This window comes from Lentisalinibacter orientalis (genome assembly GCF_040706535.1).
In the GTDB taxonomy this organism is placed as follows: Bacteria; Pseudomonadota; Gammaproteobacteria; order Steroidobacterales; family Woeseiaceae; genus Lentisalinibacter; species Lentisalinibacter orientalis.
The window spans coordinates 1,132,927-1,190,340 of record NZ_JAPDRJ010000001.1 but is presented as its reverse complement, the minus strand read 5'-3'; the positions used below and the strand labels follow the sequence as shown (position 1 = coordinate 1,190,340).

The following is a 57,414-nucleotide window of genomic DNA, read 5'->3' as shown; positions in this document are numbered from 1 at the left end:
TCTTGTTCGTTATGGCGCCCGTTTACCGGGCGTTCTGCTTTAGCGGTGGTGAAGCTAGCAGAATTGAACTGGCATGCGTGCGTCACGCATACCCAATTTTTCAGGCAAGCATACCTATTTTTTGCGAAATCACGGGGATAGTTAACGTAACGACACGTAGGAGGGGCTTTAGCCCCGATTGGATAATGAATCGGGGCTAAAGCCCCTCCTACATCAGCGGGCCTGAAGGCCCTCCTACCTGGTTGTGCGGGCGTAGAGGTAGCCGCCTACCGCGCCGCACAGCGCCTGCACCAGCAGGCCCCCGGTGCTGCGGGCGACGGCGACGGGTGTGATGTCGAACGCCGCATGCAGGGCGACGTGAATAGTGGCCACCGCCGCGGCGCCCGCCAGGCTGTAGAGCAGGTAGCGGTAGCGGGGCAGCCACCGGAGCAGCAACGCCGCCACGAGGAACGCGATGACGAAGCCGATGACCAGCATGGGCAGGAACGAGGTGGCCATGCCGCCGAGGTCGTGGACGATCATCTCCAGCCGGGTACCGAGATCGACTTCGGCACCCATGCTCTCCAGGCTCGCGGCCACGTGCTGGCTGGCGGAGATCACGGCGAGCAGGTAGGTCACCGCCACGGCGAGCACGAAAGATCCGATCCGTCTGAGCCACATGGCCTGCACCCTCCCCCGCGCTACAGCAGCGCCGGAACCGGTGCTAGGCTAGCACAGTCGTCACCCGTCCAGCGGAACCGCCATGTACCAGCGTCTCGTCCTGTCACTCGTCCTCATCGCCTCGCCGGCGCTCGCCACGGCGCAGGCAGCGGATGATCGCAATTACGGCGATTACCGTCTGGAGCAGATCGCCACCGGCCTCGACATGCCCTGGTGTGTCGCCTTCCTGCCCGACGGCGGCTTCCTGATCACGGAACTGGGCGGCACGCTGCGGCGCATCGCCGCGGACGGTACCGTGGGCGAGCCCATCGCCGGCGTGCCGGCGGTCTATCGAGCGAGCCAGGGCGGCCTGTTCGACGTGCTGCTCGCGCCGGACTTCGCCGACAGTGGCGTGCTGTATCTCTCCTACGCCGAGGGGCCGCCGGAATCGAACGCCACCGCGGTGGCGCGGGCGCGGCTCGAGGGCGATGCGCTGACAAACGTCGAGGTGATCTTCCGCGTCACACCGCGCAAGGACACGCCGGTGCACTACGGCGGACGCCTCGCCTGGCATGCCGACGGCACCCTGCTGCTCACCACCGGCGACGGCTTCGACTACCGCGAGGCGGCCCAGGACCTCGGCAGCCAGATGGGCAAGGTGATCCGCATGAACTCCGACGGCTCCGCTGCGGACGGTAACCCGTTCCCCGAGGTGCCGTACGTCTGGAGCTACGGCCACCGCAATCCGCAGGGCCTGTCCGTGGCCGCCGACGGCACCGTCTGGCTGCACGAGCACGGACCGAAGGGCGGCGACGAGGTGAACATCGTCGAGCCCGGGGTGAACTACGGCTGGCCGGTGGTCACCTACGGGCTGGATTACAACGGCGCCTACGTCTCGCCGTTCACGGAGATGGAGGGCATGCGCCAGCCGCTGCACGTGTGGACGCCGTCCATCGCGCCCTCGGGCCTCACCGTCTACGAGGGCTCGATGTTCCCGCAGTGGCAGGGCGACCTGTTCGTCGGCGCACTGGTCGACAGGGACGTGCGCCGGCTCGACGTCGAGGACGGCGAGATCGTCGGCGAGGAAGTGCTGTTCGGCGACATCGGCGAGCGCATCCGCGACGTGGCCACCGGCCCCGACGGCGCCATCTACATCCTGGCGGAAGGGGAGCCGGGGACCCTGTGGCGCGTAACGCGCTCGAATTGATGGATCGGGGCTAAAGCCCCTCCTACGGGCACCCTGCAGGAGCGCCTTCAGGCGCGATCCCTTGGTCGATCGGGCCTGAAGGCCCTCCTACATTAATCCTCCAGGCGGAAACCGATCTTGACGGTCACCTGCCAGTATTTGACCGCGTCGCCCTCGATGTAGCCGCGGGTCTCCGTGACCTTGAACCAGTCCATGTGTTTCACGGTCTCGCCGGCCTTCTTGATCGCCTTCGAGATGGCGTCGTCCGTGCCCACGGTCGAGGACCCGGTGACGTCTATCTGTTTATAGACATGGTCTTCCATGCAGAAACCTCCTGTTTCTTCAATGAGTTCACGGCCAGTGTAACGGTTATCCGCCCGCGACCTCGAACCGCACTCCGGCGAGCACCCGGTCCATGACCTCGACGAGACGGTCGGCGTGCTCACTCGAGAAGACCAGCGGCGGGCGTATCTTCAGCACGTTGTCGGCGATGCCGGTGCGGCCGACCAGCACGCCCTCGCCACGCATGCCGTTCATCACGGCGCGCGCGATCGCCGGCGCCGGCTCCCGCGTGTCCCGGTCGTCTACCAGCTCCACGCCGGCGAACAGGCCCGCGCCGCGCACGTCGCCGATGGCCGCGTGCCGCGCCTGCAGCCCGCGCAGCCCCTCCCGCAGATACTCACCCGTCACCTTGGCATTCTCCTGCAGCGACTCGCTCTCGATCACATCCAGCACCGCCAGCCCTGCCGCACAGGACACCGGGTTGCCGCCGAAGGTATTGAAGTACTCGGACTCGCCTGCGAAGCGCTCGGCAATCGCCGGCGTGGTGACCACCGCCGCCAGCGGATGACCGTTGCCCATGGGTTTGCCCAGCGTGACGATGTCCGGCACCACGCCCTGCAGCCCGAAGCCCCAGAAGTGATCGCCGGTGCGGGCGAAGCCTGCCTGCACCTCGTCGGCCACGCAGACACCGCCGGCCGCGCGCACGCGCTGCCACGCGTCGGCGAGATACCCCGCCGGCGCCCTGAAGATGCCGTCGCTGGACCAGATGGTGTCGACGAAGAACGCCGCCGGCCGATGGCCCCGATCGTCCAGCTCCGCGATGGCCTCGTCCAGCGTCGCGGCATAGCGCGCCGACGCATCTTCGCCACGGAAGGGCCCGTTGTAGACGTCCGGCGCCGGCACCGTGGCGACCCAGTCCGGGGCGCGGCGATCCGGCAGTTCCTCCGGCGAGAACGCCGCCACCGCCGTGGTGTTGCCGTGATAGGCGTTGCGGCTGACGATCGCGCCGTCCCCGCCGCTGACCGCCCGCGTCATCTGCCAGGCCAGATCATTCGCCTCGCTGCCGGTGCAGACGAAGAAGCACACGGAGAGTTCGCCGGGCAACCGCGCCCCGAGGCGCTCCGCGTAGTGCAGGATGTGTTCGTGCAGGTAGCGGGTGTTGGTGTTCAGCGTGCGCGACTGGTGCGCGATCGCCTCCGTCACCGCCGGGTGGCAGTGGCCGACGCAGGCGACGTTGTTGTAGGCGTCAAGATACGCGCGGCCCGAGGCATCGTACAGCCAGACCCCGTCGCCGCGGACGATATGCAGCGGCTCGTCGTAGGTCAGCGACAGGCCCGGCCCCAGCAGCGCGCGGCGCCGCTCGCGCAGATCTGCTTCGCCATTGCCGCTGCCGACGCCGATGCCAGTCCGCAGCCCGGTGGCAGCAGGCAGCCCGAGTTCGCGCCGCAGTACCCGCGTCGCCTCCTGCTCGTCGATGGCCTCGAGCTGCTCCATCGTGCGCAACGAGGCTTCGTGGCCGCCGAGGATGTAGTCCACGTTCTCCGGGTGCTCCCTCGCCCGCCAGGCGCAGATCGCCACCGAGGTCGCGAGCCGCAGCTGCACGAGATGGAACAGGATGTCGACCTCGGCCGGCTCCAGCGGTCTCACCGCGTGAAACGCTGCGGCGATCTCTGCCAGCACGGCGAGCGGCTCGTCGTGTCCTATCAACTGGTAAGCCGCCAGCACGGCGAGATCGTTCACCAGCGGCGCGTGCACGATGTCGCCGAAGTCGATGATGCCGCTCACCCGCTCCGGATCGTCCGCGGCCACCAGCACGTTGTCCGGGTTGAAATCGTTGTGGATCACCTGGGCACGCAGCGCCGCGAGCGCCTGCTCGCCGCCCGCCGCGTGCCGCGCGAACACCCGCTCGGCGAGCTCACGGCCGCGACGCTTCTCGATGTGCGCGCCGAGCCCGCGCACCGCCGCCGTCTGGTTGACATCCCAGAGCAGGGGATGGCGCGCCGCCGGGTGGAAGAAGCCCTGCAGGGCGCGCCCGAGTGCCGCCAGCGTCTCGCCGAGGTGGCGCCGCAGCGCGGGAGTCGAGGGGACGTCGCCCACCGGCACACCGGGCAGGAAACTCACCAGCCGCACCAGGCTGCGCCCGCCGGGCAGCTCCACCGCCTGCAGCAATTCGCCGTCGGGCCCCGGCTCGATACGCGGCACGGGCAGCTCCGGCGCCGTCCGGGCGACGTGATCCAGCGCCCGTGCCTGGAAATCCAGCACGGCGGAAGACTCGGCGGCATTGGAGACCTTCAGCACGAACTCGCGGCCGTCCTCCGCCGTGTAGCGGAAATTCCGGTCCCGTTCGCTGTCGAGCGGAGTGGCGCTGCCCGGCAGGGCGTAGCGCTCGCGCACCAGATCCGCGGCCTGCTCCGGCGAGACGTCCGGAGCCGGCGTGGTCATCAGCCGCAGCGGGTCATCGCTCGGCGCCTCGCTCGGGTCGTCGCTGCGGTCATCGCTCACCGGCACATCACCGCGCGGACGGCTCCGCCGCGCCGATCTCCATCACGATCTCCCACAGGAAGCGCACCATCTCCTGCAGCGATTCCTCGGAGACGCGCTCGTTGTCGCTGTGGGCGCCATAGCGGCTGTTGATCTCCGCCAGCGTGCGCGCCGGGCCGATGCCATAGGCCTGCACGCCTTTCGCGCGCAGCTGGGACATGTCGGTGGCGCCGGTCGCCATCACCGGCAGGGTGGTCGATCCCGGATACAGCCGCTGGGCCACGCCCTCGATCACCTGGAACATCTCGTTGTCGATGCCGGACGGCGGCGCCTCCGGGCGGTAGATCTCCTCGGGCACGATCTCGATGGCCGGGTTGTCGATGAGCGCGGCGAGCTTGTCGTAGAAGCCGTCCACGTCCTCGCCGGGCAGCATGCGGATGTCGAGCATGGCCTCCGCCTCGGAGGGGATCACGTTGCGGCGGAAGCCGCCGTCGACGATGGTCGGCACCACCGAGGTGCGCAGCGCCGAGTAGTGATAGGGGTCGTTCTGCCGAAACCAGGCGTCGATCTCGGCCTGGTACTCAGGGTTCTCGACATTGGCGTAGCGCCACGACGTCTCGCCGTCGGTCAGCTCCGCCATGCGGCGGAAATAGGCGCGCGTGGTCTCGTTCAGCCGTATCGGCGTCTCCCAGTTGCCGGCCTTCGCCACCGCTTCGGCCAGCATGGTGATGGCGTTGTCCGTGCGCGGCATCGAGCCGTGCCCGGCCGTGCCCCGAGCCACCAGCTTCGCCCGCCGCGGCATCTTCTCCGTAGTCTGGATGCCGACCACCTTCACCTGGCCGTCCTCCAGCCGGTTGGTGCCGCCCTCGGCGATCGCGTACTCCGCCGCGATCTTGTCCCAGTGGTTCTCGATCATGTAGGTGATGCCCCACTGCGGCGTGCCCTCCTCGCCGGCTTCGGCGAGGAAGATGATGTCCCGGTCCATCTCCACGCCAAGGCGATTCAGCAGCAGGATCACCATCAGGCCGGCGGTGACGTTGTCCTTGTCGTCCAGCGTGCCGCGGCCCCAGATGTAGCCGTCCAAACGCTGCCCGCTGAACGGCGGCTGCGCCCACTTCTCCGGCTGCACGCCCACCACGTCGGTGTGGCCCATGATCAGGATCGGCGCCTTCGTGCCGTTGCCCTTGTAGCGGGTCACGAGGTTGGCGCGGTCCGGGTCGAGGGCGTACATCTCCGACTCGATGCCCTCGGCCTCCAGCACGCGGCGCAGGTACTCCGCCACCTCGGTCTCGTTGCCGGGCGGATTCACCGACTCGATCTGCACCAGGTCCACGAGGTAACCGATCGATTCCTCGCCGACGGCGTCCCAGTCGATGAAGTAGCCGCTCTGGGCGGCGGCGGTGAGGGGAAGGAGTGCGAGGAAGAAGGTGAGGCGTTTCAACATATCGGACTCTTTCATAAGAAATGTAGGAGGGGCTTTAGCCCCGATCCCTTATTCAATCGGGGCTAAAGCCCCTCCTACGTGGGGTTTATCGGGAGTTCAGCGCTTCGCGAACGGCTTCCAGCCGGCTGCGGTTGTTGCCTAGGTCGGAATAGCCGAGACGCGACGACGAGCGCATCGCGATGACGCCCTCCGCCGGTCGCAGGTGGAAGATCACATCGTCGACGAAGCGCAGGATCTTCGTGCGGGCCTCTGCGCGCAGATAACCGTCGCGCTGCTCGACGATGGTGTATGCGGAGTCGTTCTGCACGTAATCGACCAGCCGCTGCCGGGCCGCCTGAGGGTCGCCGTCGATCTGCAACGGCTCGATGTAGTGGGTGCCGTCCGACGGGTCAGAGTCGCTGGAGACGCAGTTCGGCGAGGATGGGCACGGCGGCAGCCGGCCTTCGTCGGTGAGTTCGAGATCGGATCCGGTCATGCTGGCACAGCCTGTGAGGATGAGTAGCGCGGCGGCAAGGGCCGCGGGATGCAGTCGGTGGTTCATGGGTGCATGATAGCCCACGTAATCCGACTGCGCGGAACGGGCGAGGCACGATGGCGGAGACTCCGGACACCCTGCAACCCATAGGCGACTCCCTCTGGCTGGCCGAGGGCGACATCGTCAGCTTCTACGGCTTTCCCTATCCCACGCGATCGGTCGTCGCGCGGCTCGACGACGGCGACCTGTGGATCTGGTCGCCGGTGCGTTTGACCGATGCTCTTCGGGCCGAGGTGGCGGCGCTCGGCCGCGTCACCCACCTGGTCAGCCCGAACAAGCTGCATTACCTGTATCTCGGCGAGTGGCAAGAGGCGTGGCCGGGCACGAAGCTCTGGGGTCCCGCCAGCACGATCCGCAAGTGCGACGCGCTGCACTTCGAACCCGCACTCGCGGACGAGGCACCGCCGGCATGGCGGGGCCAGATCGACCAGTTCTGGTTCCGCGGCTCGAAGGCCATGGACGAGATCGTCTTCTTCCACCGTGCCTCGCGCACGGCGATCATCGGCGACCTGTCCGAGAACTTCAGCGACGAGTTCCTGCAGGAACACTGGGGCTGGTTCTCCCGGCGGATCGCGAAACTCTGGAAGATCACGCAGCCCTGGGGCTACGCGCCGCTGGAATTGCGCGCGACGTGGTTCGACAGGGAACCGGCGCGCAGAGCATTACGGGAACTGCTGGCGAAAAGCCCGGAACGGGTGGTGATGGCGCACGGTGAATGGCAGCGTGGAGGCGGGCGCGCGTACCTGGAAAAGGCCTTCGCCTGGCTGATGTAGGAGGGGATTTATCCCCGACCTATGAAAAATCGGGCCTGAAGGCCCTCCTACAGCGGTCAGCGGTAAAGCCGCACTCCCGTCGTTATGGCAGCGTCCCAGTCGCCGATGACGCGCCACCAGTTTTCCATGCTGGTCGTTTCGTAGGGAATGGTGTTGCCATCGCCGGGCATATTCTGGCCCCACCAGATGTAGAATTGGGTCTCCGCCTTCTGCGGTATGTTCACTACTCCGTCCGGCCAGGCATAACTCAGTGATCCGAAGTACGCCGAGTTCACCGGCACCTTCGCGCCGGTGCCGTCGGGCCGCCAGTCCTCGCAATCCACGTCGACGAGCGTCTGATCGCTATAACCGTAGTCGATCGTGGTATTCGGCGGCTGGTGGGTCCAGCCACAACGGCCCGGAATCATCGGCGGGCCTGGATAGCCGGGCACACCGACGAACTTGCCCCAGAACAGCTCCGAATTGCCCGAATGAATCCTGTCCACATAATCGAGCATGCGCTCGATCTGGTGGCCGTGATTGTGGATCGCCTCCGCCTGGGTCCGATGGTAATTCGTGCCGTAGACCACGTAGGTCCGACTGTATATCGGCAGGTCGCCCGTAAACTGGTCGCTATTTGAGACGTCCCCCGTGGTTGGACTCGACATGTTCGACTCCCAGAACTGGAACTCCTCGTTGAAGTAGTTGTTGAACCAGAACTCGCCGACCGACTGATTGTCCACCCAGTTCTGACCGCCAATCTTCGCCATGAGCCCGGCGAAATCCGCCATCCGCTGGCCCGGATCGAACGGGTTGGTTCGAGTCGTGCGCGGGACGGGCTCGTAGTAAGCGAAATGGGCCAGAACCTCATAGCCGAGGTAGGGGTCATTGGCAGTCTTGTAGCCACGGAACCGGCTCATTTCCTCAAGTACGAATTTCTTTCGGACGTTGATGGTATCGATGTAGGCGAGCAGGTCGTCCAGATTGTTACCCGACCACTCGGGGGGGCGGTACACATAGTTGGCCTCGGCCGTATCCAGGTTCACGCCGTCCGTCGTAGGCAGATGCGAAACCAGCACGACTCGCACCCGCTGTTTGTGGCCGGCGGCCGGCGTTGAGAGATAGGACGGGATCGGCAGCATGCGGGGCCGGACGCGAAAGTCGGTGGAGAATCGGACGGTGCCGAGATCGCCGAAATCGCCCGTCAGCGTCAGCGTGTGCTCGCCGGCGTCCAGATCCGTGTCGATGCGTTCGTTGACTCCGAATCCGCTGGCTAGCCCGCCCTGAAGGCTGGATGACCACTCGAGGCTGACGGGCGTGACCGTACTGCCGTCGAGAGTGGCGGAGCGCAGCAGCAGCCCGACGGACTCGTCGTCCACCTTGAAGGCTTCCCCGTCGGCCACCTCTACGTCGTACATGATGGGCGCCGCATCCAGCCGTACCGCGACCTCTGCAGTAGCGGTGGCGCTATCGTCGTCCGTTACCTCCAATCGCAGCCGCAAATCGTCAGCGCCATCCAGGGGCGGGACGACGAATGAGGCGTTGGCGGTATCGGCCGCGTCGATGGTGACGGCCGGGCCGGATACCCGGGTCCAGCGATAGCTGTTGATCTGCCCGTCCGCATCCGAACTGGCCGTCCCGTCGAGTTGCACCGTCTGGGAGGACCAGGCCGAATCCGCGGAGGCAGAAGCGACGGCGTCGGGTGCCTTGTTGGCCGGCGGCGATGGAGGCGCCGTGGTGGAGGAAGTGTCGCCGCCTCCACCGCCGCCGCAGCCGGCAATAAGAAGCCCGTACACAACACTGTAAAGGCGGCACCTCATCAGTTTCGATTTCCTTCCTGTTTTCGCCACAACAACCGGCGCGTCCTCGGGGGCCGCTAGCTCGCCCGCCTGTACCGGCTGACGCTCGAGCGATTGAAGGCCATGAGCGCCAAACACAGCAGCATCAGCCAATCCGTAACGCCGCCACCACCAGAACCGCTTCCACCACTCCCGGAAGACCCTCCGCCACTGGCTGCACCTCCGGCTCCTCCGCCGCTTGAGCTACCCCCCGATCCTCCACCACCGGCGCCAGCGGGACCAAGGGATACCCGGATATCTACCGCTGTCCCCTCTTCGACTCGCGTTCCGGCGGGAGGATCCTGAGCAATCACCTGTCCTGCCGCGATTGTGTCGCTATTCTCCCTAGCTACGTTACCGATCGCCAGATTACGTCGGGCAAGCTCGTCAATGGCGTCGGATTCATTCAATCCGACGATGTCCGGCGTATCGACGATTGGCTGCCCAGATGAAACGGCCAGAGAGACGAACGCCTTTTGCGCTACGCGTGTACCCGCTGTAACACTCTGTTCCATGACGTAGCCAACGGGATGCACACGGTTAGGCACTTGAACAACCGAACCCAAGGTCAAACCAACTTGTCCGATTTCTGCGAGTGCCTGCGAATCCTGCATTCCGACGAAATTGGGTACAACAACTGGCGGTGCTCGCAATGGCGATTCGCCATCAAGCATTGCTTCTGTCAAGTCCGACAAGGTGTCGGCCAAGAAAAAGAACGCTCGGCTATCAACTTCATCGTCCTGTATAGCCTGGAAGTCATCTCCAGTGTATTCGGCAATCAACAATTGCTCGAAATCCGTGATCTCCTCCGAGGAGAGACCAAATGCCCGAAAAGCCTCGCGTGGCCAGGTGGTCGGGAGCCCCTCAGTCTCGAGGCGCTCTGCGATGTCGACTCCTTCGGGCCCGCCGTCGAATGAAAATGCACCCAGCCCTCCGCGCTCGCCTATCTCGCGAAGGACCCTGCTCGCTTCATCCATATACGATGCAACATCACCCGCTAGTTGGTTGACCAAAGCGCCCTCACCTGCGTTCTTCGCATCGTAGAAATTGGCTTGGGCAATTTCGGCGGCCTCAAAGTAGGCGTGCAGATCAAGGACTAGGTTTGCGACTCGCCATCCGTCAACATCTTCCGTCAGAGAATTAATCTCTGGCAGATCTGGCCGTAGCGCGGCAAGATCAATCTTGGCTTTGGTAAACATCTGCACGCTAGCCGCGTTTCCATCCGGGTTCTGAGGACGGGATAGTGTCCCCCACGGCCGTCGCGATTCATTCCACGCCCGGCGTGCGATATTCAACGACTCTGCGCTTACAAGTCCTAGACCGATACAAGCGGCGAGAGCGAGACTTTTCGTGACGGGCTCCGGATCCACAGCCGCGGCAATACATGGCGCCACCGCCTGGCCCGCCGCGGCGGATGCTGAGGCGGATGCCACAAGACTCGCTACAAATCGGCCCTTCTGCCCCAAGTCGGGCTCTATTCTGAATACCGCGTCTACAGTGTCAGTCTGAGTGCTAGGAACGTTCTCTGAATTGAAGTCAATGCGATAGTCTGCGCGAGCACGGAAAATCGCGGCTGCATCTATTACATCAGCTCCCGAGCTGTATACTGCATCGCGAATACCTGACGCCAAGTCGCCTCCGTCGTACTTTTCGGCTGCTTTCAGAATTTCCCGGAAAAACTTGACCCCTTGTAGGCCTTTTGTTGCTACTTGAGCGATGAGGCCAGTCAATCCCGAAAACTCAGGAATCCAGTACCACGAGTAATTGAAGGTACAGAGAGTCTGACGATCGCTCAGTGCCGGTATCTCCACGAAGGCCAGTGGATCTCCCGGCTGCTTATCCCTAAGCTGAAGTCCGCCGAACGGGTCGTCCGAGGACGGGCGAGTAATACTGGTCCAGGCACAACCATCTCCCTCGGCATACTGCAACTCCAGTTCCGTATCCCAAGCTGGCACGTAGGGCGACTCCGACCCCCATCGGCTGAAGCCAATTGGTGCGATATCCACAACCTGGATAACGGTGACTGGTTCGTCCAACCCATTCTGGACTCTTGCGGTCAGGGGAATACCCGGCAAGGGAGAGAATGGTTCCTCTTCAGAGAAGAGGTTCCGCATCATGTACCAGACCTTGTCCTGGTCGCCGTCTCCTTCGTACTGCCAGAAAAAACTCGGCTCAACGATGCCTGTGTACCTGTCGGAGCGGTATACATAGGTAATATCTGCAACCGTCTCGAAGGTACTTAGGTCTACCGCTACGGGCACCGGGTCGTCCTCCTGTACGGCCAGTAGAAGCAAACGATCTGCGGCATTATCGTAAACGGCGGGACCTACGGCCCATCTTAGACGTATATCAAAGGAGATCTGGGCGAGTTCCGTATCGTCCCTTCCAATGATTTGCCAGAAGTCCAGGTTGTGCTCTCCGGCCCGTCGGATCTGTTCGATATCGGCGCCCGTTGCAGAGAATGTATAAACACGACCTGCGGCGAAGCCTGTCAACCGCTTATCAATATCGCCGAATCTATCAATGCTAGCGCCTGGATCCTCGTCCCCAGTGTCCAGCGGACCAAGGTTGAATCCAAACATTATCCCGGCCAGGAGCCCGCAGCCACTCTCTAGACCTTGATAAGAGAAGATCCGCGAACATTCCGCTTCGCCTGATACTTTTAGCCTTACGGTACTCAATACTGCTACCAACGTAGCATCAGGAACACTGAACTTTGGAATTGTAAAAGACGGTTGGCCTGTTATATCTACGTCTGCACCTAACCTATTTGGCGTATAGCTGATTTCTACATCCAAGACCTCGGCGAGCTCAAGCTCTCTCACGTGTGTCGTACAGAGATTCGAACTACATAGCTCATCGCGCTCTGACGCCATGATTCTATTGCCACTCAAAAGCAGTATCGCGACAGAGAATACGAAAAGAACAGGCGCAATACGGAGCACGCTACGCGGCTGAAGCCGTAAACCGAACCTCTCTCCTCCGATGGTCCTCACTAGGCCCAGCACCAGGACGAGCAACAATGACACCCATCCCATCGCACCACCGCCACCTCTTTCGTCCGCATCAGCCGCCCTGACGACAGGCTGGCTTGACGAACGGTTATCCAAGGAGACTTGCTGCGACTCAGCGGTCGCTTGCCCCAACTCGTCATCCACAATTTCGATATCGATAAACTCTGGCTGACCTACCAGTTGACCAACGAGCTGAACCCGAAATCTCCTCGATGGATCGCGTTGGTCATTGTCGATCAGCACAATTCCAATTGACTTGCGCGATTCTCCTTCGGCGAAGATCAGCTCTCCCTGCAGCGCAGCATAATGCTCACCTCTCCTCGCTGTCCGATCCAGAGTCGTATAACGGACCTTAAGACTGTCTGCCAAGCCCTGGATCCGCTCGATGTCGATGGTGACCGCTCCTGCACTCTCGGAGACAGAGCTATTGGAGGTAGCGAATCGAGCCAAGCCTCGATTGGGATCATCATTTTTTATCGTAAAGGTCTTCGCGAGTGGCGCCTCCAGTTCCTCGCCGATCAAAATGATGGAAAATTCTCTATCACCATCGAATCGCTCGTTATCAATGAGCCCGACCTGAATGGACGCGGCAGTGTCGCCATCCTGCCAGGTTATTGTGCCCGCCGTCGTGACGAAATCGCGCCCACCGACCGCGGTCCCATCTCGTGTTTCGTACTGGAAAGTCAGGGGCCCTTCGCTGCCATCCACGCGACGGACGGCAACTGCCAGCACCCGAGAGTCTTCCGAGACTGTGTCAGTTCCTGCAGGAGCAAACTCCGGCCGTCCACTCTCAAAATCATCGTTGCGAATGAGAAATCGCTTTTGGTCCGGCGAGCCGACATTGTCCCCAAACAATTCGAAGCGGAATTCTCTATCGGCGTCGACACCCTGCAACAACTCGTCATCGTAAACAGTGATATCAATGACCTTCGATACCTCGCCGGGAGAGAAGGTCAGCTCTCCAGATAGAGCCTCATAGTCAAATCCGGCTCTCGCTGTTACGTCGACAGTCCTGTATCGGACTGTTAGCGTGCCGTCGGTTGTTCGCTCCCGGAGCACCTCGACCGGATAGGAGCCGATATCCTCCCGAAGGATGATGCCACCGGGCCTAAGTCTTGCTTCCCCCACATCGGGATCATCGCTTAAGATCTCCAGCTCGATTGGATCAGTGGCTATAGTTGCGTTCTTGGGATATCTCAAGTGAACCTGAAGGCGCTCAGTTACCTCCTCATATTCTTGATCGTCCAGGATCTGCAGTTGAAATCGCTTCTCGGTCTCTCCCGGGCCAAACTCGAATCTCTCCAGTACATCCACATAGTCGGAGCCGGCGCTGGTATCCACGTCAATAATCGCGGTCTCCACCGAAATGGTCTGTTGTAAGTCTCCATCGCGGGATATCACGAACTCAAGTAGCGGAATGTCGGATTCCTCAATGACAACAGGCCCTGCATACGACAGCGAGAAACTGCCATATGTTTCTGGTTCACCTCGGAAATTGGCGACGGTTTCCCTCATGACCTCCATTACTCGTGCATTGTCGGCTGGCCAGGGGGATCCCTCAGGGGCTCCGCATGCTTCCCCGTCTTTTGACAGCAGAGGTGAGGAATAGTGTGGAACGCGCGGCCAGTGATACGACATGATCGTGCCGTGATCTCCACATATGTACCCGAAGTTGTACGCGTTAAGCGCTGATATCGCGGTGCCGCCCCGCGCGTTCGGCCTGTCGTGATTCGCACCGAAGTTGTGTCCAACTTCGTGAGCAAAGACATCCGCTATTTCGAGATTACAGCCAATGCCCGAAACACCCTCGCGGCCGGTTAGAAAGGCTTTACCACAGTAGACAAGGCCCGAGTCGGGCCTGAACCGAAATAGACGGTGGATCAGATCTGCTCCATACACTTCGCCCTCGCTGTACGCGGAAGGGCTAGAGATGAATTGAACAAAAGGATCCCCGATAGTGGGTTCGGCTAGTGGGCCAACGTAAACAGTCCGCAACCTGAGCGGCAGACCGTGCTGGGCATACGCGGCATTTGTAAAGGCCACTGAGGCCTCCGCAATGACGCGGGGGAATCGTGGACCTGGCGCAGTATCGAACTCCTGATCGTAGAAAAAGGCAACATCTACCCGGGTTTCTTCGATTTCTTGCGCCTCGGCACTGGAGGAACCGGGATCCGCCTTCCGTTGGCGCTGTTGCCGAGCGGCTGCCATTCTCTCTCTGGCCTGCTCCAGTAATGCCTCCGATCGGGCGATATCGATTTCGATATCTGTCGTCCCCGCACTAATCTCTAGAAAGTTATGCCCACGCGAATCGGGCAGTGAAATCAGCTGAATCTCCTTTCCGACAGTGTTGATGGCGTATTCAGAACCTTCTATCGAGACGCGCCCATAGCCATACGTCCCATCGAACGCCAATACGATCTGTTTACCAGCCGAGACAGATGTGGCAATTTGAATACCATTCTGAACGCGGATGTCGATATCCCCGAAATCGAAAACCCGCCCCCGGTTGTCTGTCAGTGTGAGTCTGTTTTCGCTGAACATTGACCGTAGCGAGTCACGCTCGAGGACAACTAACTGAGATTCGGCGCGAATTGTCCGGGGAACTTCAGACTTTCCTTGGCTTGGCTCCGCATGTGCCGGAGCGATTGTCAGTTGCCCAACACAGATGAGTATCATTGTGACCGCTGCCGCGCCGGACCGAAGAATAGTCATGATTCTGGCGGTGCTAGTACCCCAGAATTCCGTAGATTCGGACTTGCGACCATCGCAAGCCACATGACCTGACGAGTTTCGCGATCGTCGCCTCATGCCATTTGGCGCGATGAAATATCCCCGCACTTGACGCATCTCCTGATTCTTCTCGCACCGAGCGCTTTCTTGTTCGATGTTCTTTGACGACCGCGCTACCGGCGATCATTTTCTTCGGTGGTCTGGGCGAGGCTAAATGGGAGTGGCGTCTCTACGCATCACCCAGATGGGTGATTAGTCTCGTGAAAACTGAGGGCGCTGCTCACGACATCATATGAACTGCGCAGTTCGGCAGTTAACAATATGGTCACTACCGCAACCCCAAGCGCATGGCCGAAGCAGGTGACGCCCGACTTGCCCGCCAGCGCGTTTCGATATATGAATTAGCCCAATCGAACAACACTGCGCAGTGCCCCGCGACAGGGAGGAAGCGTCATCGGCACCACGCCCCCGGACGTCGAGTTCGAAGCGCGCTATGACGAATGCGTCACCCGCTTCTACGCCGCGGCGAGCGGTCGTGGCTCGTGGTCGGAGGCTTGCACAGCGCTGTCTGACCTGCTCGGCGTCTGGTGTCTGCAAATCACAGGCCTGGATCGGCAAACGGGCACCACACGATTCTCGTGGGACGGAGGCATTGCACCAGCACAGGCGTGGCTAGACTATTTCACTCGCTACCACGCAGTTAATCCGCGCGTCCCCTTCGGTCTCGCACTTGAGGTCGGCGCCTGGCAGCACGACCACGAGATCCTCTCCCGGGAGGTAATCGAACAGGACCCTTTTTTCAAGGACTTTCTAGTCCCCTACGGCGGCCGCTACTGCTCGGCCACAAAAATTTTGGAAGACGACGAGATCGCTGTCATCCTGGCCGCCATCGCCCACAGCGATCGCCCGCCGCTGTCGCAATCAGAGATCACGCTGCTTGAGCGCTTCCGCACGCACCTGATACAGGCCATCGAGGTCTATCGTACCTTTCAGAGGGGACTCATGGAGTCTGTCGTCGCGCGCCGCATGCTGGATGCGCTGACCCAGCCGGTGCTACTGATAGACGATACACAGTACGTTCATCACGCGAATACGGCAGCGCTGGACCTTATCGGAGCCGGCAGGGTAGCCGCGGAAAGCAACGGTACCTTTAATTTTCGGCGGGCAAGAGACTCCGGTAGGCTCTCCGCCGCGCTGCGCCAGCTCGGTTTGACCGGGGACCTGCCTCACGAGCAGCGGAGCGGCCGCGTCGCTTTCCGGGTCAGCGATCGGCTTGGCGAGGACAGCCATCTCGTCGTCGCAATCGCCGTCCGGCCGGATGAGTCGATGGCCGTGTTCGGAAAGACTCCCCGGGTCATTCTGCTATTCCATCCGCTTGAAGGACGCAAAGTAATCGATCCACTCATCGTCAGCCATGCTTTCAGCCTTACGCCGGCCGAAGCCCAGGTGGCGGCGGCGATCGCCGCCGGCGCGTCGCTTTCCGAACTGGCCGAAGCACGCGGTGTGAGTCTCGAGACAGTGCGCAGTCAGCTGCGCGGCGTTTTCGCCAAAGTCGGCGTATCCAGGCAGTCGGATCTCGCTCGCGTGCTGTCAGCACTTCCCCAGGAAAATCTTGATTTCAGTCAGACGCTGATCATTCGCTAGGTGACGCCAGGGTCGATCGGCACACTCGACGCGCGCAGAAGACGACTCACCAACTCTGCCTGGCGGCTACAGCCGGTCTTCGCGAGCACCTGCTTCACCTGCGAGCGGATGGTTTCCAGGCCGCATCGGCGCATCGCAGCAATCTCCGCCAACGAGTGGCCGGCAACGAGCAGTGCCGCAACGCCGCTCTCCGCTGCGGTCAGACCGTATTCATTTCGCAGCCAGGAATGGGAAACCACGTCGCTATTCTCGGGATCGACGACAAGGACCACGGCGAAGCGTCTCTGGAAGGGGTCGAGCCGGCGCTGCAGTGGGCAGACGTAGAGCCGATACGCCGTGCGGCCGGATGGGCGGTCAGCACGGATAGCCGGGTTCTCCATGGTGGTCGGAGCGTGCCGCCCGGCGAGCGTCGCGCCAAGGGCACGGAGCAGGCTTTCGGCAGCAACAGCATCCCGCAGATCGAGATGTCCCTTTTCATCGGTTATCCCGTCGCGCTCCCGCAGCATCGCTGTGGCCAGATCGTTTGCGGCGATAATCCGATAATGGTCGTCGATGACGAGACCGGCACACCGCAGTGACTCAAGGAGGCACTCGGCGGTTCTGATCGTCGCCTCCTCGGAGATCTGCAGGGACAACTCGATGCTTCGGCGCACGTGCGGCGCGAGACGCATGAGGTAAGCGATCTCTTCCGGCTGGAAATGACCCGCTGACTTCGGGCGGAAATGGACGACTCCCGTGATGCGCTTGCGATCCTTCTGCAGCACGGTGCCGGCATAGTAGGCCACGTCCAGCGGTATGGCATGTTCCTGGTAGAACAGGCTGCGGCGCATCTCCGCCTCACTGGTGTGCCGGTAGTCGTAGATGGGCTCGAACTCTTCTACGGTGGCGGCATGGTTCACGCGCAGTTGTTCGCCGCGGCTCACCAATTCCTCGAACTCCGCCATGGCATTGGCGTTCGGGAGTCCGGTCACCACATCCTCGAAGGTGTCTCCCGTCCCGATACCGACACAGGTTAGCTGACCTGCCGGCGCCCGCACCGGTTCGCCCATCGCTATCAGAGTGTTCGCCCATTGCCGGCCATCGATCGCGCAGTCGTAGATACGCCCGACGAGGTCGTCCCACGTCTCTTCGGAAATGATGCTCCCGAGCGTCCCTGCCATCGCCGCCTTCCTCCAGAAAGCCACCGGCATACCAGTTTTTGCAGAGCAACAAGCAGGATTCGTACCGGCCGGAAGAAATTCCTGAACCATCACTGGCTTAGTGGCAAATTGGGAAGACTCGAGATGCGCAAGTTGTCAGAAATCCCGACATTCACTTCTCGTAGGAGGGGCTTTAGCCCCGATTCATTATCCAATCGGGCCTGAAGGCCCTCCTACATTATCTCCGCGTGATCGGTCTAGCGTAGTGCACCGTCTCGCCTTCGAAGCGCACGCAGCCCTGCTCCACCAGCGCGTCGACCAGCGCCTGTACCTCGCCGAAGTCGAGCTCCCGGCCGAAGTGGGAATGCACCAGGCGCATTAGGGTGCGGCGGCGGCGGGGACGTGCCAGCCCGCGGGAGTGGAGGTTGCGGATCACCTCGGTCACCCGCTCTTCCCGGGAACTCGCCGTGGCCGCGCCGAGGAACGGCAGTTCCGCGAGGCTCCTCGCCCGGCGCACGCGCATGCCCTCTGCCTGCAGCTGGGCGATGAATGCGTCGAAGGCGTCGTCGGGCGAGACGACGTGCAGTCGCCCCTCCGGATCCCGCTCGGCAAGACGCCCGAGATAACAGGCGATGTGCAACTCCAACGCGCGGCGGCCGTCGCCGGCCACGGGTACGTAAGTCGCCCGGTCGCCAAGGGCCTGCACTGAGGAGACGAGGTCGAAGGGCAGGCTCGCCTCGGGGTCGCCGACGAAGAGGAAGACGCGCACCGGGCAAGCCTGCAGCGGCGCAAGGTCGTCCGGCTGCACGTTCTCGTAATCGATGAGGATGTAGTGAGTCCCCATGAGGCCCTGCCGAAGGACACGTACGCTGTGAGCTTACCACCGTTCGGACTCGACACGGCTTTTGTGAAGGACTAGGGTGTTCGGTATCGAAGCAACTCTGTGTCGCTTCCCGTCCTCAATCGAACGCGTCCGGTCGCGGAAGCGACGCGATTCGAGATACGGGGGAGACTATGTCCAGAGTATGCATCGGGGCGCGCCCGCGCCCAATCCTTCTATTGATTCTGCTCCTTTTCACCGCCCTGGCATTCGCCGCCACGACCGTGGCCGCGGACCCGGTCCGCATCAAGGCGAAATCCAAAGGCAAGTTCTGCATCAGCAAGGCCGACCGCGGCTGGGGCAACGGCACGAACATCGTGCTTATGCGCTGCAACGATGCCACGGCAGAGATGGTCGTCTGGGAGTACGACCGGCGCAGCGGTTACCTGCGCAGCGCGTCGAATTCCGGCAAGTGCTTGCACAAGCGCGCGCCCGGCTGGAAGAACGGCAACAACGTGCATCTATGGGACTGCAGCGCCGGGGACAGCAACGCAAAGACCTGGATCTACGAGAAGTCCACCGGCTACATCCGCGCCGCCGGTAACCGCAGCAAGTGCCTGCACAAGAAGTTTCCTGACTGGACCAGCGGGAACAACATCCACCTCTGGGACTGCGACGCCGGGCCGAAGAAGAACAAGACGTGGAAGCTGAAGGGCTATGGCGGAAGCGTTAGGGACATGTTCCGCGCCGCAGGCGACGAATCCGACGTCCAGCGCTACTACGTGCGCAACGAGCACGGCCTTTGCCTCACGGTCAACGTGTTCGACCAGACGAAGAGCCGCAAGCAGAAGGCGAAGCGGGTGCTGAAGACGGTCTTCGATCCGCGTGAGCATGCGAAGAACGTCGCCGGCATCAGCGGCGCCATGTTCCTCGGGCCCGGCGGCCCCGAGCTGATCACGACGGTCCGCGCCATCAAGCGCAAGCGCAAGCTCGAGGCCGCCTGGAAAGGCGATACGAAACAGGGCATGGGCGTCACCCTCCTCGAATGCGGCGCCGTCGATCCCGAGTACCAGAAGTTCATCCGTGACGGCCGCTACCTGCGCACCCGGGACGGCAAGCACTGCCTGAAGGCGAAGGACGGTCAGGCGACGGACAACGGCGGCCGCGTCCAGATCGGCTCCTGCAAGCGCCAGCAGCGCGCGGCGTGGTACGTCGACGAACGCGAATTCAGGAACGGCAAGGGCAAGTGCCTGGACGTCCATCGGCCCGACCGCACCAGGGAAGGCGCGAAGGTCCAGCTGTGGAACTGCACCGGGCGCTCGCAGCAGAAGTGGAACCTGTCGTACTGACGGCATGCGTATCGCCGGATCGCTCGTCGCTGCCGCCACCCGGGGCATTACCAGCCAGGGAGGACACACCATGAACCGTTATCTGTTGATCGTTCTTGCCGTGACCATCACGGCCTCATGCCTGCTGCTGCCACGCGCGGCCGTCGCACAGGAAGCCTGCGCGAACGCCGTCCAGGGCAGGATCGCCTGGGACCGGAAGGGCTCGACCCGCTGGAACCGCAGCAATATCGACCGCCTCTGCAAGGGCGCGGAGTCGAGCAAGGAGCCGGCACGGTGTTTCGACCGGGTCATGCACGGCGGCGTGAAGCGCGGCGACGGCGGTGCCTGGGGGTGGCGCAAGGCCGTCGAACTCTGCCAGGGCACCTACGATGCCGGGGCGCGCATCGACTGCTACCAGGAACGGGTCGGCGGCGGCAGCAGCATCGACGCCGCCATCCGCGGCTGCCGCAATATCGCCCGCACGCCCGGGCGCATCGCCCACAGGGACCGGGAAGTCAGCAAGGCCGACCACGAGCCCATGGTGCTCGCCGACCCGAACCTGAGCAATAAGGTGGTGACCGCGCCGAACAAGGGCGGGGACGGCAACAAGCCCGTGGTCCGGCCGCAGATCGACAGCGACGCGATGCGCAAGTCCATTGCGAAGCAGGCGACGCAGAACCAGCGCCGGCGTGAGCAGGACCGCAACCGCCGCTGCCAGCAGGTCTCGCTGATCCGCGGGCGCATCGAGCTCGAGGGCGCCGAGTCCGGCGGCGACGTGCTGCGATTGCAGGGCTGCCTCGGCCAGCCGGATCCCGACGATGTGCAGATCTGGGTGCGCTCCGGGGAGCGGATCGAGAAACACCGCGGCCGATTCAGCGGTACTTCCGCCTCCGTCAGCAACGCCCGGCTGGCGGCGAGCCGGGGCGCGCAGGCGACGCTGGTGCGGACCCGCGGCGACGAGACCTACCAGCTTGTGCCCTGGGTGGACGTCGAACGGGTCACGGCGGATGCGGACGGGGACGGCCACGACGCCCCGCGCTGGGGCGGCGACGACTGCGACGACAGCGACGCCAGGCGCTTCCCCGGTAACGCGGAGATCCCCGACGAACGCCACGTCGACGAGGACTGCGACCCGTCCACCTACGGCAAGGTCGACGACGACCGCGACGGCTTCTACTCCGACGAGTACTGCAACCGGGCCGGCGACGGCTCGATGAACTGCGGGACCGATTGCGACGACAGCCTGTCCAACGTGAATCCGCGGCACAACGACACCCCGGGCGACGGCCTCGACAACGATTGCGACGGCGAGATCGACGGTTGACCGATGACACGGACGGCAGCACCGGGCGCCGGTGCTGTCGCGACCAGGCCGGATTCGGCCGTAGCCCGGAGCGCGTTTCCCGGTCGGGAAAAACGGGTACACTGCCGGCGGGCCCAGGCGGGGAAGCGCCTTGTCGAAGAAGAACATGCTCGATACCCGCAGGGGTCGCCTGACCACCTTCGGCATCCTCTACATCTGCGAAGGCATACCGCTCGGGTTCGCCGCCGTGGCCATCGCCACTTACATGCGCCGGGCCGGCGTGGACGTGGCCCAGGTGGGCGCCTTCGTCGCGTCGTTCTACCTGCCCTGGGCGTTCAAGTGGGCGTGGGCACCGGTGGTGGACCTGGTGACGCTGAACCGCTTCGGCGGCCGCAAGGCGTGGATCGTGCTTTGCCAGGTGCTGATGATCGTGACGCTGTATTTCGTCGCCCAGCTCGACTACACGCAGCACTTCGACCTGCTCATCACGATGGTGATCGTGCACAATGTGTTCGCCGCCACCTGCGACGTGGCCATCGATTCGCTCGCGGTGAGCAGCCTGCGCGAGGACGAACGCGCCCAGGGCAACGGCTTCATGTTCGCCGGCGCCTACATCGGACAGGGGCTCGGCGGCGGGGGCGCCATGTTCGTCGCCGGACTGTACGGCTTCGACGTCTCCTTCCTCTACGTTGCCCTGCTGCTCTGCCTCGTGCTGACCTTCGTCGTGTTCTTCGTGCGGGATCCCGCCGCCGGGACCGCGGCGGCCGCGCGATTGCACGGCGTGTGGCAGGCATTCCGCGATTCCGTCACCGGGTTCGCGCGGGAGCTCGGCATCGGCCTGTTCCGCTCCGGCAAGGGCCCGCTGATCGGCGTGGCCTTCGCGCTGACGCCGATCGGCGCCATGGCGCTCTCGGGTGCGGCCTCCACCGCCCTGCAGGTGGACCTCGGCATGAGCGACAGCCAGATCGGCACGCTGAACATCTACGCCATGATCACCTCGGGCGCCGGCTGCGTGGCGGGCGGATGGCTCGCCGACCGGCTCGGCAAGCGCAGGATGCTGGCGCTGTTCTACGCGCTGACCACGCTGCCCACGCTATGGCTCGCCGTGGCTCTCGGCGGCGGCACCGGCGTGGAAGGGGTCACCATCAACCAGTACTTCGCCGTCGCCATCGCCTTCTACCTCTGCATGGGCCTGCACTACGGCGTGGGCGCGGCCATCTTCATGGGGCTCACCAACCCGGCGGTGGCGGCCACCCAATTCACCGGCTTCATGGCGCTGCAGAACCTGACCATCTCCTACTCCAATGCCTGGCAGGGCGTGGCCGTCGATGCCTGGGGCTACAGCGCCATGTTCTACCTGGACGCGGCGCTGGTTGCGGTGCCGATCCTGCTGATCCCGTTCCTGACCGACCGCCAGCCGCAGGAGGCGCCGCCGTCGCCGGCCCGCCCACTCCCGGAGGCCAGCTAATAATGCAGGAGGGGCTTCAGGCCCGATTCATTAATGATCGGGCCTGAAGGCCCTCCTACATGCGATCGACGGACACGAACCGCTCGCGGCTGAGCTCCACATCCCCGTCGTCCCAGCGGTAGGCCACCAGCTTGCCGCCGGGTTTGGCCACGCTGTAGTCGAGGCAGGCGATGTTGGGCGCCAGCGGTTCCGGCTCGCCTTCCAGCCAGTAGTGACCCACGAAGCAGGGCGGGTCGTCGTGGGAGTACTCGACGAGGTGGTCGCCCTCGATGGGGTCGTCCGGGATATGGGTCTCCACCGACTCCGGCCCGAAGTGGGCCTCGCGGTAGGTGGTGGCGTGGGAGTCCCACCAGCGCACCCGGATGCGATGGCGGTGGTTGCCGCTCTTGTCCCGCACGGACTTGCCCTCCGGCAGGTCGATCTCCTTGCCCTTCAGCAACGAGTCGATGGCCTCGTGCTGCCAGGTGCCCGGCGCGCTGCCCGCCACCAGGAACTCATCGGTGAGATGCTGCCCGTCCACCTCCGCGCGCACCTCGGACAGGAGATGCGGATCCCAGCAGGCATGGATCACCCTCAGCGCGCCCAGGTCCAGCCACAGCGGCAGCGTGCGGAACCAGTCGAGCGTCGCGCGCATCTCGTCCTCGCGGCCCTCGTAGGCGTTGATGAAGGCGTCGTGCTGGTCCCGGTTCTTCTTCGACCAGGGCCTGAGCGGCTCGCCCGTGTCCGGATGCGGCGTGTGGAAGCCCAGCGCGTTGAATTCGTGGTTGCCCATCACGGCCAGCGCGGTGCCCGCCTCGATCATGGGCCGCACGACGTCGATGACCTCCCGCTGGTGCGGGCCGCGGTCGATGAAGTCGCCGAGGAAGATCACCTCGCGGGTGGGGTGGCGCCAGATGCCGTCGCGTTCGGCGTAACCCAGCTTGTCGAGGAGGCGGACGAGCGGGTCGGCGTAGCCGTGGATGTCGCCGATGAGGTCGTAGCCTTGCGGCGGTGGACGGTTGGTCATCCACTCAGTGTACTGTCTGTGCGCTTCAAATCCGCGGAAATTTCGCGCAGTATAGAGGCACAATGGCGCACGCCGCTCAGGGAAGGCAGCGGCGATGCAGCCGCTACCGGCTCGAAAGAAGAACAAGGATCGGGGGAGATTTCGTGCGCGTTAGGGACGTCCCGTCCACGCTTGCCGCCACCTCGGCGCCCGACGCCGACGGACGGCTTCGCCCGCTCCATCCGGCCATCTTCGACGCCACCCATCCCACCGTCGCTCTCCGAGCGAATCCCGAACGACCCCCACCGGGGAGGAGAAGACGATGCTGAGAAAGTCACTCGCGATACTCATGCTCCTGGCCCTCGTGCTGCCCGGCATGGCAGCCGCCGACGCCCTGACCAGGATCATCCAGCAGGACCTCGCCGCGCTCGGCTACGAGACCGGCAACACCGAGGGCGAGATGACCACCGAGACGGTGGTGGCCATCTCGAAGTTCCAGGCGGAGAATGGCCTGGAGGTCACCGGCGAGGCTTCGCCGCAGCTCGCCGGCGTGATCAAGTCGAAACTGAAGGAAGGCAATTCGGCGCCCGCCGCGGCGGCGGCCCCGGCTGCGCAGCCCGCCAGGGATCCGGCGGCCCTGCAGGCCGCCCAGCAGGCCTGCCTGCAGGAGAAGATCGCCGCCGCCCAGGAAGCGAACCAGAAGAAGCGCGGTTTCGGCAGCCTGATGCGGGCCGCCACCCGCGTGGCCGGGCGCTTCGGTGGCGAAGCCGGCGCGGACATCGCCCGCACCACCCGCGACATCTACGACGTGAACGCCACCGCCGCGGATCTCGAATCCGCTGCAAAGGATCTCGGCATCACCGAGAGCGACATCGAGTCTTGCCGTAACCCGTAGACACAGACGCCCCGGGAACACGGGGACCGAGGAACTGCCATGAGCCAAGTTGCCAACACCGGCGCATGCCGTATGAACAGGCTGTACACCGCGCTGGTCGCGGCCGCTGCCCTGTTCGCACAGTCCGCTGCATACGCGCAGTCGCTGGACGCCCCGGAGAGCGTCTGCGCAGGAGAGGGGTTCGAGGTCCGGTGGACGGGCCCGGACGGACCCCGTGACCGCATCGGCCTCGCCGAACCGGCCGCCCCGGCCGACCGCGCCGTCAGCTCCCGGCTGACCAGCGAGGGCAACCCGGCCGAACTGCGTGCGCCGATGGAGGAAGGCGTCTTCGAACTGCGCTACCTGCAGGGAGAGCCCGGATCCGTGCTCGTCCGGCGCGGCATCAACGTCGTGGATTGCCCGGTCTCGGGCATGGCACCCGCGCCGGAGCGCATGGCCGGCGTCAACAAGGCCGTGCTCGTCTCGGGCGTCCAGACCCACTACGGCGACGTCGTCCACGAGCAGTCGCCGTTCGGAGAGTTCGACGGCACCATCGATGCGCTCTGCGGCGCGAGCGATACGATCGGTTGGGCGCTGAATGCGATCATCGACAGGATCGAGCTGAGCATGACGGAGGCAGGGTCCCCGATCACCTTCGACACGGTCGAGCGGCTGCCGGGCGCACCGACCCGGGCAGGCATCACCGAGGGCCTGCAGGTGGCTCGTGACAAAGTCTGCAGCCTGGAGGACAAGCCCCCCCAGGTCCAGCCGTTCGCCATTACCTACGCCTACTGCCGAATGGCGATGGTGACCCCGCATCAGGTCATGGACATTCATCTGCCGCCGGAGATCGGCACCGGGACGATGTCGGCGGCGGATTTCCTCGAGGGTGAGGCGATGCAGGTCACGCTGCGCCGGAGCTTCGATGCTTCGGCGATGGTGACCGGATCCGGGTGGAGCACCAAGGTGGACATGCACTCGCCGACGCCCGGCGGACCGCGCATCGGTTACCCCACCACCCGCTACGAATTCGCCTACGAGGGCGGTCTCGGCGGCGGCGGCATGGTGCCGTTCGCTGACATGGTCTCCACCCGGAGCACCGGCACCGTCTGGGTGTCCGACGCAGTGCCGGGACTCGGCATCGTCCGCACGTTCTACGAGAACCTCACCACCGAGGTGCCGCCCGACATGGCCGAGAACTCGTTCTTCGCGGGCCTGCTCAACAACCTCGTCGGCATGCTGCGCAACGGTCTGCCGCTCGAGATCGAGCAGACGATCGAATCGAAAGTCATGGGCAGGACATCGATGAGCGGCCGCTCGCACTCGATCGTCACGGATGTCAGGCTGGTCGAATTCCGGCCTGAATGGTGCGGAGAGAGCCTGCTGCCACCCGATATGCCGGTGCGCGACATCGATCAGGAGATGGCGGAGGCGATGGGCGGGGCCGGCGCGTCATCGCCGGAGATGGCCGAGGCCATGAAGGAATACGAGGAGGCCATGAAGAACATGACGCCCGAGCAGCGCCGGATGATGGAACAGATGGGCATGGGCAACATGATGGAGCAGATGATGGGCGGCGGCGCGCAGGGCGCGCCGGCAGCGGCCGCCCCGCCGAAGCAGGCACCGGGCGGCGCGGGCCCCGCGCTCTCCGAGGCGCTGCGCACCGGTGACACGGTGGAGACCGCCCAGAACTATCTGCAGGCGCTCGGCTACGACACCGGCGGCGCGAGCGGCGAGATGAACATGGAGACCACCATCGCCATCTCCCAGTTCCAGGCGGAGAATGGCCTGGACGTGACGGGCGAGGTGAGCCCCCAGCTGCTCGGAGTCCTCGCCGCGGAGGTGGACCGCCTGTAGGAGGGCCCGTAGGAGGGCCTTCAGGCCCGACGGCCCGATGGTTCGATGGATCGGGCCTGAAGGCCCTCCTACAGCGGGTGATGCCGGGTCAGCAGACGATCCAGCTGATTCGCAAACGCCTGCTTGTCACGCTGGCTGAACGCCGCCGGGCCGCCGCCCATCTCCACGCCGCTCGAGCGCATGGTGTCCAGGAAGTCGCGCATGTTGAGCCGCGCGCGGATGTTCTCGGTGGTGTGCAGCTCGCCGCGAGGGCTGAGCGCCTGGGCGCCCTTTGCGATGACCTCCGCCGCCAGCGGGATGTCGCTGGTGATCACGAGGTCGCCGGGCGCCGCACGCTTCACGATCTCGTCGTCGGCGACGTCGAACCCGTGGGACACCTGCAGTGAGTTGACGTTGGCCAGCTTCGGCGTCGCCACCGGCTGATTCGCCACCAGCGTCACTTCCACGCCCGTACGCTTCGCGGCCCGGAACAGGATCTCCCGCACCACCACGGGACAGGCGTCGGCGTCCACCCAGATCTTCATGCGCGCATTATGACCTACGGACGAGGCAGGAGGACCCGTAGGAGGGGCTTTAGCCCCGATCAATTAATAATCGGGCCTGAAGGCCCTCCTACATTGGTGCGGTTTCTGTTACAGTGCGCGCAGCCTGGCGCACATCGGTCTGCGCCAATCACTCCGCAGCGCACCCTGCGCTCCCGGAGTCACACCCAAAGAATCCAGTCTGGGCCGAACCGTGCGCGACTCCGTCGTGCTGCGGGTCAGACGAACCGGAGTAACTATCCATGCTTTTTTCTGAACTCGGCCTTTCGGCCGAATTGCTGAGTGCTGTCGAAAAACAGGGTTACCGCGAGGCGACCCCCATCCAGCGCGAGGCCATACCGCCCATCCTCGAAGGCCGCGACATCCTGGCCAGCGCCCAGACGGGCACCGGCAAGACCGCCGGTTTCACGCTGCCGCTGCTGCAGCGGCTCATGGCATCGCGGCCCGGCGGCAAGCGCCGCATCCGCGCCCTGATACTCGTGCCCACGCGGGAACTCGCCGCCCAGGTCAGCGAGAGCGTCAGGAACTACGGCTGCCACCTGCCCACCCGCTCGCTGCAGATCTTCGGCGGTGTCAGCATCCGACCCCAGATCAAGCGCCTGCGCGACGGCGTGGACATCGTCGTCGCCACGCCGGGCCGGCTGCTGGACCACGTGGAGCAACGCACCATCGACCTCTCGGGCGTCGAGATTCTGGTCCTGGACGAGGCGGACCGCATGCTCGACATGGGCTTCATCCGCGATATCCGCAAGATCCTGAAGCTGCTGCCCACCGAGCGGCAGAACCTGCTGTTCTCCGCCACCTTCTCGCCGGAGATCCGCAGCCTCGCCGCGGACTTCCTGAAGTCCCCGGTGGAGATCTCGGTGGCGCCGCGCAACACCACGGCGGACCGTGTCATCCAGCTCGTGCACCCGGTGGACAAGGCGCGCAAGCGCGAGCTGCTGTCCCACCGCATCGGCGCGGAGAACTGGCGCCAGGTGCTCGTCTTCACGCGCACCAAACACGGCGCCGACCGGCTGTCGAAGCAGCTGTCGGCCGACGGCCTGGACGCGGCCGCGATTCACGGCAACAAGTCCCAGGGCGCGCGCACCAAGGCGCTCGCGGACTTCAAATCCGGCAGGATCCGCGTGCTGGTGGCCACCGACATCGCGGCCCGCGGGCTCGACATCGACAGCCTGCCCCACGTGGTGAACTACGAGCTGCCCCACGTGCCGGAGGACTACGTGCACCGCATCGGCCGCACGGCCCGCGCGGGCCTGGACGGCCACGCCGTCTCGCTTGTCTGCGTGGACGAGGACAGACTGCTGCGCGACATCGAGCGGCTGCTGAACGTCCGCATCGACAAGGAAGTGATCCCGGGCTACGAACCGGACCCGCGCATCCGGCCGGAGCCGCTGACGACCGCACGCCAGCAGCGCCCGCAGCCGCGGCGCAACGGGCCGCGCCGGCAGAATAACCAGTCCCGGGGCCGCAAACGCGCGTAGGAGGCCTCGTAGGAGGGGCTTTAGCCCCGATTCATACGTAAATCGGGGCTAAAGCCCCTCCTACAATTCTGACGGGGCTGTGCGATCATTCGTGGCATGCACGATCCCGCCCTGCAGACCCTCCGCGACGTCTTCGGCTACCGGCACTTTCGCGGCGACCAGGCCGCGGTCATCGAGGCGGCACTGGCCGGCCGCGACGCGCTGGTGCTCATGCCCACCGGCGGCGGCAAGTCGCTCTGCTATCAGATCCCGGCGCTGGTGCGCGGCGGCGTCGGCCTGGTGGTCTCGCCGCTGATCGCCCTCATGCAGGACCAGGTCCGTGCCCTGCACGAGCTCGGCATCGAGGCGGCATTCCTGAACTCGAGCCTGAGCCGGGAGGAGCAGGGGGACGTCATCGCCCGCCTGAAGGCCGGCGAGATCCAGCTGCTCTACGTCGCGCCCGAGCGCCTGGTGCAGCCCCACACCCAGGCGCTGCTGGCCGAGGTTCCGCTGTCGGTGATCGCCATCGACGAGGCGCACTGCGTCAGCCAGTGGGGCCATGACTTCCGCTCCGACTACCTGGCGCTGGACACCCTCGGCGACCTCTTCCCCGGCGTGCCGCGGCTGGCGCTGACCGCCACCGCCACGCCGATCGTTCGCGAGGAGATCGTCGAGCGCCTCGCGCTGAACGATCCCGCCGTCTTCGTCAGCCCCTTCGACCGCCCCAACATCCGCTATCTGGTGCAGCCGAAGTCGGACACCCGCCGCCAGCTCACCCAGTTCCTCCAGGGCCACGCCGGCGAGGCAGGCATCGTCTACTGCCTGTCGCGGAAGAAGACGGAGAGCATTGCCGAGGCGCTGCAACGCGAGGGCCACAACGCCCTGCCCTACCACGCCGGTCTGTCCGCCGAGATGCGCGCGGATCACCAGCACCGCTTCCTCACCGAGGAATCCGTCATCGTCGTGGCCACCATCGCCTTCGGCATGGGCATCGACCGGCCGGACGTGCGCTTCGTCGCGCACCTGGATCTGCCGAAGAGCATCGAGTCGTACTATCAGGAGACCGGCCGCGCCGGGCGCGACGGCGAACCGGCCGAGGCCTGGATGATCTACGGCTTGCAGGATGTCGTGCGCCTGCGCCAGATGGTGGACGACTCCGAGGCGGACGAGGACAGGAAGCGCCACGATCGCCAGAAGCTCGACGCGCTGCTCGGCTGGTGCGAGGTCACCGAGTGCCGGCGCCGGCCGCTGCTCGCCTACTTCGGCGACGAGCTCACTGAGGACTGCGGCAACTGCGACAACTGCCTGAACCCGCCGGCCACCTGGGACGGCACCGAGGCGGCGCAGAAGCTGCTCTCCGCCGTCTATCGCACCGGCCAGCGTTTCGGCGCCGCCCACGTGGTGGACGTGCTGCTCGGCAAGACCACCGACAAGATCACCCAGCACCGCCACGACCGGCTCTCCGTCTACGGCATCGGCACGGAGCTGGCCGGCCCCGCCTGGCGCTCGGTGGTGCGCCAGCTCATCGTGCAGGGCTACCTGAAATCCGACCAGAGCCGCTACGGCGCGCTGGTGCTCACCGACCGGAGCCGGCCGCTGCTGCGCGGCGAGATCGAGCTCCGGCTGCGCGAGGACCGCAAGCTCAAGACGGAGAAGAAGCAGCGCCGGGATGCCGCCGCCGACCTCGCACCGGCGGACCAGTCGCTGTTCGAGGCGCTGCGCAAACGCCGCAAGGAGATCGCCGACCGGCTCGACCTGCCGCCCTACGTCATCTTCCACGACGCCACGCTGCAGCAGATGGCCGAGCACCGGCCGAAGACGGAAGCCGACCTCCTGAGCATCAACGGCGTGGGCGAGGCAAAGCTGGAGCGCTACGGCGAGGCCTTCCTGGAGATTATTGCGACCGAAGGGGTCACGGACGAGTCCGCGGATGCGACTGCGGGCGAGACCGCCCGCGCCTCGGCCGGCGCCGGCACGCGGTGACCGCGGACGCCGCCCCCGCCCTGCAGCGCTCGTCCGGCGCCGCCCGGGTCTCTTTCAAACGCCGTGCCTCCGGCACCGGTCTCGACGAGCTGTACCAGCAGGGGTGTTCTAAGGTCCGCTTCCCCCGCAAGCACGACGGCAGCCCGGAAGCCGTGCTGCTGAACACCGCGGGGGGTCTCGCCGACGGCGATACGCTGACCAACGAGATCCACTGGCGCGCGGGCGCGCGTGCGACGGTGACCAGCCAGGCGGCGGAGCGCGTCTACCGCGCAGCGGGCCGTGGAGAGGCCCGCGTGACGACCCGGCTCTGCGTCGACGCAGACGCCGTCGCCTGCTGGCTGCCCCAGGAGACCATCGTCTTCGACGGCGCCCGGCTCGCCCGCTCGCTCACGATCGAGGTGGCGCCGGGCGCCTGCCTGCTGGCGCTCGAGAGCACCGTGTTCGGCCGCCGCGCCATGGGGGAGACCGTGAGCCGCGGCCGGGTCTCGGACCGCTGGCGCGTGCGGATCGACGGCCGCCTCGCCTTCGCCGATCATTTCCTGCTGGACGACGCGCTCACCGGGCCCATCGACGCCAGTCTCGCCCGCGGGCCGGTGGCCGACGGCGCGCACTGCCTCGCGACGCTGGTCGTGGTCGCACCGGACTGCGACCGCATCGTGACGGCGGCCCGGGAAACGCCGGCCGAAGACCATGCCGACCTCGGCGCCACCCTCCTCGACGGGCTCGCCGTCCTCCGCGTCGTGGCCGCCGACGGCGCCGCGATGCGCGCCATGCTGACCCGCCTCGTCACGCTGGCCGGCGAGACCTCTGGTATAACATTGCCACGCGTGTGGCACTGCTGAGGACAGGGACCGGTATGCATCTCACCCCCAGGGAAAAAGACAAGCTGCTGATATCGCTGGCCGCGATGGTCGCGCGCAACCGTCTGGCACGGGGCGTGAAGCTGAACCATCCGGAGGCCGTAGCGCTCATCTCCGACTTCGTCGTCGAGGGAGCCCGGGACGGCAAGTCCGTGGCCACGCTGATGGCCGAAGGCGCGAAGGTGCTGACCCGCGAGCAGGTCATGGAAGGCATCCCGGAGATGATCCACGACGTGCAGGTGGAGGCCACCTTCCCGGACGGCACCAAGCTGGTCACCGTCCACGAGCCTATCCGTTAGACCCATCCGCTAACCCAACCGCAAGGAGGCCACGATGATCCCCGGCGAAATCCTCCCCGCCGACGGCGAGATCGAGATCAACGCGGGCGCCGAGAGGGTCACCGTCATCGTGGCCAACACCGGCGACCGGCCCATCCAGGTGGGCTCGCACTATCACTTCTTCGAGACCAACGGCGCACTCGACTTCGACCGGGAAGCCGCCCGCGGCCGGCGCCTCGACATCGCCGCCGGCACGGCGGTGCGCTTCGAGCCCGGCCAGAGCCGGGACGTGACGCTGGTGCCGATCGCCGGCGACCGGAAGATCTACGGCTTCAACCAGAAGATCATGGGAGACCTCTGATGGCGAGCATCCCGCGCGCAGCCTACGCCGCTATGTACGGCCCCACCACCGGCGACCGGGTGCGCCTGGCCGACACCGACCTGATCGTGGAGGTGGAATCCGACCGCACCGTCTACGGCGAGGAAGTGAAATTCGGCGGCGGCAAGGTCATCCGCGACGGCATGGGCCAGTCCCAGCACGGCCGCGCCGACGGCGCCGTCGACACCGTCATCACCAACGCGCTGATCGTCGACGTCACCGGCATCTACAAGGCCGACGTCGGGCTTCGCGACGGGCGCATCGCGAAGATCGGCAAGGCCGGCAACCCGGACACCCAGCCCGGCGTCGACATCATCGTGGGACCGACCACCGAGGCCATCGCCGGCGAGGGCAAGATCCTGACCGCCGGCGCCTTCGACGCCCACATCCACTTCATCTGCCCGCAGCAGATCGAGGAGGCGCTCATGTCCGGCGTCACCACCATGCTGGGCGGCGGCACCGGCCCCGCCACCGGCACCAATGCCACCACCTGCACGCCGGGCGCCTGGCACATCGGCCGCATGCTGCAGGCCGCCGACGCCTTCCCCATGAACCTCGCCTTCGCCGGCAAGGGCAACGCCTCGCTGCCCGCCGCGCTGGAGGAGCAGGTGCTCGGCGGCGCCTGCGCGCTGAAGCTGCACGAGGACTGGGGCACCACGCCGGCGGCCATCGACTGCTGCCTGTCCGTGGCCGACGACTACGACGTGCAGGTCATGATCCACACCGACACGCTGAACGAGAGCGGCTTCGTCGAGGACACGATAGCGGCGTTCAAGGGCCGCACCATCCACGCCTTCCACACCGAGGGCGCCGGCGGCGGCCACGCGCCGGACATCATCCGGGTGTGCGGCCAGCCGAACGTGCTGCCCTCCTCCACCAACCCCACGCGGCCCTACACGGTGAACACCATCGACGAGCATCTCGACATGCTCATGGTCTGCCATCACCTCGACCCGTCCATCCCGGAGGACATCGCCTTCGCCGAGAGCCGCATCCGCCGCGAGACCATCGCCGCCGAGGACATCCTGCACGATCTGGGCGCGTTCTCCATCATCGCCTCGGACAGCCAGGCCATGGGCCGGGTGGGCGAGGTGCTGATCCGCACCTGGCAGACCGCCGACAAGATGAAGAAGCAGCGCGGCCGCCTGCCCGGGGAGCGGGGCGACAACGACAACCTGCGCGTGCGCCGCTACATCGCCAAGTTCACGATCAACCCCGCCATCGCCCATGGCATCGGCGACTACGTGGGCTCGGTGGAGGAAGGCAAGCTCGCCGACCTGGTGCTGTGGTCGCCCGCCTTCTTCGGCGTGAAGCCCGACCTGGTCATCAAGATGGGCAGCATTGCCGCCGCGCCCATGGGCGACCCGAACGCCTCCATCCCCACGCCCCAGCCGGTGCACTACCGTCCCATGTTCGCGAGCTACGGCCGCGCCATGCACGAGAGCGCGGTGACCTTCGTCTCGGCGGCCGCCCAGGACGCCGGCATCCGCGAGAAGCTGGGACTCGCCAAGCAGACGCTGGCGGTGCGCAACACTCGCGGCGGCATCAGCAAGGCGGACATGCGGCTGAACGACTACTGCCCGGCCATCGAGGTGGACCCGGAGACCTACGAGGTGCGTGCCGACGGCGAGCTGCTCACCTGCGAGCCGGCCACGGAACTGCCGATGGCCCAGCGCTACTTCCTGTACTGACCCCGGTGCCGGCAATGACCCTGCCGCGGGCACAGCGCGTCATCGCCGATCCGCCGGCGGACGCCGACGTGGTGGAGCTCGACTACGACGCCCGCCACCGCCGCCGCATCGCCATGCGCACCGAATCCGGGCGGGAGTTCCTGCTGGACCTGCCGAAGGCGGTCGCATTGGCGGACGGCGACGGCCTCGCGCTCAGCGACGGCACGTGCGTGCGCGTACGCGCGAAACCGGAGCGGGTCATCGACGTCCGCGCGGCATCGCCGGAGCAATTGCTGCGCATCGCCTGGCATCTCGGCAACCGACACCTGCCCACACAGATCCTCGGCGAGACAATCCGCATCCGCTACGACCACGTCATCCTGGACATGCTCGCGGGCCTCGGCGCCGACACCTGCACGACGGAGGCGCCGTTCCACCCCGAGGGCGGCGCCTATGCGGGCCATTCGCATCATGACTGACGCCCTGTTCCGCCTGATGTCCTGGCTCTCGCCCGCCTACCCGGTGGGCGCGTACGCGTTCTCCCACGGCCTGGAGTACGCGGTGGAGGCCGGCCTGGTGCGGGATCGGGACGACTCCCGCGACTGGATCGGCACCGTCATGTCCATGGGCAACGGTTACGCGGATCTCGTGTTCGTCGCCGCCGCCTGGGACATCGACGCCGACCGGCCGACCGCGGCGGACGAACTGCGCGAACTCAACGAACTGGCACTCGCCTTCCAGGGCACCGCCGAACTGCGCCTGGAGAGCACGGCCCAGGGACGCGCATTCGCGAGCGTCACCGCAGACGCCTGGCCCTGCGCGGCCACCGACGCGCTGGCGCAACTGCCCCGGGACGAGATCGTCCACGCCGTCGCCGTGGGCGCGGTCGCGCGGAGCCACGGCATCGGCCGGACGGACACTCTCACCGCCTACGCCCACGCCTACGCCGCGAACCTGGTGTCCGCCGCCGTACGCCTGATCCCGCTGGGCCAGACCGACGGCCAGCGCATCACCGCCGAGCTGATGCCGGTCTGTCTCGCGGCAGTCGAACGCGCCGCGGCCACGCGGGTGCACGACGTCTCCTCGTCGACGCCGATGGTCGACGTCGCCTCCATGAAACACGAAGTCCAGTACACGAGGTTATTCCGGTCATGAGCGATAGGATCATGAGCAATAGCGGACCACTACGCATAGGCATCGGCGGGCCGGTGGGCTCGGGCAAGACGGCGCTCACCGAGGCGCTCTGCCGCAGCATGGCCGGCGACTATTCCGTGGCCGTCGTCACCAACGACATCTACACCCGCGAAGACGCCGAATTCCTGACCCGCGCCGCAGTGCTGCCGGCCGAGCGCATCATGGGCGTGGAGACCGGCGGCTGCCCGCACACCGCCATCCGCGAGGACGCCTCCATGAACCTGGCGGCCGTCGCCGACATGAGCCGGCGCTTCACCGATCTCGACCTCGTCATCATCGAATCCGGCGGCGACAACCTGGCCGCCACCTTCTCGCCGGAACTGGCCGATCTCACCATCTACGTGATCGACGTCTCCGCCGGCGACAAGATCCCACGCAAGGGCGGCCCGGGCATCACCCGCTCCGATCTGCTGGTCATCAACAAGATCGACCTCGCCCCGCTGGTAGGTGCGGACCTCGGCGTCATGGACCGGGACGCGCGGCGCATGCGGGGCGAGCGGCCGTTCCTGTTCACCAACATGAAGGACGGCACGAACGTGGCCGAGGTGCGCGCGTTCATCGAGCGGGCGGGAGGGCTGTAGGAGCGGCTTCAGCCGCGAAACCGGTCGGGCCTGAAGGCCCTCCTACCCGGTATTCTCGCGGGCCGCGAACCGGCCGCAAACCCCGCTCGACCGGCTACTCGTAGATCTTCTGTATCTTCCGGCAGACGAGCTGGAGCCCGGTCAGGGATTCCGACAGATCGCGATCCTTGAAGTGAGCGACGATGCCGGAGGCGACGTCGCCGGCGTTACAATAGACGATACCCTGCCACTGGGAACAGTTCGGGCCGTCACCCTGACCCTGCTGGTAGAAGCCCGTCGAGCCGTCCGCCTCGATGATGTTTCCGCTGACCGCCACGCCCTTGACGCGGTCATTGCCCTGGAAGCTGTGACACACGCGCATGGAGTTAACCGCCGCCGGATCGATGACTGCCCGATTCCAGACCGACAGATCCATGGCGGGAAGCACCGGTTGAGTGCATTCGTTCAGCGACTCTCCCGCACGGTCTCCGACCGCCTCGAGGCTGATGTAGCACGGCACGTTATTCGGCTCGAAAATCTCGATCCCCGACAGCGCCCGGTCCTCCATGTCGAGCACGCGGATTATCTCTCCGCCCTTGCCGGAGACCGGTGATTGATACACGTCCGTAGCCGACAGCCGCCAGCCGATGACTTTGGGTTCCTCCGCATCGGCCGCAGCCGCTTCGGCCTCCGCTCGCCGACGCTCTTCCTCGAGCCGCTCCTGCTCGCGGCGCTCGGCGGCAGCGATCGCTTCCTCCTCGGAGGCATACTTGATCTCCGGCGGCCGGTTCTCGGCCACCCGGTCGGCGATCGCCTGCTCGGTCTCCGGCGACAAGCGGCCGCTCTCCCCCGTGCCGCCGGCTTCGCCGCTGCCGGCGTTCTGCAGCAAGTCCGTCGGCGACTCGTAGTCGACCGTGTCGGCGATGCCGGCGTTGCGCTCCGCCGAGCTCGCCTGGAGATCCTGCAGCGTCGTACCACCGCCTGCGTTCTGCATCGGCCGGTGACTGTCGGGATGACAGGTGCCGTCCATCCCGCAATACGAACCGGCGGCGCAGCCCGCGTGGGAACTGCAGGTCTGGCCGGCCGTACCCGCCATCGCGGTCTGCGACTGGCCAGCGCCCGCCGGAGCGTCCCGCATCGCCATGATCCGCTCCGCGTCGAGCGCGCTGCCGATGATCCTCAGTTCATCGATCACGAGATCCTTGGCCGCATGGTGCAGGCTATCGTTGTTCGCGCCGAGCCAGATCGCCGGCTTCGCTTGCCTCGCCGAAGTGCCAATGGCCTGCTCCGTCTGGCGGCCGTGCCAGTGCAATCGATGTGTCCCGGTCTTGTGATCCCAGACCGCGGCCACGAACATCCAGCCCCCGTTCGCATAGATGGCATCCTGTACCCGGAGATCCTTGCCGGCCGTGCGGAGAAACAGGCCGGAGCCCGATGCCCACAGCCACGGGCCGCTGCTGCTGCCAGTGCCGAGGATCGTCTGGCTGGCCGCCTGTGCAATCTTTATCCAGGCGGTGACCGTCGCCTGGGGACAGCGATCGCGATTGAGATCGACAAAGGCGCGCATCGCGGCGCTGCCGTCGAGCTTCAGCGCCTGCCCGGAGCGGCCCTCGACGAACTCGGCCGTCGCCGCGGCACCGTCGCGGCCGATCATCTGACCGGCATTGCCGTTGCCGCTTTCGTCGCTCAGATTGCCGTCGAAGCGGTAATACGCATCGCAGGGTCCGGCGAGCGCCTGAACCGAGAAGCCGGTGAGCAACAGAACGGCAAGGAGGACGGAGTAGTACTTGTTCATTGTTATCTCCCCCAGTTGCGGCAGTCCGTCAGATAGACGGTGTCCGTACCGCTTGAGGACACTATAGCCCAGCTTTCACGCTAGTGCTCCTGCCTTGCCGGCATGGGCGGCATGGCGCAGGTTATTGATAGAGAACAGGGAGAGACGACGTGAGCGCAGTCACCCGCCCGACCGAGGCCCGCGCATTCATCGAGCGGACGAGGGGGTCTCCGCATACAGGGTAAGGTCGTCGAAGTAGACGCCCTGCGTCCTGTCCGAGCCGGAATAATCGACGTAGAGCGTGAAGGCCTGCACCGTGGCCGTGCCCGCAGGCGCGGTCACGACACCGGTATCCAGGAAGATCCACTCGCCCACGGCTGACCGGTTGTTGATCTGATCCGACGCCTTCGCCTTCGTGTCGCCGTCGGCCGTCTCGACCGTCCCCAGGTCCTCGCCTTCGGCATCGAAGAAAGACAATTGGAGGATGCCGAAAGCCGGCGTCCCGATCAGCGGCCTCGGTGTCAGGCCGTATCCGGTGAGGCGCCACTGGGAGCCGGGATCGGCCGGGAACTCCTGGAAGGCGCCAGAGGCGTTACCGAGGAAGAACGGATTGTAGGGCACGGTCCGGCTGAAGCCGCCGTTGAACAGCGACTGGCTGCCGCTGCGCGCGTGGTTCTTCGAGAACATGCTGATCTCGAACAGGTCCCAGCCACCCTCGTCCGCCGGCAGCTTTTTTTCGAAGCTCGCGTCTTTCAGGAGGCCGCCGTCATCGGTCTGCGCCGCGGCAGGGACGCAGACCAGCAGGACAGCCACAAGCACGAGGCAGACGGCGTTGTTGACGTGGTTCATGTGAGACTCCCGCGGCTCACCCTACGGTAAGCCTTTTCGGGTCTCGACGTCGATTGTGGAATGTGCCGTCGCCCACCCGGCCGCGCGAGAAAGCGGTCAGGACTCGTCGGCGTCCGCCGGTTCGGCCTCGACCGCGTAATCGCCCGCGTGCTGCCGCAGCTCGCGCACGATCCCGGTCACGCCGGACGTCGTCATCTGCCGGTTGATCGTATCGTCGAGGTCGTATTCGTCGAGCGGGCTGGTATCTTCGTGGTCTGTCACGGCTCGGCCCTCCCATTGCGGTTCGAACCCCGAGATTTGTACGGCAGAAGCTGCGTTGACGCCAAGAACTGCATCACAGCCCGAGCAAGCCCACAGACCCGGAACAGGGAGAGATACGATGACGAAACCCGCGGGTAGCCTCGCCGCAGACCCGATCCCCGCCAGGCTGAAGTTCCTGGCCGATCTCGACGGACCGCTCGCCTACGTGCCGTCGAAAGGCGGCGGCGACAGCACCGAACACCTCGGTAATTTCACCACCCGGGAGGTCGCCGTCCACGACGCCCGGTCGCATCTGCCCCACACCCGTCTCGATGCCGAGGGATTCATGCTGGTCACGCAGCCGACGGCGGTCGCCGATTTCCATGACGACGAGCAGATCGAGGCCGTGCATCACGAAGAAGTCAGGGCCCTGCTGACCCGGCTCACCGGCGCGACACGGGTCGAGATCTTCGACGACACCCGCCGTGCCTCGTCGCTCGAGCGCCAGCGCGAGCGCAAGATCCGTGACCCGGCGGCCATCGTGCACAACGACTACACCGCGCGCTCCGGCGTAAAGCGTCTGCGCGACCACTACGCAGACGCGCCTGAGGAAGCCGAACGCCTGCTCGAACGCCGCTTCGCCATCATCAACGTCTGGCGCTCGACCGCCGGACCCGTCCTGAATCATCCGCTGGTGATGGCCGATGCGACCACCGTCCGGGAGGAAGACCTCGTGGCCGTGGAGCGGCGCGGCGAGGACCGCATCGGCGAACTGCAGGTGGCGCTGCACCACCCGGAGCAGCGCTGGTACTACTACCCGCGCATGCAGCCGGACGAGGCGCTGGTATTCAAGACCTTCGACTCCGCCACCGACGGGCGGACGCGGTTCACGCTGCATTCCTCGTTCGACGATCCGGGCGCGCCCGCTGACGCGCCGCCACGGGAGAGTATCGAGACGCGGTGTCTGGTGTTTTTCTAGGGGGGCGACCACACGGTAGGAGGGGCTGGTAGGAGGGGCTTTAGCCCCGATTCCCCTTAACAATCGGGCCTGAAGGCCCTCCTACATGGGGGGTAGCGCGGTGGGGGGTAGCGCGGCCGCCAAAAACTCCCGCAACCCTTCCAGGTAGCGCTCCTCGCTCAGCACGTGGGCGCCGTTGTGGGGGCCGGACAGTTCCAGGAACTGGCGCGGCTCGCCGGCGGACTCGTAGATGGCGCGGCCGTGGTGGAAGGGCACGATGTCGTCCTCGCGGCTGTGGATCACCAGCACCGGGCAGTCCGCCGCGGCCACGTAGTCGGCCGTGGGATAGCGGAAGCGGCTCAGCCAGCGCACCGGCAGGAACCAGTAGAGCTCGGCGGCCAGCGCGGGTAGCGAGGAGAAACTCGACTCCACGATGAGCGCGCCCGCCTCCCGGTTCGCCGCGAGCCAGGCACCCACCGCGCCGCCCACCGAACGCCCGAACACCACCATGCGCGACGGCGCCACGCCGCGCTCCTCCGTGAGGTACTGCCACGCCGCCTCCGCATCCCGGTACGTGCCGCGCTCCGACGGACTGCCCTCGCTCCGGCCGTAGCCCCGGTAGTCGACGATCAGCACGTCCAGTCCGAGCCGGTGGAACTGGAGGATGGACTCCAGCCGGTGGGAGATGTTGCCCGCGTTGCCGTGGAAGAACAGCAGCGTGCCGCGGGCGCTGTCGGCCGCCGGGACGAACCAGCCGTGCAGCTTCACGCCGTCCTCAGCGGTGAGTTGCACGTCCTCGTAGGCGAGACCGACGTCCGCGGGCGTGGCGTCGAGCTCGCGTCCCGGCAGGTTGGGCAGGTAGAGCAGACGGCCCTGCATGGCGTAGACGAGGCCGAGGAAGAGGAGGTAGAAGCCTAGTAGGATGGAGAGGAGGATGGAGAGGGGTTTCAGCATCGAACGAGGTGTTGGCGGATCCAGGGCAACAGGCGCGCGAAATCGCATTCGCCCTGTTCGAGCAACCCGATGAGAAATCCGTGGGCGCTGTCCGCTTCCACCCGGAGCTTCCAGCCGTTCAGGCGCAGGAAGACGTCGGTGGCGAAGAACGCCACGCGCTTGTTGCCGTCCACGAAGGGATGGTTCATCAGTAAAGACTCGAACAGCGCAGTGGCCATCTCCGCCAGATCTTCGTAGTAGCCGGTACGCGGGCGAAACAGGGCACTCTCGAGCAGGCCCTGATCGCGCACGCCCGGCGGGCCGCCGAATTCGCGGATCAGGGACTCGTGGATCGCCAGCACCTCATCGGCCGTGAGGAACAGGACCCGGCTGCTAGCGGGCAAGAAGCTCCCCGAGCCGGCGGTTCTCGTCGATGGAATCGTCGAGATGCTTCAGCACGTCGGGACGCACGCGCCGGCGCTGCAGGTACTCGCTGATGGCCTCGGTCAGGAGGCCCGAGACACTCTGGTGCGACTCATCTGCCATGGCGCGGAGTTCCGCCCAGACTTTCTCGTCGACCTTGGAACTGATCTTGATGGCGGTCATGAAGAGAATGCTAGCCTGACGTGTCTTGATTCGTCAAGACATATGAATGTAGGAGGGGCTTCAGCCCCGATTCCGCCGAACAATCGGGCCTGAAGGCCCTCCTACCGCGCTTGTTCGCAGGCTATGAACTGGGCGCCCGCCGGGTCCGCCAGCACGGCGTAGCTGAAGCCGCCGAAGCCCTTCGGGCCGGCCACCAACTTGCCGCCATTGGCCTCTGCCGCCGCGATGGCTTCCTCCAGGGACGGCACCGCGAAGTACAGCAGCCACACCGGCGGCAGGTCGGCGTTGCCGCCGCGGGCGTGGCAGACGCCGCCGGCCACCTCGCCTTCGGCGTCCAGCATGTTGTAGTCGTCGTAGCCGCCCATGTCGACGGGCTGCGGCGTCCAGCCCAGTACCGCCTCGTAGAACGGCCGCGCGTCGGCCGCGTCGGGGATGGTCAGGTCCCGCCACACCTCGCGGCCGGCGACCGGACCGAGCTTCGTATAGCGGCCGGTGAACACCGTCATCGGTTCGCCGCCGGGCGGCGTCACCGTCATGACGTTCGTCATGGTCCTGCCGTCGCCGAAGTCCTCGGTGATGGTGTGGCGTGCGCCGTCGTCGTCGCTGCGGCTGACTTCCAGTACCGGCCCGTTGAACCGGCCGCGGAAGATCTGCGCCTCACCCTCGGACGGCACCCAGCTCATCACCGCCTCGCCGTCGGCGGAGAGACGGATCACCGTGTGGCAGTGCATCGTCGTCTCGCCGTCGCGGCTCTGGGTGTAGCTGCCCGCGAGTGCCGTATCGCCGAGAGTCCTTTCGTTGTGCAGCTTGCCGGTGAATCTCATCGGCTCCGCCGACGGATCCACCACGATCTCCTCCTCCCCCTGCCAGCGGCCGTCGGCCAGCCCCAGCAGGAACGCCACCGGGTCCTTCTTCTCGTTCATGGCTGCTCTCCCCCTTGCCGGACAAAACGATGCCCGCATTCTCGGCCGCGGACGCGGCCGCTGCTTGACAGATATTAAGCGGCGGCGGCCACGGGCAGCACACAGTCCATGTCCCAGTAGCGCATCCCGTGCCGGCGCGGATCGTTGTAGTACACCTCCATCGCCGGACCGTTGCCCTGGCGCCAGGCGCTCGCCGGCAGGAACACGCGCAGCAGATGATCCCAGGCCGCGACGAATTCATCCGGTCCGCCGCGGCATGCGAGCACCGCAGCGGTGGTGGCCGGCAGGGCCCGGACCAGGATGCCGTCGCCCGGCTTCACTTCGTCATCCACGGCGTGCGCCAGCTCGTAGCGATACAACTCCACGGGCGTCTCCAGGTCGCTGTCGTGACTGAGTCCCGTGAACCAGCGCCCGGGCCGGCGCTGCTCCCGGGCGTCGAGCCACGCCTCCAGGCGGTCGAACGCGGCGGCCAGATTGTCGCCCTCGTGCGCCGCGCGCACCTCCAGCACGGCTAGCCGGCAGGCCTGGCGTTCGCGGATCTTCACCGGGAACTCGGCCGGGCCCGGCGCCTCGCCGAAACCCACGGCGAGCGGCGAGTCGGCGTCCGCCTCCCCGCCGTCCGCCGGGAAACCGCGGTTCAGCGGCCGCACCCGATCCCAGCGGCTGGGCGCGATGCCGAAAGCACGCCGGAACGAACGGGTGAAGTCCGAACTCTCGGAGTAGCCGGTCTCGAGCGCGACCCGGGTGCACGACCACTCGGGGAAGGCGCGCATCAATCCGCAGGCGTATTCCAGCCGGCAGCGGCGGACGAACGCGCCGAAGTTCTCGCCCTGGACTTCGGCAAAGATCTGGTGCAGCCGAACGGGGGACAGGCCGGCGTCCGCTGCAGCGGCTTCCAGCGAGAGCCTGGCGGTCGGCGCGGCCCGGATCTGCCGGCGCACGGACTCGACGATCTGCAGGTAGCGCATCGATACGGCTGCTGGTCGGCCTCGGGGCCCACTTATGATAGCGCGACCGCAATCGACCATAGGAACGTCGCCATGATCCTGCGCCGCCTGGCCTGATACCCAACCTGCGGTGGCCAGGCAGCTGCAGGAGATCTCGCAGGCGTCACCCCTTAAATAGTATGATCGTACTGTTACTGGAGATCACGACAGGAAGCCGGACATGCCCAGGAACGCGCCCGTACGCCGCCGCAGCCAGCAGGAGCGCAGCGAATCCACGCAGACCGCGCTGCTGCAGGCCACCGTGCGCTGTCTCGGCCGTGACGGCTTTGCGGCCACTTCCATCAGCTCCATCATCGCGGAGGCCGGCGTCTCGCGCGGCGCTCTGCTGCACCACTACCCCACCAAGAACGAGCTGATCGCCAGCGCCATCGTCTGGTTCTATCGCCAGCGCCTGAATCGGTTCAAGGAGAAGTTGCTCGGGGCCGATACCGACCGTCTCTCGCTCGAGGACCGACTGCAGGTTCTGCGGGAGGATTTCGAGACCTGGTACGCCACCGCCCTCGAGATCGAGGTGGCGATGCGTACCAACGAGGAAATCGCCGCGCTGCAGCGCGAGATGACCGCCATCGACGACGAGGAGATGAGCCGCGAGTACGAGCAGCTGTTCCCCGAGTTCGCGGCCGCCGAGCATCCGCGGGACCTCGTCGGCATCGCCTGCTACCTGATGCGAGGCCTCGCCTCCGACGCCGACGGCCCGGCCACGGACCGGCGATTCGAACTGGTCGTCGCCATGCTGAAGGCCTATCTGGAGGCCGGCCGACGGGGCTGACCAGCGCTTCTTTACAAACAATACGTCTGTACGGTATGTTTCTTCCCGGGGTATTTTCCGGGAACTGACCGTGCCGGTCCGACGCCGGCGCCAGGGGGCTGCATATGCGTTCTTCCACCTCTCGCCTGATCCGCCGAGCGGGCGCCGCCGCCGCACTCTTCGCCGTCTCCGGCGCCGTCGCCGCACCGGTCTCGGCCCAGGAGATCGACCCGGATGCCACGGTGATCGAGGAGATACTCGTCACGGCCGACAAGCGATCCGCCCGCAGCGTCCAGGACCTCGCCGCGAGCATCACCGCCTTCGACGCCACCAAGCTCGAGCGCCTCGACGTCCTCGATTTCGACGACTTCATCGTGCAGGTGCCGGGCACCAACTTCATCAACGACGGCGGCCCCGGCCGGAGCAACGAGGTCGCTTCCATCCGCGGACTGTCCGCCGTCGCCGACAATACCGAGGGCGTCGTGGCCCAGTATCTGGACGGCGCGCCGCACTTCGGCAATACCTACCGCTTCTTCGACATCGGCGAAGTCGCCGTGCTGCGCGGCCCGCAAGGCACGCTCTGGGGCGCACAGGCCATCGGCGGCCTCATCTATTTCCGCTCCAATCGTCCGGACCCCGCCGGCTTCGACGCAGAAGTCCAGGGCGACGTCTATGGCACGAGCGGCGACAGCGGCACGAGCAGCCGCATGAGCGGTTACGTGAACGTGCCGCTGGCCGAGGACGTGTTCGCGGTGCGCCTCGCGGCGCAGCGTATCGACGAGGCGGGCTACATCGAGAACATCCGCACGGGCACGGAGGGCATCAATGACGTCGAGGAAACCGCGTGGCGTCTGTCGGCGCTGTACCAGCCCACCGATGCGCTGAGCGTCACCGCCATCTGGCACGGCAACGATCTCGAGGCGGACGCACCGACCTATTTCGACATCAGCCTGGGCGGCCTCCAGGTGGATCAGCCGTCCGATGCCGGCCCCGCCGAGCAGAATTACGACCTGTTCAATCTCATCGTCGACTACGACCTCGGCTGGGCGACCGTTTCCTACAACGGCTCCCGCTACACCAACGACGGCTTCTACACCGATTTCAACGACGAGCTCGGATTCCTGCAGCAGGTCACGACCACCATCGACGAGAAAGCGACCACTCACGAACTGCGCCTCGCCTCCGCCGGCGGCGGCCCGCTGCAGTGGATCGTCGGGCTCTATTACGACGAGTACGACGACTTCGACCAGACCATCGATTACAGCCTCGCCTCCCTCGACGACCCGGCCCCTGCGGAGGGCCTCACCCAGGGCGGACTGAAGATCCTCACCGACCGGGCCCTGTTCGGCGAGGTCGGCTACGACCTCACCGAGAAGCTCACGGTTCTGGTCGGCGGACGCTTCTTCGACTGGGAAGTGGATAACCAGGAGGTATTCCTGATCGGCGGCGCGGACTTCGGCTTCGTCACGAATGGTGTGGCCTCCGACAGCGACTTCTTCCACAAGATCGCCATCGAATACCGGGCGACCGACGACCTGATGGTCTATGGCTCCCGCGCCGAGGGCTTCCGCTTCGGCGGCTTCAACACCTTCGTGGGCGAGGACCTCTTCGGCATCTCCGAGGAGTTCTTCGAGTTCGGCCCGGACACGCTGGTGAGCTACGAGGCCGGCGTCAAGTCGACCCTGCTCGACAACCGCATGATCCTGAACGCCGCCGTCTACTTCCTCGACTGGCAGGAAGTACAGGCCGTCGTACAGAGCGACACGGCAGGCGCATTCGGCCAGGGGTTCTTCACCACCAACGCACCCGATCTCGAGGCGATGGGTGCCGAGATCGAGATCGTCACCCAGGACCTGCTCGCACCGGGCGTCTACGCCGCGCTCACTTACGCGTGGACCGAGAACGAGTTCCAGGACGACGCCCAGCTCTTCCCGGGAACGCGCGTCACCATCAGCAAGGGCGACGAACTGCGGCGCACGCCCACCGATACCTGGTCCCTGGACGTCGGCTACCAGTTCGCCCTGACCCCGAACGCCGACGCATTCGTCCGCGCGAACTACTGGCACAAGGCCTCCACCTCCACGTTCGGCTTCAACGGCAACGATGGCAACGTCACCGTGCCGTCCCAGAACGTCGTCAACTTCTCAACCGGCGCGAACTGGGACAGCTGGCAGCTGAAGCTCTACGTGGACAACGTCACCGACAAGGCTCCCTGGCTGAACGTATTCTCCGGCGGCGCCGTCGGCACGCCGGACGCCGGCCAGGCCGTACGCGCCAACACCATACGCCCGCGCACCGTAGGACTCGAAGCGACGTACCGCTTCGGCCGTTGAACCATCGCGTCGGCGCCACGACGGTCGCGGCCTACTCCGCGCCGCTCGTCCCCATCTGGATGCTGCACACGCCGGCGCTGTCCATCCTGCCCGGGCTCTATGCCACCGTCGCCGACATCGATCTCGCCGTGCTGGGCATCATCCTGGTTGCGAGCCGGGTGCTCGATGGCGTCACCGATCCGCTGATCGGGCTGCTGTCGGACAAGACCGACTCGCGGCTGGGCAAGCGCAAACCCTGGATCATCTTCGGCGGGCTGCTCTGCATGGTCGGCGTCCTCTTCTGGTTCCGCCCGGGGCCCGACACCGGCGCCGTGTACTTCCTGCTGGCATCGATCGCCGTCTATCTCGGGTGGACCATGGTGGAGATCCCCCACGGCGCCTGGCTCAGTGAGCTGACCACCGACTACAGCGAACGCTCACGCATCGCGGGCTTCCGCACGACCGCCATCTACCTGGGCTACGTCCTGTTCTGGAGCGGGCCCTTTCTGCCGATCTTCGCCACGACGGAGATCACGCCGGAGGTCACCCGCTTCCTGTCCTGGATCGTCGTCGGCCTCATCTTCGTCAGCGTCACCTGGGCCGTGGTTCGTGTGCCCCAGGGCCACGTCGGGGTGGCGAGGACCCCCGACCTCAGGACCGCCTTCCGCGGTCTGGCCTCCAACCGGCCGATGCGCTACTTCTCGGCGCTGATGCTCGCGAGTGCCATCGCCAGCGGCATGGTCGCCGGGCTGTACTTCTTCTTCATCGCGAACTACCTCGGCATCCCCGAGCGCTTCAGCCACATCGGCCTGGCCGTGGCCACCATCGGCGTGGCCAGCGCGGCGTTCTGGGGCGTCGTGGGGGCCAAAATCGGCAAGCACCGGATGCTCGCGATCTGCAATCTGAGCACGGTGGCAACGCTGGTTGCCATGGGCTTCATCCGGCCCGGCGAAGCGGCGTACCCGGCGATGTTCACCGTCTTCAGCCTGTCGGCCCTGTTCTCGGCGGGATCCACGGTGGCCTATTACGCGCTGATGGCCGACGTGGTCGACTACGACACGCTTAAGACCCGCAGCAACAACGCCGGCAACTACTATTCGCTGATCACCCTGTTCCAGAAAATCGGGCTCGGTGCGGGCGCGGGTCTGGCCCTGATGCTCGCCTCCGCATTCGGTTTCGACCCGGATGCGCACAACCAGGGCCTGGCACTCGCCGGCTTCTTCATCGCCTTCCTCGGCGTCCCCATCCTCCTGAATCTGGCCGCCACCATCCTCGCCTTCTTCTTCCCGATCACCGCCAGCCGTCACCGCATCATCCGGCGCCGACTGGAAGCGCGCGAGCGGCGCACAGCCGGGATACGACATGTCTGAAATCCGCATTTATACCGGCCGCGGCTGCGGCTGGGCCGTCAGGAACTACGCGGCCCTGCGCGAGAAGGGCGTGGAATTCAACGCCATCCCCGCCGTCGATGCCGCCGGCAACAAACTCCCGGAGTTCCTCGCCGCTACGCCCTACGGCAAGACGCCGGTCCTTCTGGACGGGGCGACCATCGTCTTCGAATCCAATATCATCAACGAGTACATCGAGGAGCGCTTTCCGCAGCCGCCCCTGCTGCCAGACGACCCGCGGGACCGCGCTGCCGCCAGGAAGTGGATCCACTACTGCGACACCCGACTGTTGCCGCAGCTCACGACGATCGCGCGGTCGGGCAAGGACGAGCGTGATGCCGCTATCGCCCGTCTCGAGGAGCAACTGGACTGGTTCGAGGCCGCCGTGCTCGTCCCGCGGCTCGAGGGGCCGTACTTCTTCGGCGACCGATTCTCGTTGCTGGAGATCGCCTTCCACACCTTCTACACCACCCACGCCGCCGTCGAGGCGCATGGCGGAGACGATATGGCGGTACTGCCGTCAGCCATGCGCGAATGGCGGGGAGCGATCCTGGAGCGGGGGTCCATCCGGTATGCCGAGGCGTTCAGGGACGGGCTCGGGTTCTGAGGCGCCCGCCGTGTGGTCAATCGTTCGACGCTGACCGAACGGCCAGTTACGTGGGCTATACTCCGTCGATACCTGAACGGCCACACCACCGGAGCGCCCCATGCCATTCACCCTGACCGTGAACGGTGAGTCCCACACCGTCGACGTCCCCGAAGACAAGCCCCTGCTGTGGGTGCTGCGGGAAGACCTCGGACTCACCGGCACCAAATACGGCTGCGGCATCGCCCGCTGCGGCGCCTGCACCGTGAGCGTGGACGGCGAGGCCACGCGCTCCTGCCGTCTGCCGGTATCGAGCGTGGGCGAGCGCTCCGTCGTCACCATCGAGGGTCTGGAGGGCCTGGACTCGCCGGCGGGGCTTGCCGTGCGCAGCGCCTGGCGCCAGCTCGACGTAGTGCAGTGCGGCTACTGCCAGTCCGGCCAGATCATGTCGGCCACCGCACTGTTGAGCGAGAACCCGGACCCCGACGACCGGGACATCGACCGCGCCATGCGCGGCAACCTCTGCCGCTGCGGCACCTACCAGCGCATCCGGGCGGCCATCCGCCAGGCTGCCGACGAGATGAAGGGCTGATCATGTTCGGACGCTTCGACAGACTCCCCCGTCCCGCTCTCGACCGCCGCACCTTCCTGAAGGTGGTCGGCCTCTCGGGCGCGGGTTTCATGATCGGCTGTGGTCGCGGCGAGGAGGCGGCGCCGGGCAGCGCCACCGGGTCCGGCGCGGGCACCGCCGGTTCAGCTGCAGGCACCGCGGCCGCCACCGAAGAGATCGCCACCGGGCCGTTCATCCTCATCGGCACGGACAACACGGTGACGGTGATCGTCAAACACCTCGACAAGGGCCAGGGCGTCACTACCGGCCTGCCCACCATCGTCGCCGAGGAACTCGACGCCGCCTGGTCGCAGATGCAGGCCGAGTTCGCGCCGGCGAACGTGGAGCTCTACAACAACCTCGCCTTCGGGCCCATGCAGGGCACGGGCGGATCCACCTCGGTGGCCAACTCGTGGATGCAGCTGCGCAAGGCGGCCGCGGGCGCGAAGGCCATGCTGCTGGGCGCCGCCGCGGCGCGGTGGGATGTGCCGGCGGGCGAGATCACGGTGAAGGAAGGCGTGCTCACCCACGAGCCCTCCGGCCGCAGCGCCACCTTCGGCGAACTCGCCGTCGCCGCCGCCGACATCACGCCGCCAGAAGACCCGGCGCTGAAGGATCCGGCCGACTTCACCCTCATCGGCACGAAGGTGCCGCGGCTGGACTCGGCCGCCAAGACCGACGGCAGCCTCGAGTTCACCATGGACCTCACGCGCCCGGGCATGCTCGTCGCGCTGGTCGCCCATCCGCCCCGCTTCGGCGCGAAGGTGAAGTCCTTCGACGCCACCGAGGCCAAAGCGGTGGCCGGCGTCACGGACGTGGTCGAGATCCCACGGGGCGTCGCCGTGGTGGCGGAGAGCTACTGGTCCGCGCTGAAGGGCCGCGAGGCGCTCACCGTCGAGTGGGACGAATCGGCTGCCGAGAAGCGCGGCTCCGAGGAGTTCTTCGCCGAATACGAGGCGAAGGCCGGCGGAGACGGGCTGGTCGCCCGCAACGACGGCGACGCGCCGGCCGCACTGAGTTCCGCTGAGACCGTCATCCGCCGCGAATACCGACTGCCGTTCCTCGCCCACGCCACCATGGAGCCGATGGACTGCGTCGTCGAACTCGTCGACGGCGGCTGCCGCATCTGGACCGGCTCCCAGATCCAGACCCTCGACCAGAACATCGCGGCCGGCATCCTCGGACTGCAGCCGGAGCAGGTGGAGATCAACACAATCTTCGCCGGCGGCAGCTTCGGCCGCCGCGCGGTGCCGGACTCCGACTACGTAGCCGACGCCGTCTCCGTGGCCAAGGCGATAGGCGGCCGCGCCCCGGTCAAGCTCATCTGGACCCGCGAAGACGACATGCGCGCCGGCCGCTACCGGCCCATGAGCTACCACGTGCTGGAAGGCGCGCTGGATGCCGACGGGAAGCCGGCGGCCTGGCGGCATCAGGCCGTCATCCAGTCCTTCATGCGTGGCACCCTGTTCGACGGCATGATCCAGGACGGCCTCGACCCCTCCGCCGTGGAGGGCTCTCGTGACCTGCCCTACACCATCCCCAACCTGCGGGTGGACTGGCACCCGTTCGACAACGGCGTGCCTACGCTCTGGTGGCGCTCCGTCGGCCACACCCAGAACGCCTTCGTCACCGAGGTCTTCATCGACGAACTCGCCGCCGCGGCCGGCCGCGACCCGGTCGAACTGCGCCGCGAGCTACTCACCGAACACCCCCGCCACCTCGGCGTCCTCGAACTCGCCGCCGAAAAGGCCGGCTGGGGCGAAGACCTCGGCCCGAACCGCGGCCGCGGCGTCGCGGTGCACAAATCCTTCGGCACCTACGTGGCGGAGGTCGCGGACGTCACGGTCAGGGACGACGGCAGCTTCAGCGTCGACCGTGTCGTCTGCGCCGTCGACTGCGGCATCGCCATCAACCCGGACGTCATCCGGGCGCAGATGGAAGGCGGTATTGCCTACGCACTGTCAGCCGCGCTGCGCGAAGAGATCACCCTCGAGGACGGCAAAGTGCAGCAGGACAACTTCGACAACTACCGCCCGTTGCGCATCGACGAGATGCCGCAGGTGGAGGTGCACATCGTCCAGTCGGGCGAGGCGCCGACCGGCGTCGGTGAGCCCGGCGTGCCGCCGCTGGCGCCGGCGGTGGCGAATGCGGTGTTCGCGGCGACGGGTGAGAGGACGTATCGGTTGCCGTTCGTGAGGAGCTAAGCCGGCTAGCGCCAGTCCATCTCGAGTTTCCGGCCCTGCTCCATGCAGTCGCGGAGGTAGAGATTGATGAGGCTCTGATAGGGGATTCCGGTCTCCTCGGACATCGCCTTGGAATAGTCGATGACGTCTTCGCCGAGTCGGATCGTGACCTGGCGTTTCAACTTGGCCGCGTAAGGGTTCTTGCGCGACTTCATCTTTGAAAAGTCGTATTCCGGTTTCATCGAAGGTGACGCCATGTTTGAGCGCATTCGCTCGCGACTTCGCCCGATTCCATTCGAACGTTAGCATATTGCTTGTGTATGTACGATATATTTACATATCGGTTCGATAAAGACTACTGCGTGTCACGTCGGGACGGCCTCCCGCGGGAACAGATGCCCGACCCCCAGATCCCAGTCCATGCGCTCACCTTCCCACCGGGTGACGCAGGTCTGCGAGGTGATGCCGAGATCGCGCATCTCGCGTTCGAGCGAGAGGTCGAAGGCGCGGCGTTCGTCCTCGGGGGTGAGGCGGGCGTAGCGGTCGAGGCGTTTTCGGCGGGCGTCGCGGAAGACAACCTCGCCGGCGTCCGTCTTCTCGCAGGTGAAGCCGCCTTCGTGGACCAGGCGGTGATGGTGGCGGCATAGCAGGACGAGGTTGTCGAGGCTCGTTTCGCCGCCCTCGGACCAGTGGTGGATGTGGTGGCCGTCGAGGTATGCGGTGCGGGTGCAGCCGGGGAAGCGGCAGCCCTTGTCGCGGATGCGCAGCGCGCGGCGGATGGCCGGCGGGATGGAGCGGGATTTGCGGCCGATGGAGAGGGGTTCGCCGTCGGCGTCCTCGACCAGGCCGAGGACGGAGCAGTCGCAGGCCAGGCGGCGGGATGTTTCAGCGGAAACGTGGTGGGCGTTTTCTATGTGGGAGGTAGTTGGGGAAGGGATCCGGCCTGAAGGCCCTGCTACAAAATCCTCGGAAACGTGGACGACCACCTGATAGCGGTCGGCGGACGAGGAATCGGTGGCGCCGTTGGCGAGGTAGGTCTCGGCGAGTTCGGCCAGGGCGTCGGCGCGGCGTTGGCCGTAGGTGTAGCGGGTGGGATCCGGGTCGGGGGGCGGTGTTTCAGCGGCAACGTCTGTCGCGGCTGAAGCCGCTCCCACTTTCGTCGTTCCTCGCGCCGCGATCGTCGTCGAAATCACCGGCAATTACCGCTTCCTGCAACATAGCGGCCCCTCCCTGGGCTGCGGACCAATACTGTAATTATATCCAGCTGAGAGCGCCCAGCCCTTCCGTTTTCTACCCGAATCGTGCAGAAATGCGGCTTGCTGCACCGGCAGAAACCGGCGAAGTCACGGAATCCCGTCATGCACCTCCAGCCCTACCTTGACCGCATCGGCTACCCGGGCCCCGTGACCCCGACCCTCGCCACCTTGCGAGCCCTCCTCCGCCGCCACGCCCTCGCCGTCCCGTTCGAGAACCTCGATGTCCAGCTCGGCCGCCGCCTCACCCTCGACCCGGGCGCCGCTTTCGACAAGATCGTCCACAACAAACGCGGCGGCTGGTGCTACGAGCAGAACGGCCTCTTCGGCGCCGTGCTCGCCGAGATCGGCTTCGGCGTCACCCGCGTGGCCGGCGCGGTCATGCGCGAGGGCCGCGAAGACATCTCCGCCGCCAACCACCTCGCCCTGCTCATCGAGACCGAAGACGCCCCCGGCCGCCGCTTCCTCGCCGACGTGGGCTTCGGCGGCAGCCTCCTCAAGCCCATCGAACTGGCCGAGACCACCCATACCCAGCCGCCGTTCCACCTCGGCCTGCGTCGCCTAGCAGACGGCCACTGGCAATTCCACGAGGACGCGGGCGACGGCGAATTCACGTTCGACTTCGAGCCCGTCCCCGGCGACGAAGACGCACTCGCCAGCCGCTGCGACTACCTGCAGAGCGACCCGACCTCCGGCTTCGTCAGGAGCCTCGTGGCCCAGATCCGCCTGCCCGACGCCCACCGCACGCTGCGCGGCCGCGTGTTGAGCGAGATCGGCCCGCGCGGCAGCGAGGAGCGGTTGATCGACAGCGCGGACGACCTGCTGCACACCCTCGCGAGGCAGTTCCACCTGGACGTGCCCGAGGTCCGCGACCTGTGGCCGCGCATCGTCGAGCGGCACGAGGAATTCATGCGGGGGCAGGCCGCCGATGATCAGCGGCCGAACGACTAGGGCAGAGGCCGCACCACCGCGAAGCCGGCCATGTACTTCGCGACGGGGGCATAGTTCTCCCGATCGATCGTGGGGAATTCCTGATTCAGGAGATCAGCGCGGCTCGAGAGTTGGTTGCCGCCCTGTAATCCGCCAAAAAGACAGCCGGGGAAGACGACCGAGGCGAAAGCACGGACCTCACGGAGCCCCTGGTGCTCTCCGCCGACTCCCGGCACCGCGCGAAGCTGAATGACCTCGTGATGGAGCTTGCGGCCGCGGCCGCCGGCTTCCGGCGCAGCCTGCCGGACGGGGTGATGACCGCACTCGCCGATCTGGTCCGTGCGATGAACTGCTATTACAGCAATCTCATCGAGGGCCACGATACCCACCCGGTCGACATCGAGCGGGCCCTCAGGCAGGACTACAGCGAAGATCCGTACAAGCGCAATCTCCAGCTGGAGGCCGAGGCCCACGTTACGGTGCAGCAATGGATCGACCAGGGGGGACTCGAAGGCCCTGCCACCACGAAGCACGCCATCTGCGAAATTCACCGCCGGTTCTGCGAGCTGCTGCCCGACGAACTGCTGGTCGTCGCTCATCCGGCAACCGGCGAACCGCTGCGCGTCATTGCCGGCAAACTCCGCGCGCATGACGTCGAGGTCGGCCGGCATATCCCCGTCAGCCCCGGCGCGCTGCCGCGCTTCATGTACCGTTTCGAGGAGGTCTACAGTCACCTCGGCATCGCAGAGACCGTCCTGGCCGCCGCCGCGGCACATCACCGCCTTGCCTGGATCCACCCCTTCCTGGATGGCAACGGCCGCGTCATGCGCCTGATGTCCTACGCCACGCTGCTCCGTACACTGGACACGGGAGGCGCGTGGTCGATCGCGCGTGGTCTGGCACGCAATGTCGAGGACTACGAGCGGCACCTGGCCAACTGCGACATCACGCGGCGCAACGATCTCGACGGCAGAGGCAACCTCAGCGAAGAAGCACTGGCGGAGTTCACGGAATTCTTCCTCAACACCTGTCTCGATCAGGTGCGATTCATGGAAGACCTGGTGCAGCCCGAGAAGCTGCATACCCGGATGAGACTCTGGGTGCGCGAGGAAGTGGAACTCGGCACGCTGCACGAAAAGGCAGGCCCGCTGCTGGAAGCCATCCTCTATCGTGGAACTTCCCCGCGGTGAAGTCCCGGAGCGTATCGGCACGAGCGAACGCACGGCCAATCGCGTCGTCGCCGGTCTCACCAGGCATGGTGTCATCACTTCGCAGTCGCCCAGGTCGCCGCTACGTGTGGCTTTCCCCGCCAGGTTGGCATCCCGCTGGATGCCGGGATTGTTCCCGGAACAGCGGTAGCGCTGCTGCAGGAGCGGCTTCAGCCGCGACCGGCCGTCGGGCCTGGAGGCCCTCCTGCGTTCGCATAAATACACGCGGCCAGCTGACGAATGACAGCGGATGCCGGGTATGCGGAGAATAGGTCCTTAATCTCCGCAATAATTACGGTGTTTACTTGCCGCTGCGGAGAATAGAGGCCATAATCTCCGCATATTCTACGGAGATTGGCCGTGACTTATATCTGGGAGAAGCCCGACTGGCCGAACCTCCACTGGGACGAGGCACGCCTCTCCACGCTCCTCGCCACTGCCGCCCACGAGCAGGGCCGCCTCCGGGGCCGGATGGAGGGTCTCGGCTTCGACCTCCGCAACGAAGCGCACCTGCGCACCCTCACCGAGGACGTCATCAAGTCCAGCGAGATCGAAGGCGAGACGCTGGAACGCGATCAGGTCCGCTCGTCCATCGCCCGGCGCCTCGGCCTGGACATCGGCGGCCTGGTTCCGGCCGACCGGGACGTGGAAGGCGTCGTCGAGATGATGCTGGATGCCACCGGGAACTACGATCAGTCGCTCACCAGAGACCGCCTCTTCGACTGGCATGCCGCGCTCTTCCCGACCGGGCGCAGCGGCATGAGCCGCATCAGCGTCGGCGCATGGCGGGACGATGCAAACGGACCCATGCAGGTGGTCTCGGGACCGACGGGCCGGGAGAAGATCCATTACCAGGCGCCGCCCGCGGACCGGCTCGACCGCGAAATGGATGCCTTCCTGGATTGGTTCGGCGACCCGGGCAGCGCCCATCCGTTGCTGATTGCCGGGCTCGCACACCTGTGGTTCGTCACCGTTCACCCCTTCGACGACGGCAACGGACGCATCGCGCGCGCCATCGCCGACATGGCACTCGCGCGCTCCGAGCAGAGCCGCCAGCGCTACTACAGCATGTCGGCGCAGATACGCGCCGAGCGCCGGCGCTACTACCTCGTTCTGGAGGCAACGCAGCGCTCGGTTACCGACATCACCCGCTGGCAGGAGTGGTTTCTCGGCTGCCTGCTCCGCGCCGTCGAACAGAGCACGACCGAACTGGACGCCGTGCTCGTCAAGGCGCGTTTCTGGGAACGCTTTGCGAAAGAACCGCTCAACGAGCGCCAGATCCGCGTACTCAATCGGCTGCTCGACGGTTTCGAGGGCAAGCTCACCAGCTCCAAATGGGCGAAGCTCGCGAAGTGCTCCCAGGACACGGCCACGCGGGACATCAGGGATCTGATCGAGCGGGGGGCGCTGGTGAAGAATCCTGGTGGAGGGCGGAGTACGAGCTATTCGATTGTGGCGGACCACAAGAGGTAGGAGCGCTGTAGGAGCGGCTTCAGCCGCGATCAACCGTCGGGCCTGAAGGCCCTCCTACGTTGGGATCGGGCCTGAAGGCCCTCCTACGCAGGGCGGCGGTGGTGATCGAGTCGAAGAGGTCCGGCGGGAAATCGGCGGGCAGGCTGTTGCCCACCTCTTCCACCGCCGCGGGCAGTTTCTCCGCCAGCTCATCGAAGACGCCTTCCACGGCCCCGACCGGCATACCCGCCGCCGTCGCCGTCTCGATAAAGTGCTTCGGCGTGATCCGATCCAGTCGGTACTGGCGATCGTCGCCCACTGCCATCGACAGCTTCATCTGCCCGTGATTCAGCTGTCCGCGGTCGGCGAGCGGCTGCGTGGACATCACGTCGTACAGCGGCGTCAGCCGAAAACCGCCCGACGGGAAGAGAAACACGCTGAAATTCTTGGCATGGCCGTCGGTGGCCGCCAACAGCCAGAAAGCGATCTGCGCCTGCATGAACAGACGGCGGTCCTCCTCGGGCTCGTCGCTCGACTTCAGCAATTCCAGGATATCCGTGATACCCGGTCCGCCCCGGTTCTCGTACTTCCGTGAAGCCGGAACCGACAACGCCTGACAGAGATCCTCCTGCGGCCTGCGCAGCAGGCGGCCGTCCCGCGTCCAGAGGCGGTCAAAGCGCTCGACAACCAGCGCCCTCACGCCCGCGAAGTCGACGATCTCCGTATGCGCGACCGGCAGGCCCATCGCCTCGAGCAGGCGCAGGCAGAGATGCTCGTTCTCGACGCTCCGCGTCAGCTCACGGCCCTGATGCAGGCCGATCTGCGGCTTCAGGATGTGCGTGGTGGGCGAGGCGCCGAGCGGCACATGCCAGCGATTCCGCCAGTAGAACAGCGCAGTCTTCTCCTGCACGCCGGGGATCGAGATGCGGAACGCCTCGTCGTCGCCCAACCCCAGCGGCGCGACGGAGAGATTCCTCAGCCGGTCCGCGATCTCCTCATCGCTGATGGGCTCGGCCTCGACGGCACCGGCCCTCGGCGGCTCCTGCCCCTCCGGCAGAAACTGCAGGGCACCGACGCAATCCCGGCCGATCGCGGCCAGCAGGCTGTAGACATCGGTACCCTCGGCGCCGGTCCGCGCCGCCACCGCGGTCCGCACGTCACCGCTGTCCGGCAGCAGATTGTCGAACACCGCAACGACCGGATCGCCGACGTACGGGTCCTCCCGCAACGGCAATGACAGGGAGACCGGGAAGGCGTGCTGCCAGTCGAGCCACTCCCCGGCGTAGCGGAAATCGATGGCCCCGGACGGCGCTCGGCGAAGCTGCCCCACCAGACGGCCGTTCAACCAGACGCCGAGGGGGACTCGACTGCGCTTCCGCGGCATCAGAAGAGATCTTCGAGACGCTCGGCCGACGCCCGGCCCCGCTCGTCGATGGTCAGCTCCAGCCCCAGCGCCGCGAGCACGACGAGCAGGGTGCTGAGCCGCACGTCGCCCTCGCCGCGTTCCAGGTCGGAGATAGTGGCCTGTCGCAGGCCCGTCTTCGCGCCGAGGTCCGCCTGGGTCAGACGCGACTGGCGGCGGGCGCGGCGGATGGCGGCGCCGATCTGGGTGGCGTTGCGGGCGGTTTGGGGCATGGCGACGACTCCTTACCCCCCCAATATATACGCCTAAACGTATATACTGTCAATATACGCTGAGACGGATAAAATGTTTTTATACGTTAAACCGTATGTTATTGGCTTATCTGGCCGAAATATCTTCCCGAACCCCTCGTGGCATCTCAGCCGGGTCGGCATCAAGCCGCCTGAACGTCGACCAGTTCGCCTTGGGAAGCAGGCTCCGGGATCGGCTCACCATCGGCCTTCAGCTCTTCGATGTGGAACCGGATCGCGTCGCGGATGAGTGCCACCACCTCATCGCGTGAATCGGCCGCCGCTATGCAGCCTGGCAGGTCGGGCACGTACGCGCCGTAGCCGGTCTCGCCCTTCTCAACGATCACGAGATATTGCATGGGGATCATTTTAGCCCAGCCTGTTTCATGATGCTTTTCAGCGTGCCAGGCGGTACCTCCGCACCTGGCTTCCCGGCCACTGTCACGGTTCCCGGTTTGATCGGATGCTGGAAATGGCGATGGCTGCCACGGACCCTCACCTGTACCCAACCATCCCGCCTCAGAGCGCTCAGTACATCGCGCACCTTCATGCA

Annotated in this window: 51 protein-coding genes and 1 pseudogene; 27 read left to right on the top strand and 25 right to left on the bottom strand. The window is 65.8% G+C overall.

Annotated elements, in window-relative coordinates:
• Nucleotides 1–234 precede the first annotated feature (234 nt).
• Nucleotides 235–660 (bottom strand): hypothetical protein, encoded by a 426-nt coding sequence (locus ACJMK0_RS05280; protein WP_405236201.1) that lies wholly within the window; start codon nt 658–660, stop codon nt 235–237.
• Nucleotides 661–742: 82 nt separating this feature from the next.
• Between ACJMK0_RS05280 and ACJMK0_RS05275 the strand changes: the two genes are divergently transcribed.
• Entirely contained in the window at nt 743–1,846 is a 1,104-nt protein-coding gene (locus ACJMK0_RS05275; RefSeq protein ID WP_405236199.1) for a PQQ-dependent sugar dehydrogenase, read from the top strand.
• A 92-nt stretch (nt 1,847–1,938) separates the two neighbouring features.
• Here the strand turns inward: ACJMK0_RS05275 and ACJMK0_RS05270 are convergent, their stop codons facing one another.
• From ACJMK0_RS05270 to ACJMK0_RS05255, 4 genes are all read right to left on the bottom strand, one after another.
• On the bottom strand, nt 1,939–2,148 hold the full coding sequence (locus ACJMK0_RS05270; protein ID WP_405236197.1) for a dodecin: 210 nt from the start codon (nt 2,146–2,148) through the stop codon (nt 1,939–1,941).
• A gap of 46 nt (nt 2,149–2,194) precedes the next feature.
• Nucleotides 2,195–4,609, bottom strand: coding sequence for an aminotransferase class III-fold pyridoxal phosphate-dependent enzyme (locus ACJMK0_RS05265; RefSeq protein ID WP_405236195.1), 2,415 nt, complete (start codon nt 4,607–4,609; stop codon nt 2,195–2,197).
• Between the two features lie 7 nt (nt 4,610–4,616).
• Nucleotides 4,617–6,032, bottom strand: coding sequence for a M20/M25/M40 family metallo-hydrolase (locus tag ACJMK0_RS05260; RefSeq protein ID WP_405236193.1), 1,416 nt, complete (start codon nt 6,030–6,032; stop codon nt 4,617–4,619).
• A gap of 85 nt (nt 6,033–6,117) precedes the next feature.
• Nucleotides 6,118–6,507 carry a DUF1499 domain-containing protein gene (locus ACJMK0_RS05255; RefSeq protein ID WP_405236191.1) on the bottom strand — a complete coding sequence of 130 codons (390 nt, stop codon included), beginning with the start codon at nt 6,505–6,507 and terminating at the stop codon, nt 6,118–6,120.
• 116 nt (nt 6,508–6,623) lie between these two features.
• Here ACJMK0_RS05255 and ACJMK0_RS05250 point away from each other — a divergent pair, with 116 nt between their 5' ends.
• On the top strand, nt 6,624–7,340 hold the full coding sequence (locus ACJMK0_RS05250) for a DUF4336 domain-containing protein (RefSeq protein ID WP_405236189.1): 717 nt from the start codon (nt 6,624–6,626) through the stop codon (nt 7,338–7,340).
• 56 nt (nt 7,341–7,396) lie between these two features.
• Here ACJMK0_RS05250 and ACJMK0_RS05245 read toward each other — a convergent pair whose 3' ends face one another.
• Both ACJMK0_RS05245 and ACJMK0_RS05240 read right to left on the bottom strand, forming a co-directional pair.
• Nucleotides 7,397–9,271, bottom strand: coding sequence for a PKD domain-containing protein (locus ACJMK0_RS05245; RefSeq protein ID WP_405236187.1), 1,875 nt, complete (start codon nt 9,269–9,271; stop codon nt 7,397–7,399).
• On the bottom strand, nt 9,196–14,712 hold the full coding sequence (locus ACJMK0_RS05240) for a Calx-beta domain-containing protein (protein ID WP_405236185.1): 5,517 nt from the start codon (nt 14,710–14,712) through the stop codon (nt 9,196–9,198). Before ACJMK0_RS05240 ends, ACJMK0_RS05245 begins: the two co-directional genes overlap by 76 nt.
• 1,041 nt (nt 14,713–15,753) lie before the next feature.
• Here ACJMK0_RS05240 and ACJMK0_RS05235 point away from each other — a divergent pair.
• Entirely contained in the window at nt 15,754–16,545 is a 792-nt protein-coding gene (locus ACJMK0_RS05235) for a helix-turn-helix transcriptional regulator (protein ID WP_405236184.1), read from the top strand.
• On the opposite strand, the gene ACJMK0_RS05230 is transcribed toward ACJMK0_RS05235, so the two are convergent.
• On the bottom strand, nt 16,542–17,705 hold the full coding sequence (locus ACJMK0_RS05230; protein WP_405236182.1) for a helix-turn-helix transcriptional regulator: 1,164 nt from the start codon (nt 17,703–17,705) through the stop codon (nt 16,542–16,544). The two genes, ACJMK0_RS05235 and ACJMK0_RS05230, sit on opposite strands and share 4 nt — an antisense overlap.
• Nucleotides 17,706–17,922: 217 nt before the next feature.
• The gene (locus tag ACJMK0_RS05225; protein ID WP_405236180.1) at nt 17,923–18,528 is read right to left on the bottom strand and encodes a PIN domain-containing protein; all 606 of its coding nucleotides are present in this window, start codon (nt 18,526–18,528) and stop codon (nt 17,923–17,925) included.
• Nucleotides 18,529–18,743: 215 nt separating this feature from the next.
• On the opposite strand from ACJMK0_RS05225, the gene ACJMK0_RS05220 reads away from it, so the two are divergent.
• The 3 genes from ACJMK0_RS05220 (at nt 18,744) to ACJMK0_RS05210 (ending at nt 22,603) form a co-directional block, all read left to right on the top strand.
• Nucleotides 18,744–19,853, top strand: a complete 1,110-nt coding sequence (locus ACJMK0_RS05220) for an RICIN domain-containing protein (RefSeq protein WP_405236178.1) — start codon at nt 18,744–18,746, stop codon at nt 19,851–19,853.
• 4 nt (nt 19,854–19,857) lie between these two features.
• Entirely contained in the window at nt 19,858–21,156 is a 1,299-nt protein-coding gene (locus tag ACJMK0_RS05215) for a MopE-related protein (protein WP_405236176.1), read from the top strand.
• A 130-nt stretch (nt 21,157–21,286) separates the two neighbouring features.
• Nucleotides 21,287–22,603: an MFS transporter gene (locus tag ACJMK0_RS05210; protein WP_405236174.1), complete on the top strand. Its 1,317-nt coding sequence runs from the start codon at nt 21,287–21,289 to the stop codon at nt 22,601–22,603.
• A 55-nt stretch (nt 22,604–22,658) separates the two neighbouring features.
• Here ACJMK0_RS05210 and ACJMK0_RS05205 read toward each other — a convergent pair whose 3' ends face one another.
• Nucleotides 22,659–23,609 (bottom strand): metallophosphoesterase, encoded by a 951-nt coding sequence (locus ACJMK0_RS05205; protein WP_405236172.1) that lies wholly within the window; start codon nt 23,607–23,609, stop codon nt 22,659–22,661.
• 301 nt (nt 23,610–23,910) lie between these two features.
• On the opposite strand from ACJMK0_RS05205, the gene ACJMK0_RS05200 reads away from it, so the two are divergent.
• Both ACJMK0_RS05200 and ACJMK0_RS05195 read left to right on the top strand, forming a co-directional pair.
• A complete protein-coding gene (locus ACJMK0_RS05200) occupies nt 23,911–24,483 on the top strand; it encodes a peptidoglycan-binding domain-containing protein (protein ID WP_405236170.1) in 573 nt (190 codons plus the stop codon).
• 39 nt (nt 24,484–24,522) lie between these two features.
• Nucleotides 24,523–26,319, top strand: a complete 1,797-nt coding sequence (locus ACJMK0_RS05195; protein ID WP_405236168.1) for a peptidoglycan-binding domain-containing protein — start codon at nt 24,523–24,525, stop codon at nt 26,317–26,319.
• Between the two features lie 68 nt (nt 26,320–26,387).
• Here the strand turns inward: ACJMK0_RS05195 and ACJMK0_RS05190 are convergent, their stop codons facing one another.
• A complete protein-coding gene (locus ACJMK0_RS05190) occupies nt 26,388–26,843 on the bottom strand; it encodes a YaiI/YqxD family protein (RefSeq protein ID WP_405236166.1) in 456 nt (151 codons plus the stop codon).
• Between the two features lie 260 nt (nt 26,844–27,103).
• Between ACJMK0_RS05190 and ACJMK0_RS05185 the strand changes: the two genes are divergently transcribed.
• The 9 genes from ACJMK0_RS05185 to ureG all read left to right on the top strand — a co-directional run bounded on the left by ACJMK0_RS05185 (nt 27,104) and on the right by ureG (nt 35,269).
• The gene (locus ACJMK0_RS05185) at nt 27,104–28,345 is read left to right on the top strand and encodes a DEAD/DEAH box helicase (RefSeq protein ID WP_405236164.1); all 1,242 of its coding nucleotides are present in this window, start codon (nt 27,104–27,106) and stop codon (nt 28,343–28,345) included.
• Between the two features lie 96 nt (nt 28,346–28,441).
• Nucleotides 28,442–30,307: a DNA helicase RecQ gene (recQ, locus tag ACJMK0_RS05180; protein ID WP_405236162.1), complete on the top strand. Its 1,866-nt coding sequence runs from the start codon at nt 28,442–28,444 to the stop codon at nt 30,305–30,307.
• Entirely contained in the window at nt 30,304–31,149 is an 846-nt protein-coding gene (locus ACJMK0_RS05175; RefSeq protein ID WP_405236160.1) for an urease accessory protein UreD, read from the top strand. Before recQ ends, ACJMK0_RS05175 begins: the two co-directional genes overlap by 4 nt.
• Before the next feature lie 14 nt (nt 31,150–31,163).
• A complete protein-coding gene (locus ACJMK0_RS05170) occupies nt 31,164–31,466 on the top strand; it encodes an urease subunit gamma (RefSeq protein ID WP_405236158.1) in 303 nt (100 codons plus the stop codon).
• 34 nt (nt 31,467–31,500) lie between these two features.
• On the top strand, nt 31,501–31,806 hold the full coding sequence (locus tag ACJMK0_RS05165; protein ID WP_405236156.1) for an urease subunit beta: 306 nt from the start codon (nt 31,501–31,503) through the stop codon (nt 31,804–31,806).
• Nucleotides 31,803–33,515, top strand: a complete 1,713-nt coding sequence (gene ureC / locus ACJMK0_RS05160; RefSeq protein ID WP_405237896.1) for an urease subunit alpha — start codon at nt 31,803–31,805, stop codon at nt 33,513–33,515. Before ACJMK0_RS05165 ends, ureC begins: the two co-directional genes overlap by 4 nt.
• A gap of 14 nt (nt 33,516–33,529) precedes the next feature.
• Nucleotides 33,530–33,973 carry an urease accessory protein UreE gene (locus ACJMK0_RS05155; RefSeq protein ID WP_405236154.1) on the top strand — a complete coding sequence of 148 codons (444 nt, stop codon included), beginning with the start codon at nt 33,530–33,532 and terminating at the stop codon, nt 33,971–33,973.
• Nucleotides 33,966–34,649, top strand: coding sequence for an urease accessory protein UreF (locus tag ACJMK0_RS05150; RefSeq protein ID WP_405236152.1), 684 nt, complete (start codon nt 33,966–33,968; stop codon nt 34,647–34,649). The genes ACJMK0_RS05155 and ACJMK0_RS05150 overlap by 8 nt, the downstream gene beginning before the upstream one ends.
• Before the next feature lie 11 nt (nt 34,650–34,660).
• On the top strand, nt 34,661–35,269 hold the full coding sequence (gene ureG / locus ACJMK0_RS05145) for an urease accessory protein UreG (RefSeq protein WP_405236150.1): 609 nt from the start codon (nt 34,661–34,663) through the stop codon (nt 35,267–35,269).
• 94 nt (nt 35,270–35,363) lie between these two features.
• Here ureG and ACJMK0_RS05140 read toward each other — a convergent pair whose 3' ends face one another.
• From ACJMK0_RS05140 to ACJMK0_RS05130, 3 genes are all read right to left on the bottom strand, one after another.
• Nucleotides 35,364–37,043, bottom strand: a complete 1,680-nt coding sequence (locus ACJMK0_RS05140; protein WP_405236148.1) for a LamG-like jellyroll fold domain-containing protein — start codon at nt 37,041–37,043, stop codon at nt 35,364–35,366.
• Between the two features lie 186 nt (nt 37,044–37,229).
• On the bottom strand, nt 37,230–37,871 hold the full coding sequence (locus ACJMK0_RS05135) for a hypothetical protein (RefSeq protein WP_405236146.1): 642 nt from the start codon (nt 37,869–37,871) through the stop codon (nt 37,230–37,232).
• Between the two features lie 96 nt (nt 37,872–37,967).
• Nucleotides 37,968–38,132, bottom strand: coding sequence for a hypothetical protein (locus ACJMK0_RS05130; protein ID WP_405236144.1), 165 nt, complete (start codon nt 38,130–38,132; stop codon nt 37,968–37,970).
• 118 nt (nt 38,133–38,250) lie between these two features.
• On the opposite strand from ACJMK0_RS05130, the gene ACJMK0_RS05125 reads away from it, so the two are divergent.
• Nucleotides 38,251–39,090 carry a CmcJ/NvfI family oxidoreductase gene (locus ACJMK0_RS05125; RefSeq protein WP_405236142.1) on the top strand — a complete coding sequence of 280 codons (840 nt, stop codon included), beginning with the start codon at nt 38,251–38,253 and terminating at the stop codon, nt 39,088–39,090.
• A gap of 81 nt (nt 39,091–39,171) precedes the next feature.
• Here the strand turns inward: ACJMK0_RS05125 and ACJMK0_RS05120 are convergent, their stop codons facing one another.
• The 5 genes from ACJMK0_RS05120 to ACJMK0_RS05100 form a co-directional block, all read right to left on the bottom strand.
• A complete protein-coding gene (locus ACJMK0_RS05120) occupies nt 39,172–40,023 on the bottom strand; it encodes an alpha/beta hydrolase (RefSeq protein ID WP_405236140.1) in 852 nt (283 codons plus the stop codon).
• A complete protein-coding gene (locus tag ACJMK0_RS05115) occupies nt 40,017–40,406 on the bottom strand; it encodes a type II toxin-antitoxin system death-on-curing family toxin (protein ID WP_405236138.1) in 390 nt (129 codons plus the stop codon). Before ACJMK0_RS05115 ends, ACJMK0_RS05120 begins: the two co-directional genes overlap by 7 nt.
• Complete coding sequence (locus ACJMK0_RS05110; protein ID WP_405236136.1) at nt 40,396–40,608, bottom strand: hypothetical protein; 213 nt, start codon at nt 40,606–40,608, stop codon at nt 40,396–40,398. The genes ACJMK0_RS05115 and ACJMK0_RS05110 overlap by 11 nt, the downstream gene beginning before the upstream one ends.
• Before the next feature lie 101 nt (nt 40,609–40,709).
• The gene (locus tag ACJMK0_RS05105; protein ID WP_405236134.1) at nt 40,710–41,531 is read right to left on the bottom strand and encodes a VOC family protein; all 822 of its coding nucleotides are present in this window, start codon (nt 41,529–41,531) and stop codon (nt 40,710–40,712) included.
• 74 nt (nt 41,532–41,605) lie between these two features.
• Complete coding sequence (locus ACJMK0_RS05100) at nt 41,606–42,499, bottom strand: AraC family transcriptional regulator (protein ID WP_405236132.1); 894 nt, start codon at nt 42,497–42,499, stop codon at nt 41,606–41,608.
• A gap of 199 nt (nt 42,500–42,698) precedes the next feature.
• Between ACJMK0_RS05100 and ACJMK0_RS05095 the strand changes: the two genes are divergently transcribed.
• From ACJMK0_RS05095 to ACJMK0_RS05070, 6 genes are all read left to right on the top strand, one after another.
• Entirely contained in the window at nt 42,699–43,307 is a 609-nt protein-coding gene (locus ACJMK0_RS05095) for a TetR/AcrR family transcriptional regulator (RefSeq protein WP_405232496.1), read from the top strand.
• 104 nt (nt 43,308–43,411) lie between these two features.
• Nucleotides 43,412–45,619 (top strand): TonB-dependent receptor, encoded by a 2,208-nt coding sequence (locus tag ACJMK0_RS05090; RefSeq protein ID WP_405236130.1) that lies wholly within the window; start codon nt 43,412–43,414, stop codon nt 45,617–45,619.
• Nucleotides 45,616–46,968, top strand: a complete 1,353-nt coding sequence (locus ACJMK0_RS05085; RefSeq protein ID WP_405236128.1) for an MFS transporter — start codon at nt 45,616–45,618, stop codon at nt 46,966–46,968. Before ACJMK0_RS05090 ends, ACJMK0_RS05085 begins: the two co-directional genes overlap by 4 nt.
• Nucleotides 46,961–47,593 carry a glutathione S-transferase family protein gene (locus ACJMK0_RS05080; RefSeq protein WP_405236126.1) on the top strand — a complete coding sequence of 211 codons (633 nt, stop codon included), beginning with the start codon at nt 46,961–46,963 and terminating at the stop codon, nt 47,591–47,593. The genes ACJMK0_RS05085 and ACJMK0_RS05080 overlap by 8 nt, the downstream gene beginning before the upstream one ends.
• Before the next feature lie 100 nt (nt 47,594–47,693).
• Nucleotides 47,694–48,164, top strand: coding sequence for a (2Fe-2S)-binding protein (locus ACJMK0_RS05075; RefSeq protein WP_405236124.1), 471 nt, complete (start codon nt 47,694–47,696; stop codon nt 48,162–48,164).
• A 2-nt stretch (nt 48,165–48,166) separates the two neighbouring features.
• Nucleotides 48,167–50,386, top strand: coding sequence for a xanthine dehydrogenase family protein molybdopterin-binding subunit (locus tag ACJMK0_RS05070; RefSeq protein ID WP_405236122.1), 2,220 nt, complete (start codon nt 48,167–48,169; stop codon nt 50,384–50,386).
• Between the two features lie 5 nt (nt 50,387–50,391).
• On the opposite strand, the gene ACJMK0_RS05065 is transcribed toward ACJMK0_RS05070, so the two are convergent.
• Complete coding sequence (locus ACJMK0_RS05065) at nt 50,392–50,607, bottom strand: BrnA antitoxin family protein (protein WP_405236119.1); 216 nt, start codon at nt 50,605–50,607, stop codon at nt 50,392–50,394.
• A 123-nt stretch (nt 50,608–50,730) separates the two neighbouring features.
• Nucleotides 50,731–51,519: an HNH endonuclease signature motif containing protein gene (locus tag ACJMK0_RS05060; protein ID WP_405236117.1), complete on the bottom strand. Its 789-nt coding sequence runs from the start codon at nt 51,517–51,519 to the stop codon at nt 50,731–50,733.
• A gap of 204 nt (nt 51,520–51,723) precedes the next feature.
• Between ACJMK0_RS05060 and ACJMK0_RS05055 the strand changes: the two genes are divergently transcribed.
• The 3 genes and pseudogenes from ACJMK0_RS05055 (at nt 51,724) to ACJMK0_RS05045 (ending at nt 55,229) form a co-directional block, all read left to right on the top strand.
• Nucleotides 51,724–52,569: an arylamine N-acetyltransferase family protein gene (locus tag ACJMK0_RS05055; RefSeq protein ID WP_405236115.1), complete on the top strand. Its 846-nt coding sequence runs from the start codon at nt 51,724–51,726 to the stop codon at nt 52,567–52,569.
• 239 nt (nt 52,570–52,808) lie between these two features.
• A pseudogene (locus ACJMK0_RS05050) lies at nt 52,809–53,907 on the top strand (Fic family protein).
• Nucleotides 53,908–54,116: 209 nt separating this feature from the next.
• Complete coding sequence (locus ACJMK0_RS05045) at nt 54,117–55,229, top strand: Fic family protein (RefSeq protein WP_405236113.1); 1,113 nt, start codon at nt 54,117–54,119, stop codon at nt 55,227–55,229.
• A gap of 19 nt (nt 55,230–55,248) precedes the next feature.
• On the opposite strand, the gene ACJMK0_RS05040 is transcribed toward ACJMK0_RS05045, so the two are convergent.
• The 4 genes from ACJMK0_RS05040 to ACJMK0_RS05025 form a co-directional block, all read right to left on the bottom strand.
• The gene (locus tag ACJMK0_RS05040) at nt 55,249–56,592 is read right to left on the bottom strand and encodes a type II toxin-antitoxin system HipA family toxin (protein ID WP_405236111.1); all 1,344 of its coding nucleotides are present in this window, start codon (nt 56,590–56,592) and stop codon (nt 55,249–55,251) included.
• Nucleotides 56,592–56,843 (bottom strand): helix-turn-helix domain-containing protein, encoded by a 252-nt coding sequence (locus ACJMK0_RS05035; protein ID WP_405236109.1) that lies wholly within the window; start codon nt 56,841–56,843, stop codon nt 56,592–56,594. Before ACJMK0_RS05035 ends, ACJMK0_RS05040 begins: the two co-directional genes overlap by 1 nt.
• A gap of 161 nt (nt 56,844–57,004) precedes the next feature.
• Entirely contained in the window at nt 57,005–57,220 is a 216-nt protein-coding gene (locus tag ACJMK0_RS05030) for a type II toxin-antitoxin system HicB family antitoxin (RefSeq protein WP_405236107.1), read from the bottom strand.
• 5 nt (nt 57,221–57,225) lie between these two features.
• Nucleotides 57,226–57,411, bottom strand: a complete 186-nt coding sequence (locus ACJMK0_RS05025; RefSeq protein ID WP_405236105.1) for a type II toxin-antitoxin system HicA family toxin — start codon at nt 57,409–57,411, stop codon at nt 57,226–57,228.
• Nucleotides 57,412–57,414: the final 3 nt, after the last annotated feature.

Coding starts and splice junctions, on each gene's coding strand:
- ACJMK0_RS05280 (WP_405236201.1), bottom strand. CDS start 660: ATGTGGCTCAGACGGATCGGATCTTTCGTGCTCGCCGTGGCGGTGACC.
- ACJMK0_RS05275 (WP_405236199.1), top strand. CDS start 743: ATGTACCAGCGTCTCGTCCTGTCACTCGTCCTCATCGCCTCGCCGGCG.
- ACJMK0_RS05270 (WP_405236197.1), bottom strand. CDS start 2,148: ATGGAAGACCATGTCTATAAACAGATAGACGTCACCGGGTCCTCGACC.
- ACJMK0_RS05260 (WP_405236193.1), bottom strand. CDS start 6,032: ATGTTGAAACGCCTCACCTTCTTCCTCGCACTCCTTCCCCTCACCGCC.
- ACJMK0_RS05255 (WP_405236191.1), bottom strand. CDS start 6,507: ATGACCGGATCCGATCTCGAACTCACCGACGAAGGCCGGCTGCCGCCG.
- ACJMK0_RS05250 (WP_405236189.1), top strand. CDS start 6,624: ATGGCGGAGACTCCGGACACCCTGCAACCCATAGGCGACTCCCTCTGG.
- ACJMK0_RS05240 (WP_405236185.1), bottom strand. CDS start 14,712: ATGTTCAGCGAAAACAGACTCACACTGACAGACAACCGGGGGCGGGTT.
- ACJMK0_RS05230 (WP_405236182.1), bottom strand. CDS start 17,705: ATGGCAGGGACGCTCGGGAGCATCATTTCCGAAGAGACGTGGGACGAC.
- ACJMK0_RS05225 (WP_405236180.1), bottom strand. CDS start 18,528: ATGGGGACTCACTACATCCTCATCGATTACGAGAACGTGCAGCCGGAC.
- ACJMK0_RS05215 (WP_405236176.1), top strand. CDS start 19,858: ATGCGTATCGCCGGATCGCTCGTCGCTGCCGCCACCCGGGGCATTACC.
- ACJMK0_RS05205 (WP_405236172.1), bottom strand. CDS start 23,609: ATGACCAACCGTCCACCGCCGCAAGGCTACGACCTCATCGGCGACATC.
- ACJMK0_RS05200 (WP_405236170.1), top strand. CDS start 23,911: ATGCTGAGAAAGTCACTCGCGATACTCATGCTCCTGGCCCTCGTGCTG.
- ACJMK0_RS05195 (WP_405236168.1), top strand. CDS start 24,523: ATGAGCCAAGTTGCCAACACCGGCGCATGCCGTATGAACAGGCTGTAC.
- ACJMK0_RS05190 (WP_405236166.1), bottom strand. CDS start 26,843: ATGAAGATCTGGGTGGACGCCGACGCCTGTCCCGTGGTGGTGCGGGAG.
- ACJMK0_RS05185 (WP_405236164.1), top strand. CDS start 27,104: ATGCTTTTTTCTGAACTCGGCCTTTCGGCCGAATTGCTGAGTGCTGTC.
- recQ (WP_405236162.1), top strand. CDS start 28,442: ATGCACGATCCCGCCCTGCAGACCCTCCGCGACGTCTTCGGCTACCGG.
- ACJMK0_RS05170 (WP_405236158.1), top strand. CDS start 31,164: ATGCATCTCACCCCCAGGGAAAAAGACAAGCTGCTGATATCGCTGGCC.
- ACJMK0_RS05165 (WP_405236156.1), top strand. CDS start 31,501: ATGATCCCCGGCGAAATCCTCCCCGCCGACGGCGAGATCGAGATCAAC.
- ACJMK0_RS05155 (WP_405236154.1), top strand. CDS start 33,530: ATGACCCTGCCGCGGGCACAGCGCGTCATCGCCGATCCGCCGGCGGAC.
- ACJMK0_RS05150 (WP_405236152.1), top strand. CDS start 33,966: ATGACTGACGCCCTGTTCCGCCTGATGTCCTGGCTCTCGCCCGCCTAC.
- ureG (WP_405236150.1), top strand. CDS start 34,661: ATGAGCAATAGCGGACCACTACGCATAGGCATCGGCGGGCCGGTGGGC.
- ACJMK0_RS05140 (WP_405236148.1), bottom strand. CDS start 37,043: ATGAACAAGTACTACTCCGTCCTCCTTGCCGTTCTGTTGCTCACCGGC.
- ACJMK0_RS05135 (WP_405236146.1), bottom strand. CDS start 37,871: ATGAACCACGTCAACAACGCCGTCTGCCTCGTGCTTGTGGCTGTCCTG.
- ACJMK0_RS05125 (WP_405236142.1), top strand. CDS start 38,251: ATGACGAAACCCGCGGGTAGCCTCGCCGCAGACCCGATCCCCGCCAGG.
- ACJMK0_RS05120 (WP_405236140.1), bottom strand. CDS start 40,023: ATGCTGAAACCCCTCTCCATCCTCCTCTCCATCCTACTAGGCTTCTAC.
- ACJMK0_RS05110 (WP_405236136.1), bottom strand. CDS start 40,608: ATGACCGCCATCAAGATCAGTTCCAAGGTCGACGAGAAAGTCTGGGCG.
- ACJMK0_RS05105 (WP_405236134.1), bottom strand. CDS start 41,531: ATGAACGAGAAGAAGGACCCGGTGGCGTTCCTGCTGGGGCTGGCCGAC.
- ACJMK0_RS05100 (WP_405236132.1), bottom strand. CDS start 42,499: ATGCGCTACCTGCAGATCGTCGAGTCCGTGCGCCGGCAGATCCGGGCC.
- ACJMK0_RS05095 (WP_405232496.1), top strand. CDS start 42,699: ATGCCCAGGAACGCGCCCGTACGCCGCCGCAGCCAGCAGGAGCGCAGC.
- ACJMK0_RS05090 (WP_405236130.1), top strand. CDS start 43,412: ATGCGTTCTTCCACCTCTCGCCTGATCCGCCGAGCGGGCGCCGCCGCC.
- ACJMK0_RS05080 (WP_405236126.1), top strand. CDS start 46,961: ATGTCTGAAATCCGCATTTATACCGGCCGCGGCTGCGGCTGGGCCGTC.
- ACJMK0_RS05075 (WP_405236124.1), top strand. CDS start 47,694: ATGCCATTCACCCTGACCGTGAACGGTGAGTCCCACACCGTCGACGTC.
- ACJMK0_RS05070 (WP_405236122.1), top strand. CDS start 48,167: ATGTTCGGACGCTTCGACAGACTCCCCCGTCCCGCTCTCGACCGCCGC.
- ACJMK0_RS05065 (WP_405236119.1), bottom strand. CDS start 50,607: ATGAAACCGGAATACGACTTTTCAAAGATGAAGTCGCGCAAGAACCCT.
- ACJMK0_RS05055 (WP_405236115.1), top strand. CDS start 51,724: ATGCACCTCCAGCCCTACCTTGACCGCATCGGCTACCCGGGCCCCGTG.
- ACJMK0_RS05040 (WP_405236111.1), bottom strand. CDS start 56,592: ATGCCGCGGAAGCGCAGTCGAGTCCCCCTCGGCGTCTGGTTGAACGGC.
- ACJMK0_RS05035 (WP_405236109.1), bottom strand. CDS start 56,843: ATGCCCCAAACCGCCCGCAACGCCACCCAGATCGGCGCCGCCATCCGC.
- ACJMK0_RS05030 (WP_405236107.1), bottom strand. CDS start 57,220: ATGCAATATCTCGTGATCGTTGAGAAGGGCGAGACCGGCTACGGCGCG.
- ACJMK0_RS05025 (WP_405236105.1), bottom strand. CDS start 57,411: ATGAAGGTGCGCGATGTACTGAGCGCTCTGAGGCGGGATGGTTGGGTA.